We start from the raw sequence: 55674 nt of genomic DNA on the forward strand, positions 1-55674 counted from the left end.
GCCGCCGCCGCGCAGCCGAAGGCCGCCGCGGCCACCGAGGCGCCCGAGGGCCCCGAGTACGTGACCCTGCGCGGTCCCGCCGGTGCCGTCGCGAAGAACATGAACGCCTCGCTGGAGCTGCCCACGGCCACGTCCGTGCGCGCGGTCCCGGTGAAGCTGCTCTTCGACAACCGCATCGTCATCAACAACCACCTGAAGCGCGCCCGGGGCGGGAAGATCTCCTTCACCCACCTCATCGGGTACGCGATGGTGCAGGCCATCAAGGCCATGCCGTCGATGAACTGGCACTACGCGGAGAAGGACGGGAAGCCCACCCTCGTCAAGCCGCCGCACGTCAACTTCGGCCTCGCCATCGACCTGGTGAAGCCCAACGGTGACCGCCAGCTGGTCGTCGCGGGCATCAAGAAGGCCGAGACGCTGAACTTCTTCGAGTTCTGGCAGGCCTACGAGGACATCGTCCGCCGCGCCCGTGACGGCAAGCTGACGATGGACGACTTCACCGGTGTCACGGTCTCCCTGACCAACCCCGGCGGCCTCGGCACCGTCCACTCGGTCCCGCGTCTGATGCCCGGACAGTCGGTCATCATGGGCGTCGGCTCGATGGACTACCCGGCGGAGTTCCAGGGCACCTCCCAGGACACCCTGAACAAGCTCGGCATCGCCAAGGTCATGACGCTCACGTCGACCTACGACCACCGGGTCATCCAGGGCGCGGCCTCCGGCGAGTTCCTGCGCGTCGTGGCGAACTCCCTGCTCGGCGAGACCGGCTTCTACGACGAGGTCTTCGAGTCGCTGCGGATTCCCTACGAGCCGGTCCGCTGGCTCAAGGACATCGACGCCTCGCACGACGACGACGTCACGAAGGCCGCCCGCGTCTTCGAGCTGATCCACTCCTACCGGGTCCGCGGCCACGTCATGGCCGACACCGATCCGCTGGAGTACCGCCAGCGCAAGCACCCCGACCTGGACATCACCGAGCACGGCCTCACCCTGTGGGACCTGGAGCGCGAGTTCGCCGTCGGCGGCTTCGCGGGCAAGTCCCTGATGAAGCTGCGCGACATCCTCGGTGTGCTGCGCGACTCGTACTGCCGCACCACCGGCATCGAGTTCATGCACATCCAGGACCCGAAGCAGCGCAAGTGGATCCAGGACCGCATCGAGCGCCCGCACACCAAGCCGGAGCGCGAGGAGCAGCTGCGCATCCTGCGCCGCCTGAACGCGGCGGAGGCCTTCGAGACCTTCCTGCAGACGAAGTACGTCGGCCAGAAGCGCTTCTCCCTGGAGGGCGGCGAGTCCGTCATCCCGCTCCTCGACGCCGTCATCGACAGCGCCGCGGAGTCCCGTCTGGACGAGGTCGTCATCGGCATGGCCCACCGCGGCCGGCTGAACGTCCTCGCGAACATCGTCGGCAAGTCGTACGCGCAGATCTTCCGCGAGTTCGAGGGCAACCTCGACCCGAAGTCGATGCACGGCTCCGGCGACGTGAAGTACCACCTGGGCGCCCAGGGCACCTTCACCGGCCTGGACGGCGAGCAGATCAAGGTCGCGCTGGCCGCGAACCCGTCCCACCTGGAGACGGTCGACCCGATCATCGAGGGCATCGTCCGCGCCCGCCAGGACATCATCAACAAGGGCGGCACGGACTTCACGGTCCTGCCGGTCGCCCTGCACGGTGACGCGGCCTTCGCGGGCCAGGGTGTGGTCGCCGAGACGCTCAACATGTCGCAGCTGCGCGGCTACCGCACGGGCGGCACGGTCCACATCGTCATCAACAACCAGGTCGGCTTCACCGCCGCCCCGGAGTCGTCGCGCTCCTCCATGTACGCCACCGACGTGGCCCGCATGATCGAGGCGCCGATCTTCCACGTGAACGGTGACGACCCCGAGGCCGTCGTCCGCGTCGCGCGCCTGGCGTTCGAGTTCCGTCAGGCGTTCAACAAGGACGTCGTGATCGACCTCATCTGCTACCGCCGCCGCGGACACAACGAGTCCGACAACCCGGCGTTCACGCAGCCGCTGATGTACGACCTGATCGACAAGAAGCGCTCGGTGCGCAAGCTCTACACCGAGTCCCTCATCGGTCGCGGCGACATCACCCTCGAAGAGGCCGAGCAGGCTCTGCAGGACTTCCAGGGCCAGCTGGAGAAGGTCTTCACCGAGGTCCGCGAGGCCGTCGCGCAGGCGCCCGAGGCTCATGTCCCGGACGTCCAGGCCGAGTTCCCGGTCGCCGTCTCCACCGCGGTCTCCCAGGAGATCGTGAAGCGGATCGCCGAGTCCCAGGTCAACATCCCGGACAACGTCACCGTGCACCCGCGGCTGCTCCCGCAGCTCCAGCGCCGTGCGGCGATGATCGAGGACGGCACGATCGACTGGGGCATGGGCGAGACCCTCGCCATCGGTTCGCTGCTCCTGGAGGGCACGCCGGTCCGGCTGTCCGGCCAGGACTCGCGCCGCGGCACCTTCGGCCAGCGTCACGCGGTGCTGATCGACCGGGTCACGGGCGAGGACTACACCCCGCTCCAGTACCTCTCGGAGGACCAGGCCCGCCTGAACGTCTACGACTCGCTGCTCTCCGAGTACGCGGTCATGGGCTTCGAGTACGGCTACTCGCTGGCCCGCCCGGACGCGCTGGTCATGTGGGAGGCGCAGTTCGGCGACTTCGTCAACGGCGCGCAGACGATCGTCGACGAGTACATCTCGGCCGCCGAGCAGAAGTGGAACCAGACGTCCGGCGTCACCCTGCTGCTCCCGCACGGCTACGAGGGCCAGGGCCCGGACCACTCCTCGGCCCGGATCGAGCGCTTCCTCCAGCTGTGCGCCCAGAACAACATGACGGTCGCCCAGCCGACGTCCCCGTCGAACTACTTCCACCTCCTGCGGTGGCAGGTGCACAACCCGCACCACAAGCCGCTGGTGGTCTTCACCCCGAAGTCGATGCTGCGCCTCAAGGCCGCGGCCTCGAAGGCGGAGGAGTTCACGTCGGGTCAGTTCCGCCCGGTCATCGGTGACGACTCGGTCGAGGCGGCCGCCGTGCGCAAGGTCGTTTTCTGCGCCGGCAAGCTGTACTACGACCTGGAGGCCGAGCGGAAGAAGCGCGGCTCCACGGACACGGCGATCATCCGTATCGAGCGCCTGTACCCGCTGCCGGGTGCCGAGCTCCAGGCGGAGATCGCCAAGTACCCGAACGCCGAGAAGTACCTGTGGGCCCAGGAGGAGCCGGCGAACCAGGGTGCCTGGCCGTTCATCGCGCTCAACCTGATCGACCACCTGGACCTGGCGGTCGGTGCCGACGTCCCGGGCGCCGAGCGCCTGCGCCGCATCTCGCGTCCGCATTCCTCCTCCCCCGCCGTCGGTTCCGCGAAGCGGCACCAGGCGGAGCAGGAGCAGCTGGTGCGTGAGGTGTTCGAGGCCTAGGCCTCCGGCACGGCAGTACGAAGGGGCCCGGCCCCGAGTCCAGGTGGACTCGGGGCCGGGCCCCTTCGGTGTTCGGGACGGCGCCGGGGCCGACAGCCCCGGCACGCACCTCATGTCTCCCTCATGTCTCCCTCACGTCTCCTGCGGTTCGAAGTCCGGAAGGGGCGGTTGCGGGAGCGTGCGGAGACGGTGCGGACGTGCTGGGGCCCAGGTCGGCGGCCAGGTCGTCGAGGGCCGCCAGTTCGACCTTCTCGGCCTGCCGGCGGTCCCGCAGACCGCGCAGATCGGCGGCGAGGGCGATGCGGGCCGAGAGCGTCAGCGGGTGGGTGCGGCCGAGGACCTCGGTGGCACGGGCAACCGTGTCCTGGGTGAGCGCCGCGGCCGACTCCGGATCGCCGATGAGGTTGCGCAGGGCGGCGGCGTCGATGGTGCAGCCGAGCGTCCAGGGGTGGTTCTCTCCGACCGCCACGGTCATGTCTGCCAGTGCCTCGTCGATGGCGACGTGAGAGTGATCGCGTTCGCCGCACAGCCGACCTTGCAGACCGGCCGCAGGGCGTCGCCCACGGCAGAGGCCCTCCATGGGCCCCGCGCACCCGCCTATCCTTTTCCCAGCGTTCCACTTCCCTTTCACCCACGGAGCACCATCCATGTACTTCACCGACCGCGGCATCGAGGAACTTGAGAAGCGGCGCGGCGAGGAAGAGGTCACCTTCGAGTGGCTCGCCGAGCAGTTGCGTACGTTCGTCGACCTCAACCCGGACTTCGAGGTACCGGTGGAACGGCTGGCGACCTGGCTGGCCCGACTGGACGACGAGGACGAGGACGAGGAGTAGCCCCTCGGGGGCTCTTCCGCTCCCATGGGGTGACGGATCTCCTCCTCTCCCCTGGAGTGGCGGATCTCCTCCCGGCGCGACGACAGTCCTCTTCGTGCAAGGCCGTCCGGGACGGCAGGCCTTCTCCGCAGGGCGACCGGGCCCGGAGCGGGGCGGCTCGACCCCACGGACGGGCCCCCGGAACGAGGCCGCTCGACCCCGGAGAAGCCTGCCCGCCCAAGAGGGACGGCGAGCCCGTCAGTCGTAGGCGCGCAGGTGGTCGTACGCCAGGCCGAGGGTGCCTCGCAGCACCAGGACCGCGCCGGCGACGATCCAGCCGCCGCTGTGGCGCCGCACTCCCCAGGCGGTGAGCGGGAGGCCGACGGCCAGCTGGGCCACGGCGAGGGTGCGCGCCCTCGGACCGCGCAGCCAGGGCCCGAGACCGCCGCTCTCCACGACGTCGAGTTCGGCGTCCACGGCGGCACGCCAGCCGGTCCACTCGATCTGCTCGGCGTCCGGCCGGATCCGGACCGCGTCACGGAGCCGGTCCGCGGATTCCCCGGGCTCGAGTCCGGGCGGCAGCAGCATGCCCGCGCGCGTGAGGACGGCGAGCAGCCCCGTCACGCGCGCGTGGGCGTCGGCCGCCGGATCGGGCTGCGTCAGCGGTTCCAGGGCCTGCATGTCGAGCACCGGATCGAGGCCGAGACGCGCGGCGAAGGTGCGCATCGCCTCGTCCTGACCGACCGGGGTGCCGTTCGCGAGCCATTCGTAGCCCACGGTGCGACGGAAACCCGAGGCCAGCGTGAAGCCGCTGCGGTCGGTGTCCCACCACAGGGCGAGAACGGGCCAGGGGGCACCGACGGCGAGCGCGGTGGCCCAGCCGGTGAGCACACGGTCGACGGGTTCCGCGCCGTCCTGCCAGGGCCTGCCCTCGGGGACCAGCACGCTCCACTCGGGTCCCGCCCCGGCGAGCAGCATCCGCTCGCGCAGCAGCTGGGCGGCGGGACCGACCGACTCGGGATGGGCCCGGCACAGCAGCAGGGCGCCGGGGGCCTGGACCGGGTGGTCGTCCCGGGACGCGCCGGAGGCAGTCGACATAGCCCCACTTTAGGGCGATTTGCCCACCTCGACGCGCCGATGATCCCCAGAACGGGTGTCTTGACTTTCCCTATCCGCGATATATCGTGAATAACGGAAGACGCGATATGGCGCGTCGAGCTCGGACTCGTATCGGGGTCCGGTCCGGTCGAGGAGGTCTGCACCATGTCCGAGTGGTCCGTGACAGAGCCGAAGAAGCTCTCCTTCGACGGCCCCGTGCAGACGCTGCACGTGCGCATCGTCAACGGAACAGTCAACGTCGTGGGGACCGACGAGGGTTCCGCGCGGCTGGAGGTGTCCGAGCTGGAGGGCCCCCCGCTCCAGGTGACCCAGGAGGACGGCACACTCACGGTGGCCTACGAGGACCTTCCCTGGAAGGGCTTCCTCAAGTGGCTCGACCGCAAGGGCTGGCGCCGTGCGGCGGTGGTCTCGCTGGCCGTCCCGACCGGCGCGCACGTCGAGCTGGGCGTGGTCGGCGCCGCCGCCGTGGTCTCCGGGATGGACGGGCGGGTCCAGGTGAGGGGCGTCACCGGCGACACCACCCTCGTCCGCGTCGCCGGCCCCGTGCGCGTGGAGACCGTCTCCGGGAATCTGGAGGCCCAGGCCGTCACCGGCGACCTCCGCTTCAACTCGGTCTCCGGCGACCTGACCGTCGTCGAGGGCTCCGGCTCCTCCGTACGGGCCGAATCGGTGAGCGGCTCGATGATCGTGGACCTCGACGCCGCGGGCGCGCCCACCGACGTCCAGCTGTCGAACGTCTCGGGCGAGATCGCCATCCGGCTCCCCCATCCGGCGGATGCCGAGGTGGAGGCCAACACCGCGAGCGGCAGCGTCTCCAGCGCGTTCGAGGACCTGCGGGTCAGCGGGCAGTGGGGCGCCAAGAAGATCACCGGCCGCCTCGGCGCGGGCAACGGCAGGCTGAAGGCGATGACCGTCTCGGGCTCCATCGCCCTGCTGCGCAGGCCTCCGGCGGAGGACGAGCCGTACGAGGACGCTCCGAAGCCCCGGGACGAGACCCCGTCGACGGGCCCGGACAGCACCGCCGGCGGCACGACGGGCGACACGGAGAGCGACAACACAGCGAGCGATACAGCGAGCGATGGTGCCGCCGAGGGCCGGCCGGCCGACACCGCGACCGACAAGAAGGTGCTCTGACATGGCTCCCGTCTTCGCCCACGGCCGACTGCGCCTGTACCTCCTCAAGCTGCTGGACGAGGCACCGCGCCACGGATACGAGGTGATCCGCCTCCTGGAGGAGCGCTTCCAGGGCCTGTACGCGCCCTCGGCGGGCACCGTCTACCCCCGGCTGGCGAAGCTGGAGGCCGAGGGACTCGTCACCCACACCTCCGAGGGCGGCCGCAAGGTGTACGCGATCACCGACGCCGGCCGCGCCGAACTGGCCGACCGCAGCGGCGAACTGGCCGACCTGGAGCTGGAGATCCGCGAGTCGGTCGCGGAGCTCGCGGCGGAGATCCGCGCGGACGTGCGAGGCGCGGCCGGTGACCTGCGCCGCGAGATGCGGGCGGCGGCCTCGGAGGCGCGCCACGGCTCCGCGGGTGGCACCCGGGCGAAGCAGCAGGACGCCGCGGCCGGCGGGTCCGGCGGCCTCGACGACTTCCAGGACAAGGAGTCGTGGCGGGCGGCGAAGGAGGAGATGCGGCGCGTCCGGCAGGAGTGGAAGGAGCAGGCCCGCCGCGCGAAGGACGAGAGCCGCCGCGCCCGCGACGAGGCGCAGCGTGCCCGCCGTCAGGCCAAGGAGGCGCAGGAGAAGGCCCGCGCGCAGGCCCAGGAGGAGATGCAGCGCATGGCCAAGCACGTCCAGGACCAGGTCCAGGACCACTTCGCGCGCGGCGACTGGCCGACGGGTGTGCGCGAGGGACTGACCGAACTGGCCAAGGAGTTCGGCGACTTCGGGAAGAACTTCGGCAAGGACCTGGGGAAGGACTTCGGCAAGGAGTTCGGCTTCGGCCGCACACCCTCCGGAGCCCCCGCGGAGCCGGAGTACTCGACCACCCCGAAGGACTTCCCCGCCGAGTACGAACCCGCCTGGGCCCACGAGGACTCGACCGGAAACCCCGGCCGCGACCTGGACCGCCTGCTGGACCGCTTCCGCGACGACATCCGTGACGCGTCCCGCGACCACGGCGTCACCGAGGACCAACTGCGGGACATCCGCCGCCACTTGTCGGAGGCGGCGGCCCACATCGGATCGGCCCTGCGGAGCAAGCGGCTGTAACTCCCCCGTCGCTTCTCACCCCGGGGGCCGCACAAGAAGCTGGCGGGGCTGTTCACACAGCCCCGCCAGCCCCCGGGGCGCTTTCGGCCCTGACCGGCGCGCATCGGCGTTCGTCAGCATCCGTCGGCGCCCGCCGGCACCCATCGGCCTTCACCAAGCCACCTCGCCTCACCCCGCCTCCGCCACGCCGTCCTCCCCGTACAGCACCCGCGTCACCGACCGGTACGTGATTCCGTGATCGGCCAGTACCTCTCCGGCGACCCCGCCTCGCAGAGTGATCGCCAGCAGCAGGTGTTCGTCCCCGATGTGGCGGTCCTGTCGGGCGAGAGCGACCCGCAGGGCCCGCGTCAGCGTCTCCTTCGCGCTCTGCCCGAAAGGCCGACGCCGGGCCCGCCTGCCGTTCCCGCCCCGCTTGCCCGACTCCAACGCCCCCTCCCCGTGCGTCTCCTCGATCCGGGCGACGATCTCGGAGAGGTCGATACCGAGCCCCGAGAGGGCGTCCGCGTCGGCGCGCGACAGCCCGCCCCGGCGGCGCGCCTCGGCGAGGTCCCGCTCCAGCGACTCCCGGAGCCCGGTCGCCCCGAGCGACGTCAGGACGAAGGAACCCCGGCTGCCCTCCCGGTCGAGGAGGGCCAGCAGCATGTGCTCCTCCTCGACCGTCTCGGCCCCCACCCGCTCCGAGTGCGACACCGCGCCCTCGACGACGGCACGCGCATCCTTCGTGAAGCGTTCGAACATCACTGCCTCCCGTACTTCTTGTGCACGGCCTGCCTGCTCACTCCGAGTTCCGCGGCGATCTCCTGCCACGACCAGCCCCGATTACGCGCACTGCGCACCTGTACCGCTTCCAACTGCTCCAGCAGCCTCCGCAGCGCGGAGACCGCCCGCAGCCCGATCCGCGGATCGCGATCACCCGCGCGCTCGGCAAGATCCGTTGCTTCGGTCATGACGTCAACTTACGTTGACACGCCTTTCATGTCAACCAAAATTGACATCCGCGCCCGTCCCGGCACGCGAAACGGCGGGCCCGGAAACCCGGACCCGCCGTTTCGTGTGTCCCCGCGCCCCGGGCGTCAGCCCGTGGTCAGCACGATCTTGCCGAACTGGTCGCCGGACTCCAGCCGTTCGAACCCCTCGCGGGCCCGGTCGAGCGGCAGCACCTCGTCCACGACGGGCCGCACACCGGTGGCCGCGCAGAAGGCCAGCAGGTCCTCCAACTCGTCCTTCGTGCCCATGGTGGAGCCGACCACCTTGAGTTCGAGGAAGAAGATCCGCGTCAGTTCGGCGTGCGAGGGCCGGTCGCCACTGGTGGCACCCGAGATGACGACGGTGCCGCCGGGACGCAGCGACTTGACCGAGTGCGACCAGGTGGCGGCGCCGACCGTCTCGATGACGGCGTCCACCCGCTGCGGCAGCCGCGCCCCGGACTCCAGCGCCTCGACGGCGCCGAGTTCGAGCGCCCGCTTCCGCTTGGCCTCGTCCCGGCTGGTGGCGAAGACCCGCAGACCGGCGGCCTTGCCGAGCACGATCGCGGCGGTGGCCACACCCCCGCCCGCCCCCTGCACGAGCACGGAGTCGCCGGGCCGTACCCCGGCGTTGGTGAACAGCATTCGGTACGCCGTCAGCCAGGCGGTCGGCAGACAGGCGGCCTCCTCGAAGGACAGCTCCTTGGGCTTCGGCAGTACGTTCCACGCCGGTACGGAGACCTGCTCGGCGAAGGTGCCCTGGTAGCGCTCGGTGAGGATGGACCGGGGCTCCTCGGGGCCGACCCCGTGCCCGCTCTGGCCGATGACGGAGTGCAGGACGACCTCGTTGCCGTTCTCGTCGATTCCGGCGGCGTCGCAGCCGAGGATCATCGGCAGCTTGTCCTCGGCGAGACCGACCCCGCGAAGCGACCACAGGTCGTGGTGATTGAGGGAGGCGGCACGTACGTTCACGGTCGTCCAGCCCGGCCTCTGTTCGGGGGCCGGACGCTCCCCCAACTCCAGGCCGTTCAGCGGCTGGTCACGGTCGATTCGGGCGGCATAGGCAGCGAACATGACCTTGACGATAGGCTCCGCCCCCGGCCGGGGGAACCGCCTCCCCGTGTGACACGCGTCCCGCGGCGCGCCAGGGCGAACCCCGCCGGGCAACCGCCTGTCCTCGACCCCGCCGCCCCTGCCCGTCCCGTATCCGGGGGCTGCCGCTCCCGGACCCCCGCTTCGGCCTGGACGGCCTCGTCCTCAAGCGCCGGACGGGCTGAGACTTTCCGACGCCGGGCGGACAAATTCAGCCCCTCCGGCGCTTGAGGAACGGGGGTCCGGGGCAGCGCCCCCGATACGGGACGGGCAGGGGCGGAGGGGGCGAGAACCACCCGCCCGGACGCTCCCGCGGGCAAAAAAGCGGGCCCCGCCGGGGCATCCCGGCGGGGCCAAGCAAGGCACACCACATCAGCGGCGGGCGACGCCCTCCGCACGGGCGGCCGCGGCCACCGCGGCCGTCACCGCCGGAGCCACCCGCTCGTCGAACGGCGAGGGGATGACGTAGTCGGCGGCGAGGTCGTCCCCGACGACCGCGGCCAGCGCGTCCGCGGCGGCGATCTTCATGCCCTCGGTGATCCGGGAGGCCCGGACCTGGAGCGCGCCGGCGAAGATCCCCGGGAAGGCCAGCACGTTGTTGATCTGGTTCGGGAAGTCCGACCGCCCGGTCGCGACGACGGCCGCGTACTTGTGGGCGATGTCGGGGTGCACCTCGGGGGTCGGGTTGGCCATCGCGAAGACGAAGGCACCCTTCGCCATGGAGGCGACCGCCGGCTCCGGCACCGTACCGCCGGAGACCCCGATGAAGACGTCGGCGCCCGCGAGCGCCGCCTCCAGCGAACCGGAGATCCCCGCCTTGTTGGTGATCTCCGCCAGCTCCCGCTTGACGTCCGTCAGATCGTCCCGGTCCCGCGACACGACGCCCTTGCGGTCGGTGACCGCGACATCGCCGAGGCCCGCCTCCAGCAGGAACTTGGCGATGGCGATGCCGGCCGCGCCCGCGCCGGAGATCACCGCGCGCAGGTCGCCGAGCGAGCGCCCGGTGAGCCTGGCGGCGTTCCGCAGGGCCGCGAGGGTGACGACCGCTGTCCCGTGCTGGTCGTCGTGGAAGACGGGAATGTCCAGCCGCTCCTGGAGCTTGCGCTCGATCTCGAAGCACCGCGGTGCCGAGATGTCCTCCAGATTGACGCCGCCGAAGGAGGGAGCGAGCCGGACCACCGTCTCGACGATCTCGTCGACGCCGGTGCAGGCGAGCGCGATCGGCACCGCGTCCACACCGCCGAACTGCTTGAACAGGATGGCCTTGCCCTCCATGACGGGGAGCGAGGCCTCGGGACCGATGTCGCCGAGCCCGAGCACTGCCGTGCCGTCGGTCACCACAGCGACCACGGACGACTTCCACGTGTAGTCGTGGACGAGTTCCGGCTGCTCGGCGATCGCGCTGCACACCTTCGCGACGCCGGGCGTGTAAGCCAGGGACAGGTCGTCCTTGTCGCGGATGGGCACAGTGGCTTGCACAGCCATTTTGCCGCCGCGGTGCAGCGCGAAAGCCGGGTCGAAGGCATCGAGGGGCTCGGCCCCGCCTTCGTGATCCGTACTGCTGTCGCTGCGAGGATTGACGATCTCCGCTGCCACTTTGATTTACCCCTTAAGTCTTCATTGTTTGAGGGTGACCACTCCTGGTTGAGGGGTGGGCGGGCACCGCGCAGGCCCTGCCGCCGTGGTTGCGTACGGGCCGCTGCGCGACGGGCGCGCCGCACACGCGCCCTGAGCCCCGGATGAGGGGTGTAAAGAACCTTCTTACCGGACGGACGGTGTCGAGGACGAGTCCATAGAGCCAAGATCACACGTCGGTGAGATGACTCATGCCATGATCCATTGACACTTCCGGACATGTCATCGTTCGGCCACGAGTGCCGCGTAGCGGTCGTCCGCATCGCGCGAAGCACCGCAGATCTTCCGGCCGGAAGGAGAGATTCCCGCACAAGATCCGGCCTCGACCTACTGGCCCGTAACGGTTCGGGGGTCGCCCGTTATCCGATTTTGACATAGCGGGCACCCTGAATCGCGCAATCCGAATGGCAAGATGCCGTCATAACACGAGGTCGCGACACTCGAAGGTGTGTGTTCTCGTCGACCTATCGGCTACTCCCTCATCCGCCGGAGGAACCCTCATGACCGCACGCACCACCCGTCGTACCACGGCCGCGCCGTCCCGGATAGCAGCGGTCGGTGCGATCGCGGTCGCCGGCGCTCTGATCCTCACCGGCTGCGGTGACCAGACCAAGAACGACTCGGGGAACTCGTCCGCGAGCACGAGCTCGGCGCCGCTGGCCGACAAGCTGCCCAAGGCGATCCGCGACGCGGGCGTCATCAAGGTCGGTTCGGACATCGCCTACGCGCCCGTCGAGTTCAAGGACAGCTCCGGCAAGGTCGTCGGCATCGACCCCGACCTGGCCGCGGCGATGGGCAAGCAGCTCGGGGTGAAGTTCGACTTCCAGAACGGCACCTTCGACACCCTGCTCACGGGCCTGCGCTCCAAGCGGTACGACATGGCGATGTCCGCCATGACGGACACCAAGGACCGCCAGGAGGGCGTCGACTCGGACACGGGCAAGAAGGTCGGCGAGGGTGTCGACTTCGTCGACTACTTCACCGCCGGTGTGTCCATCTACACCCCCAAGGGCAAGACGCAGGACATCAAGACCTGGGCCGACCTGTGCGGCAAGAAGATCGCGGTGCAGCGCGGCACGGTCTCGGAGGACCTCGCCAAGTCCGAGTCCAAGAAGTGCACGGGCGGCAAGAAGATCGCCATCGAGGCGTACGACAACGACCAGCAGGCCCAGACCCGGCTGCGCGGCGGTGGCGCCGACGCCGGTTCCTCGGACTTCCCGGTCGCCGCGTACGCGGTCAAGACGTCGGGCGGCGGCAAGGACTTCGAGATCGTCGGCGACCAGGTCGAGGCGGCGCCGTACGGCATCGCGGTCGCCAAGTCCAACACGCAGCTGCGGGACGCCCTCCAGGCCGCGCTGGACGCCATCATCAAGAACGGCGAGTACGACAAGGTCATCGCGAAGTGGGGCGTCGACGCCGGCGCCGTCAAGACGGCCGTGGTCAACGGCGGCAAGTGACCGCGGAACCGAGCGGGCACTGAAAGGCAACAACTCCCGTGACTGTTGACAACGACAAGACGGCGGGCCCGGAGGACACTCCCCCGGCCGGACCGGAAGCCATCAAGGCGATCCCGGTCCGGCACTACGGGCGGTATGTCTCCGCGGTCATCGCGATCGCGCTCCTGGTCTCCGTGATCTACGCGTTCTCCCAGGGCAAGATCAACTGGGGAGCGATCCCCGACTACTTCTTCGACCAGCGCGTCATCGACGGCGTCCTCAAGACGCTGCTGCTGACGGCCCTCTCGATGGTGATCGGCATCGGCGGCGGCATCCTGCTCGCCGTGATGCGGCTGTCGAAGAACCCTGTGACCTCGTCCATCGCGTGGTTCTACATCTGGTTCTTCCGCGGTACTCCGGTCCTCGTGCAGCTGGTGGTCTGGTTCAACCTGGGCCTGGTCTTCACGTACATCAACCTCGGTCCGATCTACAAGGACTACTGGTCCAGCTTCATGACGCCGCTGCTGACGGCGCTGCTCGGCCTGGGCCTGAACGAGGCCGCGTACATGGCCGAGATCTGCCGGGCCGGTCTCCTCTCGGTCGACGAGGGCCAGACCGAGGCCTCGCAGGCCCTGGGCATGAGCCACAGCAGGACCCTGCGCCGGATCGTCATCCCGCAGGCAATGCGTGTGATCGTGCCCCCCACGGGCAACGAAGTCATCAACATGCTGAAGACGACCTCGCTGGTCGCCGTGATCCAGTACTCCGAGCTGTTCCGCGTGACCCAGGACATCGGCCAGACCTCGGGCGCCCCGGTCGAGATGCTGTTCCTCGCCGCCGCCTGGTATCTGCTGCTGACCTCGGTGTTCAGCGTCGGCCAGTACTACCTGGAGCGGTACTACGCCCGGGGCAGCAGTCGTAGCCTCCCGCCCACACCGTTCCAGAAGATCAAGGCCAACGTGCTGTCGCTGGGCAGTCCGAGGGGAGGCAACGCATGACCGCCAACGTGACCAAGTCGGACTCCGCCACGGCGATGGTCAAGTCCGAGGGCGTCCACAAGTCCTTCGGCCCCGTCGAGGTCCTCAAGGGCATCGACCTGGAGGTGAAGTCCGGCGAGGTGTTCTGCCTCATCGGCCCCTCCGGCTCCGGCAAGTCCACGTTCCTCAGGTGCATCAACCACCTGGAGAAGGTCACCTCCGGTCGCCTGTACGTCGACGGGGAGCTCGTCGGCTACCGCCAGAAGGGCGACAAGCTCTACGAGCTCAAGGACAGCGAAGTCGCTCTGAAGCGCCGTGACATCGGCATGGTCTTCCAGCGCTTCAACCTGTTCCCGCACATGACGGCCGTCGAGAACATCATGGAAGCGCCGATCCAGGTGAAGGGCGCCAAGAAGTCGGACTCCCGGGACCGCGCGCTGGAGCTGCTCGAACGCGTCGGCCTGTCCGACAAGGCGAAGAACTACCCTTCGCAGCTCTCCGGCGGCCAGCAGCAGCGCGTGGCGATCGCCCGCGCGCTGGCGATGGACCCGAAGCTGATGCTCTTCGACGAGCCGACCTCGGCCCTGGACCCGGAGCTGGTCGGTGACGTCCTCGACGTCATGCGCGACCTCGCCGAGTCCGGTATGACGATGGTCGTCGTCACGCACGAGATGGGCTTCGCCCGCGAGGTCGGCGACAGCCTGGTCTTCATGGACGGCGGTGTGGTGGTCGAGTCCGGCAACCCGCGCGACGTCCTGACGGACCCGCAGCACGAGCGCACGAAGTCGTTCCTGTCGAAGGTCCTCTGACCAGGGCGTCGGCACTCCTGAGCGCAGGGAACAAGGGGCGGTACGGGTCTCCCGTACCGCCCCTTCCTCATGTCCCCGTTCTCATGCCCTTCCCGCTACGGCCTCAGCGCCGGGTTCTGGATCGGCTTGGTCAGCTGGTCCCGGGTCAGCGGCGGGGTCTTGAGCAGCCGGCCGAGCTGACCCTCGCCCTGGTAGCCGGTGCTGTCCCGCACCCGGAGAGCCCTGCCGTCCTTGAGCACCAGAACCGCGGTGAACTCCCGCCCCCAGGCGGGGGTCGGGTGCAGAGCGGGATCGGACGCGGGCGTCTCCCAGACACCCAGAAGGCTGCCGTCGGACAGCTTCTGGGTGGTGCAGCCGACGCGCCCGTCCTTGGGGGCGTCCTTGCAGGGGTTCTCCAGGCCCTTGCCGCCCGTCTTCGCCGCGATCTCGGTCCGGGTGGCCACGTGCACGGTGATGTAGCCGATCCCGTCGGGCCGTACGACGGCGTAGTCACCGTCGTACGGGCCGACGGGCTTGGACAGCGGGGCCTTCGGCACCTGCTTGACCATGCGCATCAGCGAGACCTCGCTGATCTTCCCGGTCCCGGCGGGGAGCAGCTTCCCGAACACGCCCGCCTTGGTGGTGTACTCGCCGGCGGTGGGCGCGCTCGCCACACTCGCGCCGTGCCCGCCGGACAGTACGCCGGGTCCGAAGGCCAGGCCGGTCGCGACGGCGGCCGCGGCGGCACCGGGCGCCACCGCCACCGCACCCGCGAGGCCTTCGCGAAGACGGCCTCGCTGCCGCGGCTCCCGGGCACCTGGACCTCGTCCACCGCCCGCCCGAGAGCTCTCGGCTTCGCTCGAGCAGGGGGCACCCCCAGCGGAACAGCGCCGATCGTCTGCCCTCCACGAAAGCGTGCAGAGCGGCCTCCTCGCCTCGCGTCATCCCGCCCCCCTTCCCCGGCCCGCGCTCGCGGACCGTCTCACCCTTCCAGTGCGGCGGGAGGTGCCGCAGGACGCGGTCGAGGCGGTACGGATTTTCCGTACCGCCTCGACAGAGCGTGCGGGGGGCCTACTTGACCGCGAGCACCAGCGCGTCCGAAGGGGAGCGCCACACCGGCCGGGCCTCCCCGAAGCCCTGTTCGCGCAGCACGCGCGCGTGCCAGTCGGCGGAGGGGGTGTCCCCGTCGGCGTGCTCGCCGTAGATCTCGAAGCGGCGGGCGGTGGGTCCGGCGAGGACGGGGTCCTGGGCGGCCACCTCCCACCATTCGGCCCAGTCGAGGGCGCCGTCCTTCTTGGCCCGCTCCATGCGGCCGTGCCGCTGGGCGCGGTCGGCGGCGTTGATCCGGGGTGTCGTCTCGTCGATCATGTGGTCGGCGTTCATGAACACACCGCCGTCACGGACGAGTTCGGCGATCTGGCCGTAGAGGACGGTGAGAGGTTCGCTGTGCAGCCAGTGCAGGGCCGTGGAGGTCAGGACGGCGTCGTACGTGTCGTACGGCAGCCGCTCGCGCCAGCGGGGGTCCTTGAGGTCGGCGGTGACGAGGGAGACCCGGTCGTCGCCGGCGAAGGTGCCCTCGGCGATGGCGAGGAGGGCGGGGTCGAGGTCGACGCCGGTGCTGGTGGCTCCGGGGAGGCGGGCGAGCAGCCGGGCGGTGATGGTGCCGGTGCCGCAGGCGAGGTCGAGGACGCGGGGCGCGGGTCCGACGAGGGCCTCGACCATGTCGAGCATCACCCGGAAGCGGTCCTCGCGGTCCGGCATGTACCACTCCTGCTGCCGGTCCCAGCTCCGCTGCCAGGCGTTCCAGTCGGTTCCGGTGCCGATGGCCATGAAAGCCCCTCCTCCAGTCGACCACGTAATACCCTGTAAGCGCGATCGTCTGTTACCTGACCGCCGTCACGACGATAGAGTGCCTCCGTAAGGACTACAAGTGGAACTGGCCTATTACTCGGACTATGCCGTCCGTCTCGTCAACAGCGAGGAACCGGCCCGGGGCAAGGACTCGTTGACCTCCGTCGAGGCCGTCCGCGACCTGTTCGAGGGGAACTCCTCGGCGGCCCGCCGCGCCGCCGAGGCGGACGTCACCCGCTTCCGTTCGGTACGGGGGCGGCTGCGCGCGGTCTTCGAGGCGGCCGACACCGGCGAGGAGACCCTCGCGGTGGACCTGCTGAACTCCCTGCTCCTCGAATTCCCGGTGAGCCCGCAGATCTCGGGGCACGACCACCGCGACGACGACGGCCGCCCGCTGTGGCACATGCACCTGGCGGACCACCCCTCGAACGCGACCGCGGGCTACGCGGCGATCGCGGCGATGGGCCTCGCCTTCCATCTGACCGAGTACGGCGTGGACCGCCTCGGCCTGTGCGAAGCCGCCCCGTGCCGCAACGCCTACCTGGACACCTCGACCAACCGCTCCCGGCGCTACTGCTCGGACCGCTGCGCGACGCGCGCCAACGTCGCGGCCTACCGCGCGCGCAAGCGCCTGGAGGCGGACCGCACGGGGAGCACCGGCCTGGCGGCCACCAGCGCCCAGCGGACGACGGCGAACGGCGAACGCTGACCCGCCTTCGGCGGCCGGAACCGGAACCGCACCTTCCCGAGGACGAGTTCCTCGGGAACGGTTCCGTAGTCCGTGCTGTCCCCGCCCGCGAACGCGTTGTCCCCGAGCACCCACCAGCCGCCCTCACGCCGCTCCGCGATCCGCTTCACGACGAGCAGGTCCTGCTGGAACGGATGCCGCAGGACGACGACATCACCCGGCCCCACCCTCGCGCCCCACTGAACGACGAGCCGATCCCCGTGCTGGAGTGTGGGCACCATCGAAGGGCCCGTCACCTCCGCCGCCCCGAACGGCAGCAGGGCCTTCCCCCGCTCGGTCTCCTGCGACAGCTCCGGCATCACCGGCACCTCCCCGGTCCTATCCTCCACCAGTCCCAGTTTCACCCCGGACTTTTGTCCTAAGCCCATGGGGGCACTCGCGAAAACACGTCTCCTACGGAGTAATGTCCCACCTGAGAAGACGATCACGAGGAAGGACAGCTCAATGCTCTCCCGCCTGTTTGCCCCCAAGGTCAAGGTCAGCGCGCACTGCGACCTGCCCTGCGGTGTGTACGACCCGGCCCAGGCCCGCATCGAGGCGGAGTCGGTCAAGGCCGTGCAGGACAAGATGGCCGGCAACGACGACCCGCACTTCCAGGCTCGCGCCACCGTCATCAAGGAGCAGCGCGCCGAGCTCGCCAAGCACCACGTGTCGGTGCTCTGGAGCGACTACTTCAAGCCCCCGCACTTCGAGAAGTACCCGGAGCTGCACCAGCTGGTCAACGACGCGCTCAAGGCCCTCTCGGCCGCGAAGGCGTCCACCGACCCGGCGACGGGCCAGAAGGCGCTGGACTACATCGCCCAGATCGACAAGATCTTCTGGGAGACCAAGAAGGCCTGACCTTCGTCCGGGCAGTCCGAACCGTGCTTGCGCGGATCGCATCGCCTGCTTGTCCGCACCCGGTCCGCGGGCCGCCGCTCTCGGCGTCCCGACGGTCCGGGTGCGTACTGCTTTCCTGGGGGCGGCCGGCACATCTCGATCACACGGGCAGCTGGCGCATCTCGATCACTCGAAGGCCCAGTGCCTGGAACCGGGTGAGCAGTCCATACAGATGGGCGTCGTCGATCACGGTGCCGAAGAACAGGGTCTGTTCCTTCGTACGCACCCTGTCGAGTTCGGCGAAAGCCGATGCGAGCGTGTCCGAAACAAGGCCGGCGATGCGGAATTCGTAGCGCATACGAACACTTCCCTCGGGGCCGGGGCGCGGGGTCCGCTGCGATCCCCTGCCATCGTCGGTCCCGCGCACCGATGTGGCATCCCCCGGTGCGGGCGACATCCGCCCAGCTCGGAACGCTCCCGCTCACACCCTCGCCCCTCCACCTTCCACCCGTGCCCCGGCGCCGCGCCCTCCGGGCGCGGAAAAAAGGCCGAAAAAGGGTGAGCGGGCAGCGCCCCGGCGCCGGGTCCTCACCTTCGGCGGGTGATGCGGGTGATCGCGCGGGCGGCGAACCTTGAGGGGTGGGTCCGCGTTCCGCCGGCCCCGGGACCGCCTCGGAGGATGTCCGATGAACGCTCTCGCGGCAGTCGGCCGGGGCGCCTCCGTCCGCACCGGCCGCGCCGCGTTCCGCCGTCGGCGGCGGTTGCGCGCGGGCCTCCTCCAACTGGTGTTCATCGCCGTCGGACTGGGCCTCGGTCTCCTTGTCCCGGAGTTCACCCGGGGACCCGTGCTGCCGTCCCGCCCGGTGTCCGAGATGCTGCTGGCGACCGGTTTCGGGGTGCTGGGCGCGGCCACCGTCATCTTCTCCGTGCTGTTCCTGGTCGTGCAGTGGGCGGCCACCACCTTCACGCCACGGCTCACCCTGTTCCGGGACGCGCCGATCGTGTGGCGGACGTTCGCCTTCGCGGTGGGGACGACCGTCTTCTGCGCCACCGCGGCCCTGACCATCGCCAACCGGGACAAGGTCTCGGTGGTCGTGCCGATCGGCGCGGGCGTCCTGCTGCTCCTGCTGCTGATGCTGCTGCGCAACCTGCTGCTGCAGGCCGTCGCCGCGATCCAGCTGGCCCCGGTGCTCAGTTCCATCTCCGAGCGGGGCCGGCACAACCTCGACGTCCTCTACGCGAGCGGCCCGGGAGATCCGGGAGACCCGGCCGCTCCGGACCGGCTGCGGTCGACGGTCGGCTGGCCGAAGGCCGGCACGGTGCTGCAACGCGTGGACGTGGGCCTGCTGGCGGGCGCGGCACGGGCGGCGAACGCGGTCGTCGTGCTGCGGGTGACCCCCGGCACCACACTGCAGCACGGCACCACCGTCGCCGAGGTCTACGACGGCGAGCTGCCCGCCTCCGCCGTGCTGCGCGGCCTGGAGACCGGCGCCGAGCGGGTCTTCGACCAGGACCCCGGACTCGCCTTCCGGCTGCTCGCCGACATCGCGCTCAGGGCCCTGTCCCCGGCGGTCAACGACCCCGCCACGGCGGTACAGGCGCTGGACGCCATGGAGGATCTGCTGCGCAGGCCGGTACCGGCGCGGGCCCGGCCACGCGTGGTCGCGGACCGCACGGGCACCTTGCGCGTCGTCGTACCGCTGCCCGGGTGGGAGGATTTCCTGCGGACCGCTCTCGACGATGTGATCCCGGCCGCCCGCAACTCCCCGATGGTCCTCATCCGCCTCCGGACGCTGCTGCAGGACCTGCGCGACGCGGGCCACGGCCGCGCCGAGGCGCCGCTCACCCGGCGCCTCGCCTGGGTGGACGAAGAGCTCGGCGCCCGTTTCTCCCGGCTCCGGGACGCCCTCGCGGAGGAGCTCGAGGAGCACCCGGACGGCGGATGAGCGGGGCGCCGAAGGGTCCGGCGACCTGACCCGCCCCTCGTCAGGGAGCCCGTGGCGGCGGATCCGCGAGCTCACCCGCGGAGGGTGATCCGGCGGGGCGGGGGGTGACCGCACTCTGGAGCCGAAGCAAGACGTCACGCGTCAGAGAGGGCACCGCTCATGGCCTGCATCCAGCGGCAGATCCGGCCCGTGCCGGGCGTGCCGCGCCCCGGGCCCGTCCGCCACGGCCCGAAGGACCCCGAACGGTCCTTCGCGTCGCCGTGGCCCTCGGGGCCTGCACGGCGCACGCCGTCGACGCAGCCGCTGCCGCCCCCGGACGACGCCCGGAACGTCGCACCGATCACGCCGATCACACCGGACGACGTCGTCACGACGCGCCCCGTGTGTTCGGGGGGCCCTGCCCGCCCCCCGCCTTCGAGCGTCTGTCCGCCGCCGGACCCCGCACCACCGTCCGGCACACCACCGCGCTCTGCGCACCGACCCGCCAGGCCCCCTGACCGGCCGCAACCCCCCGCCGGCCGGGCCCGGGCGGAATCCCCGAGATCGCGACCCGGCGCCCGGCGACAGTTCGATCCGCCCGACACCCAAGGCAACGCTCGCGGAGATGTCGCACAACCGACAGGAGTTCGACCATGAACGGCTCGACGCTCAATCTGGCAGCGGACTACCCCCTGCTGAACGTCTTCTGGAGCATGATGTGGTTCTTCCTCTGGATCCTCTGGTTCATGCTGCTCTTCCGCGTCATCGGGGATGTCTTCCGCGACGACGAGCTGAGCGGCTGGGGCAAGGCGGGCTGGTGCGTCTTCGTCGTCATCGTGCCCTTCCTGGGCATCTTCGTGTACCTGATCGCACGGGGCCGCGGAATGGGTGAGCGCGAGATGAAGCGCATCCAGCGGAACCAGGAGGACATGAACTCCTACATCCGCGAGACCGCCGGGACCGCCGGCAAGGCCGACGAGCTGGCGAAGCTCGCGGACCTCAAGAGCCACGGCCACCTCACGGCCGAGGAGTTCGAGCAGGCCAAGGCCAAGGTCCTCGCCGCCTGACGGCACGGACACCCCCGCGCACGCAGGCCCGCCGTCCCCCGGGCAGTGATCCCCCGGAGGACGGCGAGCCTTGTGGCCGGGGACGTTCGGGGCCCGTTGTCGGTGGCGCGTGCCATTCTGGGGAGGTGGGAAATCCCAGACCCCTCGAAGACCTGGTCCGGCTGCGGCAGGCCCGCGACCGGATGAACCGCGAGTACGCGGAGCCGTGGGACATGGCCACGCTCGCGCGCACCGCGCTGATGTCGCCCGGCCACTTCCAGCGGAGCTTCAGGGAAGCGTTCGGCGAGACGCCGTACACCTATCTGATGACCCGCCGGATCGAGCGCGCGAAGGCTCTGCTGCGGCGCGGCGACCTGACGGTGACCGAGGTGTGCTTCGCGGTGGGCTGTACCTCGCTCGGTTCGTTCAGCTCGCGGTTCACGGAGCTGGTGGGCGAGACCCCGAGCGCGTACCGGGCCCGTCCGCACGACCACGGCGCCCCCATTCCGTCCTGCGTGACCCGCCGTCTGACCCGTCCGGCCCGCCACCGCAACCCGGAAGCGGAGCCGGGCACGCGTCTTTAGCTGTCGTCGTGCGCCCGCCGGGGATTACGGGACAGCCCTTAGGTTGGACGCATGGATCTGAAACTCTCCCAGTGCTTCATCTCCGTCGACGACCACGACAAGGCACTCGCCTTCTACCGTGACGTGCTGGGCCTGGAGGTCCGGGGTGACGTCGGGTTCGAGGGAATGCGGTGGGTCACCGTCGGCTCGCCGCTCCAGCCGGACGTGGAGATCGTCCTGGAACCCCCGGCGGCGGACCCGGACGCGTCTCCCGCGGACAAGCAGGCCATGGCCGAGCTGCTGGCCAAAGGGATGCTGCGCGGTGTGATCTTCTCGACGACCGACTGCGACGAGCTCTTCGAGCGCGTCCGTGCCTCGGGCGCCGAGGTCCTCCAGGAGCCCGTGGACCAGCCCTACGGCCTGCGGGACTGCGCCTTCCGCGACCCGGCGGGCAACCTCCTGCGCTTCGCGGAGAAACGCACCACCGCCTGACCGGGCCGCCCCCGCCGACTCGGCGCCACACAGGCCGGCACGGCGCCACGAAAGCCGGCACGGGTCGGCACCGACCGACCGGAGCGACAACCGGCCGACTCGGGGCGGCACAGGTCGGCACCCGACCGACCTGAGCGGCACCGGCCGCCTCGGCGCCAGTCGTGCCGGGCGACACCCGGCCTGCTCGCCGTTCCACCGGACGGACACGCGGGGCCGGGCTTCGTTCCCGGGTGTCCGCGGGCACCGGCCGGGGGCGACGGGAGCCCGGAATCGCGCGGGAGGGACACTACGTCCGTGTGTTCCGCGGGCAGGATCCGCCCGCGGAACGAACCAACACGTTCGAGGAGTCACCCGTGCCGTCCGCACGCCCCCGCGTCCTGTTCGTCAGCGACCTGGCCTATCCGGCCAAGGGGCGACGGTACTGCGACGAGGACATCGCCCTGACCTCGCGGCTGCGCGAGGAGTTCGACATCGCCGTGTGCCACCCGCTGGACGCCGCCGCGCTGATGACCGGCTTCGACGCCGTGGTCGTACGCAACAGCGGGCCTGTCCTGCACTACCAGGCCGCGTACGACGCGTTCCGGGAGCGGGCGCTCGCGGAGGGTGTCCGGGTCTACAACCAGCTGTCGGGCAAGGGCGACATGGCCGGCAAGGGGTACCTGCTGGAGCTGACCGCCGCCGGATTCCCGGTCATCCCCACCGTCGACCGCGCACCGGACCTGGACCGACTGCCCGAGGCCGACATGTATGTCGTGAAACCGAAGCAGGGCGCGGACTCCATCGGCCTGGAGTTCGTGCCGCGCGAGAACCTCGCCGGGCTGCCGTTCGGCGACATCCTCGTCCAGCCGCGCATCGACTTCCGCTACGAGGTGTCGTTCTACTTCGTCGACCACACCCTCCAGTACGCCCTGTACGCGCCCGACCCGGAGCGGCGGTGGGCGCTGGAGCCGTACGAACCGACCGCCGAGGACCGGGAGTTCGCGCAGCGCTTCGTCGAGTGGAACGACATCGCGTACGGCATCCAGCGCGTGGACGCCTGCCGGGCTCCCGGCGGTGAGCTGCTCCTCGTCGAGCTGGAGGACCTCAACCCGTATCTCTCCCTGGACGTCCTCTCCCCCGAGGCCCGGGACGCCTTCGTCGCGCGGATGAAGACGTCGTTGCGCGCCCTGATCGGACAGGAGGCGGTACGAGCCGTACCGGCCGACCAGCGGGGAGGGTCCCGATGACCGCGCGACCGGTCATCCGGTGGACCCACGTCTTCGTCGACCGGCCCGCGGCGGATCTCGGACCGGCTCTCGCCTTCTGGACGGCGGCCACCAGCACGAAGGTGTCCGAACCACGCGGCGACCAGGGCGAGTTCGTGACACTCCTGCCCGGTACGGGGAACGCGTGCGTGAAGGCGCAGGGCGTCGGGGAGGGCGCCGGGGGCGCGCATCTCGACCTGTCCGTGGAGGACGTACCGGCGCTGGTGGAGTCGGCGCTGCGGCTGGGTGCCGAGGTCGTCGCGGAGCACGAGGGGTGGGCCGTACTGCGGTCCCCCGGCGGGCAGTTGTTCTGCGCGGTGCCCTGGCAAGGGGAGTCCGCGCGGCCGCCGGTGGTCGAGGGACCGGGCGGTACGACGAGCCGGCTCGACCAGGTGAGCATCGACCTGGCACCGGGCGTGTACGACGCCGAGACCGCCTTCTGGAGCGAGCTCACCGGGTGGGAGTCCCGCCCCGGCGCCCTCCCGGAGTTCCATCTGATCAGGCCGCCCGCCGGGCTGCCGCTCCGCATCCTGCTGCAACGCCTCGGCACCGACCGCCCCACCTCCGCCCACCTGGACCTCGCCTGCTCGGACGTCGAGGCGGTCCGGGCCCACCACGAAGCCCTCGGGGCGACGGCGGTCGGCCGGGGCGCGCGCTGGACGGTGATGCGGGATCCCGTCGGCGGCACCTACTGCCTGACCGGCCGCGATCCCGCGACGGGCAGCCTGCCCTAGGGCCTGTCCGACCATTCCCGCCGGGCCCGCGACGCTCCCCCAGCTACCGCTGGGAGGTGCCCCCAGGCACCGCACTCCCCAAGCTCTTCGAGCAGGGGGATCCCCACGCCGCGTTGCCGGGCACGCCCGAGTACGCCCGAGTACGCCCAGTACGAGGGCGACCCTCCGCCTTGCGACGCACGGCACCGGACGCCGCGGTCCGATCCGATGTGGATTGTCGGACAGGCCCTAGGGGCGCGTCGCGACCACGCAGAGGGTGGGCTTCCCGTCCCGCGCGGCCGGGCAGGGCGACGGCGAGGAGTGGCCGAAGAGCGGCGGTGCCGGGCCGTCACCGCCGTCCCGCTCGGAGGTGTACCAGCCGGTGGGCGGTGGCGGCTGCGCCGAGGCCTGGAGCCAGAGTGTGAGGATGCCGCCGCCGGCCACGGCGACCGCCCACACCACCAGGACCCGGCGCCACACCCGGCGTCGCTTCCCTGCGGCGCTCACGCCGGGGCCGCCCCGCCCCGGTCCCAGACCTCCGTGTCCACGACGGCCTCCACCGGGATCGGCCCGTAGATGTGCGGGAACTCCTCGCCGCCGGGCTTCAGCGCCTCGAAGCGGACCGGCACCTCGAGCCGTTCGGCGTCGACGACGAGGACCACGAGTTCGTCCGGTCCGGCGTAGGAGCCGTACACCATGGCTGCCACGGCGGGGAGTTGGTGGCGCAGCGAGCAGTGGATGAAGCCCTCCTCCTGGAGGGTCCGGCCGCGGGTGGACATCTCGAAGACACCGGACGCGCGGGCCGCGTCCCACACGGAGCGCTCGGTCAGGTGCAGCAGGGGTTCGGACATACGGCGAACGCTACGACCTCAGCCGGGCCGCGCGCGCCTCCAAATAGCGTCGTTCGGGGAGGCTGAGGGTCTTGGCCGCCGCCGACGCGTAGGCGTCCCGGGCTCCGGCCGGGTCACCCGCGCGCTCCAGCAGATGACCGCGGACCGCGTCCAGCCGGTGACCTGCGGCCGACTCGCCCTCCAGCCGGTCGAGTTCGGCGAGGGCGGCGCGCGGCCCGTGCACCATGGCCACGGCGACCGCGCGGTTGAGGCGTTCGACGGGGCCCGGGACCCGTCGGACGAGGACGTCGTACAGGCCGAGGATCTCGGTCCAGTCCGTCGCCCGGGGCGAGGGCGCCTCGTCGTGGACCGCGGCGATCGCGGCCCTGAGTCCGTAGGGGCCCGCCGGCCCCCGCGCCAGCGCCTTGGTCACCAGGGCCACGCCCTCCTGGATCGCCGCCCTGTCCCAGCGGGTGCGGTCCTGCTCGTCGAGGGGGACGAGTTCCCCGTGCGGCCCGGTCCGCGCGGCGCGCCGGGCGTCGGTCAGCAGCATCAGTGCGAGCAGACCGGTCACCTCGCCGTCCTCGGGCAGCAGTTGCTGGACCGTGCGTGTCAACCGGATGGCCTCACCGGCGAGTTCGGCCCGTTGGAGTGCCGTTCCGGAGGTCGCGGTATAGCCCTCGTTGAAGATCAGGTAGAGGGTGTGCAGGACGGCGGGGAGCCGTTCCTCCCAGTGGTCGGGGCGGCCGAAACCGACGCCCCGCACCCGCTGTTTGGCCCGACTGATGCGCTGCGCCATGGTCGCCTCGGGCACCAGGTACGCCCGCGCGATCTCCGCCGTGGTCAGACCGCCCACCGCCCGCAGGGTGAGCGCGATCTGCGCGGCCGGGGTCAGATCGGGATGGCAGCACAGGAAGAGGAGGGAGAGCGTGTCGTCCTCCGAGGGGGCGCGGCCCGCGCCCGGCGGCGGCGCCGTGAAGGCGTCCCTCGGCGTGAGCGCCGCGGCCTTCTCCTCTCGCAGCCGCCGCGCCTCCTCCGCGCGCAGGGCGTCGACGAGCCGCCGCGAGGCGACCTTGATGAGCCAGCCGCGCGGGTTGTCCGGAACACCTTTCACGGGCCACTGTCCGGCAGCCGCGAGCAGTGCCTCCTGCGTGGCGTCCTCGGCCGCGTCGAAGTGCCCGTAGCGGCGGACGAGCGCGCCGAGGACCTGCGGCGCGTGGCGGCGCAGCAGGTCCTCGACCTCGGTCGTGCCTCTCATCCCGCTCAGATGTCCCCGGCACCGTCCTGGATGCGCCGGATGACCACCGGGTATTCGGTGAGGCCTTCGGGGCCGGGGCAGCGGGTGACCCGCTCGGCGATCTCGGTGACCCGCTCCAGGCTCGCGCAGTCGACCACCCAGTAGCCGGCCATCAGCTCCTTGGTCTCGCTGTACGGGCCGTCGGTGATCACGGCCTTGCCGTCGGGGCCCCTGCTCACCAGACGGGTCTGCGCGGGTTCGACCAGCCCCTGCGCGTCCACCAGTTCACCCGATTCGGAGAGGTCGTCGCTGATCGCGCCCATGTAGGCGTACATGGCCTGCAGTTCCTGCTCGCTCCAGGCCGGCGACTGGGCGGTCGCCTTGCCCCGCATGCCCTCGTAGTCGGCCTGTGTGCCCTGCACCATCACCAGGTACTTCATGAGTCCGCTCCTTCGGCTTCCTCGGCTCGGACCGCCCGTGGCGGGCGGCTCTCACAGGGGACGTCGGAGCCGGCCCGCGTTTCTCTACACGTCTCCACCCGGCTCTGCCCGGCGGCGTCCGGTGCGTCAGGATTTCTCCGCGGCGGGCTCCTCCGGCAGATCGTGTCCCTGGCCCTCTCCGTGTCCATGTCCCTGGCCGCGTCCGGGCTCGTCGGCGTATGCCGCGCACTTCGGGTTCCGGCAGGGTCCGGGGCTCCATCTGGGCACCCAGGCGCCCAGGGTCTTGTACCGGTGCACCGTCGTGGCGACCGACTGTCCGCATTCGGGACATACATGCTCATCTGTGCCCATGCCTTCAGGGTAGGGCGGCGGACCCACCGCTTCCTGTTGTACGTCCCGGACCTGGTCCGGGACGTGGTCTGGCTCTGGCTCTCTGGCTCTGGCTCTGGCTCTCTGGCTACGGGTCCGGCTCAAGCCCTGGGCCTGGGACCAGGCCCGGCTCTAGTCCTCGGCCCGGGCCTGTCGCCCCGGTCGCGGCTCGCGCCACATCGGCCACATCTGCGGGCCCTCCGGCAGGTCGAGGGGACGGCCCGTGAGTACGAAACCGAGGCGTTCGTACAGTGCGCGGCTGCGGGCGTTGCTCGCCTCGAGATAGGCGGCCAGGCCCTCGCGGTCGCAGCGGTCGAGGACCGACTCGATCAGCGCGCCGCCGAGCCCCTCGCCCTGGCGCTCCGGGGCCACCCCGATCATCCACAGGTACGCGTGGGCGCGTCCCTCGGGGTGGATGTCCGCCGTCAGCCGGCCGATCAGCTCGACCCGTTCGTTGCCCGGGTCGACAGCCGCGCGCAGCTGCGCGGGCCCGTCCTCGTCCGCACCGTCGTTCTCGCCCTCGCCCTCGTGATTCCCTGCGGGGACGGACAGCCACAGGGCGCACGCCGAACCGTCCTCGGCCAGATCGATACGCCCCTCGGCGAGTACGACATCGGTGAACGCCGCCATCAGCTTGGGGTGCGTCGCGCGGCGGTGCGCCGGGTCGGGGAAGACCCAGTTGCTCACCGGATCGTCCTGGAACGCCGTGTCCAGCAGCCGGACGACCAGCTCCCGGTCCGCCTCGCCCGCCACTCTGATCGCAACACCCATGACCAGCTCCGCCCTTCGCCCCAACCAGCCCCGACCGTACGGCGGTTGAGCCTATTACGCCCGGGAGCCGACACCCCGCCCCCGGGGGTGCCCCGGGGGCGTGCGCAAGGGCGCGGGCCCCGCACGCCGTGGGGATGCGCGGGGCCCGCCCTCCGGAGCCGGGCACCGTACGGATGTCAGGTTCCGTACGGTGCCCGGGGTTCCGGGGTCGCCGACCGGCCGACGGGACCGGTCAGTTGCTGCGCCGGGTGACGAACTCGGCCAGTGCGAGAAGGCCGCCCGCCGCCTCGGGGGCGGGTACCGCGCGGGACAGTTCGTGCATCGCCCGGGACATCCGGTCGGCCGCCTGGGCCTGCGCCCAGTCGCGCCCGCCCGCCCGCTCGACGGCCAGCACCGTACGCTCCAACTCCCCTTCCCGGTACGGCGCCGCGTACAAATCGGCCAGCTCCGCGGCCGCCGGGGTGCCCGAGGTGAGCGCGGCGACCACGGGCAGCGACTTCTTGCGGACGGCGAGGTCCGCCCCGGCCGGTTTGCCGGTGCGGGCCGGGTCGCCCCAGATCCCGATCACATCGTCGATCAGCTGGAAGGCGAGCCCCGCCTCCCGGCCGAACGCGTCGAGCGCCTCGACGTCCCGCGCGTCCGCCCCCGCGTACAGCCCCCCGATGGCGCAGGCACTGCCGAGCAGGGCGCCCGTCTTCGCCTCGGCCATGGCGAGGCACTCCTCAAGGGTGACCTCGTCCGGGCCGAGCTTCTCCATGGCCGTGTCCGTGTGCTGTCCGGCGCACAGTTCGACGACGCAGCCCGCGAGCCGCGCGGCGGCCGCCGAGGACGCGCGGTGCGGATCCTCGGCGAGCAGCCGCATGGCCAGTGCCTGCAGGGCGTCCCCGGCGAGGATCGCGTCGGCGTCGCCGAACACGGTCCAGGCGGTGGGGCGGTGTCTGCGGGTGGCGTCCCGGTCCATCACGTCGTCGTGCAGCAGGGTGAAGTTGTGGATCAGCTCCACCGCGGCGGCCGCCCGTACCGCCGTCTCCTGCCGGCCGCCGAGTGCCTGGACCGCGGTGAGCACCAGCGCGGGCCGAATGGCCTTGCCGGCGTTCCCCGCCGCCGGGGTGCCGTCCGCCTGCTCCCAGCCGAAGTGGTACAGCCCGACGCGGCGCATCGAGCCCGGCAGCGAGTCGATGGCCCGGCGCAGCTCGGGGTCGACGAACGCCCGTGCCCGCTCCAGGATGACCGCGGCCTCCGGCGCGTCGGGCGGGTTCGGCGCGCCCTGTCTTTGCATGGGTCTCCCGCCGTGACTTCGCCGGTCCGGGGTCCCTGGCGGGCGCCGTCTGTCGGGAATTCCGGCCGGGCCCTGCTGCGTCTCCGTCGTCATGCGCTCACCCGCGCGATCGCATCGGAGAGCCGGCTGACGACGGCGCCCGAACGGCCTCGGGGCGCGCGCCCCCGTCGTGGTCCCGCCCCGAGGGACAGGACCACGACGGACTCCGCTTCGCGGATCGTCACCGCCACCGGCCGATCTCGACGTTCTCCAGGATGCCGAGGGCGTCCGGCACGAGCACCGCGGCGGAGTAGTACGCCGTCACCAGGTAGGAGATGATCGCCTGTTCGTTGATGCCCATGAAGCGCACCGACAGGCTCGGCTCGATCTCGTCCGGGATGCCCGCCTGCTGGAGCCCGACCACTCCCTGTTCGGCCTCGCCGGTGCGCATCGCGATGATCGAGGTCGTCCGGGCGTCACTGACCGGGATCTTGTTGCACGGGAAGATCGGCACCCCGCGCCAGGTCGGGATGCGGTTGCCGGCCATCTCGATGCTCTCGGGGACGAGTCCGCGTTTGTTCAGCTCGCGGCCGAAGGCTGAGATCGCGCGCGGGTGGGCGAGGAACAGTTTGGTTCCGCGCCGACGGCTGAGCAGCTCGTCCATGTCGTCCGGGCTCGGTACGCCGTCGTGCGGCTGGAGCCGCTGGTCGTACTCGCAGTTGTTGAGCATTCCGAACTCGCGGTTGTTGATGAGCTCGTGCTCCTGGCGCTCCTTCAACGCCTCCACGGTGAGCCGCAACTGCTGCTCGGTCTGGTTCATCGGCTGGTTGTAGAGGTCGGCCACGCGCGTGTGCAGGCGCAGGACCGTCTGGGCGATGCTCAGTTCGTACTCGCGCGGGGTGGCCTCGTAGTCCACGAAGGTGCCCGGGATGTCCTGCTCCCCGGTGTGGCCGGCCGCGAGGTCGATCTCCTTCTCGCCGTACTTGTTGGTGCGCTGCGACGGAATCGCGCGCAGCTCCTGGAGATGGGCGCTCAGGGACTCGGCGCGCTCCGCCACCTGTTCGAGATCCTGGCGGGGCAGCGTGAGCACGGTCACCGCCGTCACCGCGCGGGCCGTGTACTCCCAGATGGCCTCCGGGTCGATGAGCGCCTGCTCGCCGAAGTACGCGCCGTCGGCGAGGACACCGAGCACCGCGTCGTCCCCGTAGGGACCGGTGCCGATCTTCTCGACCTTGCCGTGCGCCAGCAGGAAGACCTCTTCGGCCCGGCTGCCGAACGAGGCCAGCACCTCCCCCGGGGCGAACTCCCGCTGCTGGCACCGCTGGGCGAGCTCGCCCAGTACGTCCTCGTCCTCGTACGACCGCAGCACGGACAGTTCCCCGAGCTCCGCGGGGATGACCTGGACACGGTCCCCGGTCTTGACGAACGTCACGCGGCCGTCGCCCACGGAGTAGCTGAGCCGCCGGTTCACGCGGTACGTGCCACCCTGCACGTTCACCCACGGAAGCATGCGCAGCAGCCACCGCGAGCTGATCTCCTGCATCTGTGGCGCGGACTTGGTGGTGGTGGCCAGGTTCCGCGCGGCGGATGTGCCGAGACTCTGCTGCGGACGGTTCTGCTCCGCGCGGACCTCTTCGCCTACCGACATGAAAATTGCCCTTCCGGTCGTGCACTGATCTTCGGGAGCAAGCCTTCCATTACGGAGCGTGCTGGTGCTATTACACGAATGAGGGGGAATGGATCACTCCGGACCTGGGCAGAGGGGGCGATTCCGCCGGACCGGGCCGCCCTACGGCCAGGGAACTCCAAGATCCGGCCGTCCGTTCGCTCCCTCGACGGACAACGACGGGCAACGACGGGAGACAGCAGTGGCAGGCTTCCTGGACCGCGCGAAAGAGCAGGCGCAGCGCGGACTCACGCAGGGCAAGCAGAAGCTGGACGACGTGCAGGCGCAGCGTGCGGGCGGCGACCTCCTGAAGAGACTCGGCTCCGCGTACTACGCGGAGCGGCGGGGCAGCGGTTCCGCCGAGGCGACCCGGCAAGCTCTTCAGGCACTGGAGAGTCACATCGCCACCCACGGGGACGCCTTCCTCCGGTCCTGACCGGTTCCTCTTCCTCCGGTCCTGACCGGTTCCTCCTGGACTGACCGGATCGACTCGCACGCTGTGCGAACGAGTGGGTCCGGCAGCCCGGTCGGCTATAGAAGCTGCGGTACCAGACGGCCACGACAGGTGGCCGACGTACAGCGCGAAGGAGTCGGCCATGGCATCGCCCATGTCCGCGGGCAGTTTCCTGGACCGGATCAGGGAGGAAGGCGTCCACGTCGTCGAGGTCGGCGACTGGGAGCATCACAACCGCAATCACAAGGGCCCCTGGGGGCCGGTGCACGGGGTGATGATCCACCACACGGTGACCTCGGGCACCGAGCTCACGGTCGGGCTCTGCCGCGAGGGCCGGGAGGATCTGCCCGGACCGCTGTGCCACGGCGTCATCACCAAGGACGGCGTCCTCCACCTGGTCGGCTACGGCCGGGCCAACCACGCGGGCCTCGGCGACGACGACGTGCTGCGCGCGGTGATCGCCGAGAAGGCGCTGCCGCACGACAACGAGGCGAACACCGACGGCAACCGCCATTTCTACGGCTTCGAGTGCGAGAACCTCGGCAACGGCAAGGACCCGTGGCCCGAGGCCCAGCTGGACGCCATCGCCAGGGTTTCCGCCGCGATCTGCCGGTTCCACGGCTGGACGGAGCGCTCGGTCATCGGCCACCTGGAGTGGCAGCCGGGAAAGGTGGACCCGCGAGGATTCACGATGAGCTTCCTGCGGGGGCGCGTCCGCGAGGTGCTGAAGTGAGCTGAGGCGCCGAGGGCCGCGGCGTGGACGGCCGGCATCGCGGGCCCCCGCGTCCGGCCGTCCCCGGACAGGTGTCCGACAATGAAGGGGTGCCCAGCCCCGCCGCCCCGGACAACGGCGCTCCCGACACCTCGGACAGCGCCACCGCAGCCGTCCCCGGCGCACCCGGAGCCCTCGGCCCGGCCGACCCGCTCGGGCTCCGGCCGCGTATACCGTCGCCGCTCCGGGAGGTCGTGGACGGGCGGTTCGCGCGGCATGGCGTCCGGCTGGTGCTGAAGCGGGACGATCTGATCCACCCGCTGCTGATCGGCAACAAGTGGCGCAAGCTGACGCCGAACCTCGAAGCGGCGGCGGGCCGCACCCTGGTCACCTTCGGCGGGGCGTACTCGAACCATCTGCGTGCCACCGCCGCAGCGGGCCGCCTGCTGGGCCTGCCCACCCTCGGTGTGGTCCGCGGCCAGGAGCTGGCCGACCGCCCCCTCAACCCCTCACTGGCCCGCTGCGCGGCCGACGGTATGCGCCTTCACTTCGTCGACAGATCGACGTACCGCCACAAGACGGAGCCGGAGACGCTGGCCGGGATCCTGCGCGCGACGGACACCGAGGACGCGTACGTGGTGCCCGAGGGCGGCAGCAACGCCCTCGCCGTACGTGGCTGCCAAGCGCTCGGCGAGGAGCTGCGCGATCACGGCGGCATCGACGTGGCCGCCCTGGCCTGCGGCACCGGCGGCACCCTCGCCGGACTGGCCGCGGGCCTCGCTCCCGGTCAGCGCGCTCTCGGCATCCCGGTCCTGCGAGGCGGCTTCCTCGACGCCGGGACGACCGCCCTGCAGACGGCCGCGTTCGGCTCCCGGCGCGGCACCTGGTCCCTCGACGAACGCTTCCACTTCGGCGGCTACGCCCGCACCAGCGCCGAACTCGACGCCTTCGCCGAGGACTTCGAGCAGCGCCACGGGCTGTCCGTCGAACGTCTCTATGTCGCCAAGATGCTCTACGGACTTGTCGCCCTCGCCGAGGAGGGCGCGTTCCCGCGCGGCACGACGGTGGCGGCGGTGATCACCGGGGCGCCGTTCCCCGCGGCGGAGACCGGACCTCAGGCCGCCTCCCGGTAGGCCGCCGCCTCCTCCAGGTCCAGCCGGCGCAGCAGCGTGCGCAGCATCTCGTCGTCGATGTAGCGGTGGTCGCGCAGCTTGACGAAGACATCGCGCTCGGTGCCGATCATCTCGCGGGAGAGCCGGCGGTAAGTGTCGTCCGCGGTCTCGCCGGTGACCGGGTTGACCGCGCCGAGCCGCTCCCAGACGGCGTTGCGGCGCCGCTCCATGACCGTGCGCAGACGCTCGGCGAGCGGCGGTGGCAGGGCGTTGCGCTCGTCGGCGAGGAGTTCGTCGAGGCGCCCCTCCGCGGCACGGGAGGCCTGCGCCTGGGCGTTGGCCTCGGCGAGCGTCTCGGCCTGTATGTCGCGCCCCGGCAGTTTCAGCAGCCGGATCAGCGGGGGCAGGGTCAGGCCCTGCACGACCAGAGTGCCGATGACGGTGGTGAAGGTCAGGAAGAGGATCAGGTTGCGTTCAGGGAAGGCGTCGCCGCCGTGCACGGTGAGCGGGATGGAGAAGGCGATGGCGAGCGAGACGACTCCGCGCATGCCGGCCCAGCCGATGATGAACGGCCCCTTCCAGGTCGGGTTGTCCTCGCGTTCGCGGATACGCGCCGACAGGATGCGGGGCAGGAAGGTGGCGGGGAACACCCACACGAAGCGGGTCGCCACGACGACGAGGAAGAGGGCGAGGGCGTACCAGGCCGCACTCGCGCCCGCGTAGGCGCCGAGACCCTTCAGGACGACCGGCAGTTGGAGTCCGATCAGCGCGAACACCGCGGACTCCAGGACGAACGCGACCATCTTCCACACCGCCTCCTCCTGGAGCCGGGTCGCGAAGTCCACCTCCCAGGAGCGGTGTCCGAGGTAGAGCGCGACGACGACCACCGCGAGCACCCCGGAGGCGTTGAACTGCTCGGCGATGCCGTAGGCGACGAAGGGGATCAGCAGGGAGAGGGTGTTCTGGAGGAGCGCCTCGTTCATGTGGGTGCGCAGCCAGTGGATGGGGATCATCAGCACGAGCCCGACGACGACGCCGCCGACCGCCGCGAGCAGGAACTCGCGGACGCCGCCCGCCCAGGTCGCGCCCTCGCCGACCGCCGCCGCGAGCGCCACCTTGTAGGCGGTGATCGCGGTCGCGTCGTTCACCAGGGACTCCCCCTGCAGGATCGTGGTGATCCGTGAGGGCAGTCCCACCCGGCGCGCCACGGCCGTCGCGGCCACCGCGTCCGGCGGCGCGACCACGGCGCCGAGCACCAGCGCCGCGGGCAGCGGCAGGCCCGGTACGAGCAGATAGGCGGCCCAGCCGACCACGAGGGTCGCGAAGAGGACGTACCCGACCGACAACAGCGCGACGGGCCTCAACTGGGCCCTCAGGTCGAGGTAGGAGCTGTCGGTGGCCGCCGTGTACAGCAGCGGCGGCAGCACCAGCGGAAGCACGACGTCGGGGTCGAGTTCGTACGCGGGCACCCCCGGGACGTACGAGATCAGCAGGGCCACGGCGACGATCAGCAGGGGTGCCGGGACCGGGGTGCGGCGGGCGGCCCCGGCGACCGCCGCGCTCCCCGCGACCAGCAACAGCAGTGGCAGCACATCCATCGTCTTTCGCCCGCCCTCTTTTTCCGCGCGGCATCCCGCACGCCCGACGTAACCTGGCAATCATGAAACAGTGCACGCACGCCGAAGCGCTGCCGCAGCCCGAACCCGAGCCCGGGAGCGAGACCTGCCTGGAGTGCGTGGCCGCCGGCACCCACCCGGTGCAGCTTCGGCTGTGTCTGGAGTGCGGGCATCTCGCCTGTTGTGACTCCTCACCGCTGCGGCACGCGACGGAGCACCACAAGGACACCGGACATCCGATCATGCGCACGTTCGAGCAGGGGGAGAACTGGCGTTGGTGTTTTGTGGACCACGTACTCGTCTGAGCCGCGGATCACGTTCGCGTCCGAGCCGTGGATCACGTACGCGCGTGACTCACGATCCGGACGGTTCGACGGTCTGACGTCTGGGTACGTCAACCCGGCGCGCGCTCTTCCTATTTGGGGCCGCAGACCTCTAGCCACTGTCCGTACTCATGGGCTTACTATGAGTGACAGCAAGGGGCGGGGTCCCCAGGACAGGAAAGTCCGGAGCGCGGTAGCGTCACCGCTGAACGACGTAGCGCGTTACCCCGGGGGGCGACCCTCGGCCCCGAAAGAGCTCGAATGAGCTTGTACCACCATGGAGGTGAGGGTGTCCCAGATCGCAGGCGAGCCCGCGACGAAGGACTTCGTGGAAGTCCGGCTGCCGGCCGCGGGTGCCTACCTGTCGGTACTGCGCACGGCCACGGCCGGGCTGGCGGCCCGTTTGGACTTCACCCTCGACGAGATCGAGGATCTGCGCATCGCGGTGGACGAGGCCTGCGCGATCCTGCTGCAGCAGGCCGTCCCCGGTTCGGTGCTCAGCTGTGTCTTCCGGCTGATCGACGACTCACTGGAGGTCACGGTCTCGGCTCCGACCACCGACGGTCACGCTCCGTCACGTGACACCTTCGCGTGGACCGTCCTGTCGGCGCTCGCGGGCAAGGTCGAGTCCACCGTCGCCGAGGACAAGACCGTGACGATCAGCCTCTACAAACAGCGCGGCGCGGGACCCGGGCCGGCGTGAGGAACGGGGACGGGCCGGTGCGGGACGAAGAGCGCGGCACACGGGAGCCTCCCGCGGAGCGCGCCGACGGCCCGGGCGGGCCGCGGCACACGGCGGACGGCGTCGACGGCATCCCCGAACAGGCCCGGCCGCATCCGGAGATCGACGTCTCCTCGGCGGCAGCGGCGCAGCCGGAGGTCTTCCCCGGACGGGGAGGTCCCCCCGGTTCGAGCGCGGCCGAGGACACGGGGGAAGAGCCGCGAGCTCGGGGAATGGTGACGGGCGGGACTATGAGCGAGCACGAGCGAAACGCGGAGCAGAACGTGCAGGGCGCGCAGCACGGGCCGAGCGCCCAGCACATCCAGCACGGCCCCAGCGCCCAGCACATCCGGCACGACCCGCAGGACCGCAGCGGGGCGCGGGCGCTGTTCATCGAGCTGCGCAAGCTGCAGGACGGCAGCACCGAGTACGCGGAACTGCGCAATCAGCTGGTCCGCATGCACCTGCCACTCGTCGAGCACCTCGCGCGCCGCTTCCGCAACCGTGGTGAGCCGCTGGACGACCTCACCCAGGTCGCGACCATCGGGCTGATCAAGTCGGTCGACCGGTTCGACCCGGAGCGCGGCGTCGAGTTCTCGACGTACGCGACCCCGACGGTGGTCGGCGAGATCAAGCGGCACTTCCGCGACAAGGGCTGGGCGGTGCGCGTCCCGCGCCGCCTCCAGGAGCTGCGGCTGGCGCTGACCACGGCGACCGCCGAGCTCTCCCAGCTGCACGGCCGCTCCCCGACGGTCCACGAACTGGCCGAGAAGCTGGCCATCTCGGAGGAGGAGGTCCTGGAGGGCCTGGAGTCCGCCAACGCGTACTCCACGCTGTCCCTGGACGTCCCCGACACGGACGACGAGTCCCCGGCGGTCGCCGACACCCTGGGCGCCGAGGACGAGGCGCTGGAAGGCGTCGAGTACCGGGAGTCGCTCAAGCCGCTGCTGGAGGATCTTCCGCCGCGGGAGAAGCGGATCCTGCTCCTTCGCTTCTTCGGCAACATGACGCAGTCGCAGATCGCGCAGGAGGTCGGCATCTCGCAGATGCACGTCTCGCGGCTGCTGGCCCGCACGCTCGCCCAGCTGCGGGAGAAGCTCCTCGTCGAGGAGTGAGCCCGAGGAGTGAGCCCCTCCTACTTCTCGTTCCGTACGTCGCCGCCGGGCCCTCGGATTCCGAGGGCCCGTGTCGTTGCCGGGTTCACCAGCAGCACCAGGGCCGCCAGCGCGACGGCCGCGAGGGCGATGCCGGCGGGGATCGCGACGCTGTCGGCCTGGAGCAGGGTGTAGGCCACGGGCAGCGCCAGGACCTGGGTGATGAGGGCCGGGCCCCGGCTCCAGCTGCGGCGCAGCAGCAGGCCGCGCGCGGCCAGGAGCGGCAGCAGGGCGAGCACGATCAGCGTGACGCCGCCGGTGACGGCCTGCCGCCGGCTGTCGGGGTCGCCCGTGAGACCGAGCACGACGATGCACACGCCGCCCGCCACCAGGGCGGCCCCTTCCAGCGCGGCCAGCGCCGCCGCGGCGGTCAGCCGGCCGGGACGGGGGCCAAGGAGGGGGGCGGCGGGGGTGGGATTCTGCTCACGGCTCACCCCCGAAGCGTAGCCCTCGGCCCCGCACCTCAGAGCGCCCCGGGGCCGTACACCGCTCTGTTCCGGGGCTCGCACCGGCCCGTCGCCGCACCCTCGGCGCCCCTGGGACTCTTACTGGATCCCTACCTCGGTCTGGGACGAGTACCACCCAGTAGGTACGCTGCATCGCATGCGTGCACTTCTCGTGGTCAATCCGGCAGCAACCACCACAAGTGCGCGTACGCGTGACGTGTTGATCCACGCGTTGGCCAGTGAGATGAAGCTGGAAGTGGTCACCACCGAGTACCGCGGGCACGCCCGGGACCTCGGCCGGCAGGCCGCGGACAGCGACGACATAGACATGGTCGTGGCCCTCGGCGGGGACGGCACGGTCAACGAGGTCGTGAACGGTCTTCTGCACCGGGGCCCCGACCCGGAGCGCCTTCCCCGTCTCGCCGTGGTCCCCGGTGGCTCCACCAATGTCTTCGCCCGCGCCCTCGGCCTGCCGAACGACGCCGTGGAGGCGACCGGTGCCCTGCTGGACGCGCTGCGCGAGGAGCGCGAGCGCACGGTCGGCCTCGGTCTGGCCGCGGGGACTCCCGGCACCGAGGACGAGTCCGTGCCCTCCCGCTGGTTCACCTTCTGCGCCGGCCTCGGCTTCGACGCGGGGGTGGTGGGCCGGGTCGAGCAGCAGCGCGAGCTCGGCCGGCGTTCCACTCACGCGTTGTATCTCCGCCAAGTGGTACGCCAGTTTTTGGACGAACCTCACCGTCGGCACGGAATGATCACTCTGGAGCGCCCCGGCGCGGACCCGGTCACCGATCTGGTCCTGTCCATCATCTGCAACACCTCGCCGTGGACGTTTCTCGGCAATCGTCCGGTGTACGCGGCGCCTAAGGCCTCGTTCGATACCGGGCTCGACGTACTCGCCCTCAGCCGCATGTCGACGGCCTCGGTTGCCCGGTATGCCACCCAGTTGCTCACTTCGTCCCCCGAGCGTGGACCCCAGGGCAAGCACGCCGTCACTCTGCATGACCTGACGGACTTCACCTTGCATTCGAAGGTTCCACTACCCCTTCAGATGGACGGCGACCATCTGGGACTGCGTACAAGCGTGACGTTCACAGGCGTACGCCGTGCACTGCGTGTGATTGTGTGAGTGGAAGGGGCCAAACTCCTTTCACTCGAACGTTTAGACCAGGGTCCACCCCATGGAAGTACGGCTGTGACTCAGCCGACACCGAGGAATCAAAAAAAACTTTCCTGAAGGGGTTGTATCCGCCGCTGAGGTTTGCGAGTCTCTACGTGGCGCTCGGGACGGCCCGCACCATCGGCCCCCAGAGCACCGGAACCCCTCCTCAAATCACAGGACCACACCAGTCCGTCTGGCTGTCGGCCCTTCACTTGTTGAGGGATTCGTGAAAGCGTTCACATTCACAAGCAACGTGCATGTAATACCAAGGAGAGGTAGCAGCCATGGACTGGCGTCACAACGCCGTTTGCCGCGAGGAAGACCCCGAGCTCTTCTTCCCCATCGGCAACACCGGTCCTGCGCTGCTGCAGATCGAGGAAGCCAAGGCCGTCTGCCGCCGCTGCCCCGTCATGGAGCAGTGTCTGCAGTGGGCGCTCGAGTCCGGCCAGGACTCCGGCGTCTGGGGTGGCCTCAGCGAGGACGAGCGCCGCGCAATGAAGCGCCGTGCTGCCCGCAACCGAGCTCGTCAGGCCACCGCCTGACGTTCCACCCCGCACGAGCCTGAGCTTGGCGGCGCGTACAGCGAGTACGCAACTCCCGCCCCCGAGCCGCAGCGCGCAGTACCCCGATGCGCTTGATGCAACGAGCTTTCAGCCCCGGACCACCTGGTGGTCCGGGGCTCATTGCTGTTCTCACCCAGGGCCGGTCACAGTGAGTGACGGACCCTTGTGGCGCCGACTGCCCCTGTCCGTAGGCCACTTGTGCCGGTCCTACGCACTTCGTGCGCGGGTCGGCTACTTCGGCACGATCACCGGAATGTCCAGGAGCACCTGCGTGCCGCGCTCCGGAGCGGCCACCATGTCGAAGGTGCCGCCCAACTCGCCCTCCACCAGCGTCCGTACGATCTGCAGGCCGAGGTTGCCCGAGCGGTGCGGGTCGAAGCCCTCGGGCAGTCCGACCCCGTCGTCCGTCACGGTGACCAGCAGCCGGGCGTCCTTGGAGGTGCCGCCGCGCACGGCGGAGACCTCGACGGTGCCCCGGTCGCCCTCACGGAAGCCGTGCTCCAGCGCGTTCTGCAGGATCTCGGTGAGAACCATCGAGAGCGGGGTCGCGACCTCGGCGTCCAGGATGCCGAAGCGTCCGGTGCGCCGGCCGGTGACCTTTCCGGGCGAGATCTCGGCGACCATGGCGAGCACCCGGTCGGCGATCTCGTCGAACTCGACCCGCTCGTCCAGGTTCTGGGAGAGCGTCTCGTGCACGATCGCGATGGAACCCACCCGGCGCACGGCCTCCTCCAGGGCTTCCCGGCCGCGGTCGGAGTCGATACGGCGGGCCTGCAGCCGCAGCAGGGCCGCCACCGTCTGGAGGTTGTTCTTCACCCGGTGATGGATCTCCCTGATGGTGGCGTCCTTGGTGATCAATTCACGCTCGCGGCGGCGCAGTTCGGTGACATCGCGGAGCAGGACCAGGGAACCGACACGGGTGCCCTTGGGCTTGAGCGGGATCGCCCGCAGCTGGATCACGCCCTCGGCGCTCTCGATCTCGAACTCGCGGGGCGCCCAGCCGCTGGCGACCTTGGACAGCGCCTCGTCCACCGGACCCCGGGACGGGGCGAGTTCGGCGGTCGTGGAGCCGAGGTCGCATCCCACCAGGTCGGCGGCCAGACCCAGGCGGTGGTACGCGGAGAGCGCGTTCGGTGAGGCGTACTGGACGACGCCGTCCGCGTCGAGGCGGATCAGTCCGTCGCCGACCCTCGGCGAGGCGTCCATGTCGACCTGCTGGTCGGGGAACGGGAAGGTGCCCGCCGCGATCATCTGTGCGAGGTCGGAGGCGCTCTGCAGATACGTCAGTTCGAGCCGGCTCGGGGTGCGCACGGTGAGCAGGTTGGTGTTGCGGGCGATGACACCGAGGACCCGGCCCTCACGTCGTACGGGAATGGACTCGACCCGGACCGGCACCTCCTCGCGCCATTCGGGATCGCCCTCGCGCACGATCCGGCCCTCGTCGAGCGCCGCGTCCAGCAGGGGGCGGCGGCCGCGCGGGACCAGGTGGCCGACCATGTCGTCCTGGTACGAGGTGGGCCCCGTGTTGGGGCGCATCTGGGCGACCGAGACGTAGCGGGTGCCGTCGCGTGTGGGAACCCACAGGACGAGGTCGGCGAAGGAGAGGTCGGAGAGCAACTGCCACTCCGAGACCAGCAGATGCAGCCACTCGAGATCGGAGTCACCGAGAGCGGTGTGCTGGCGTACGAGGTCGTTCATGGAGGGCACGAGTGCGAGCGTACCCGGCGGATCCGACAGGTCCCGAAATCGGCCGTCCGGGCGGGGGGCCCGAGGGCGCCGTCCGGCCCCGGAAACACCCGCGGGCCGCGGCGCCTGGGAGGGACCCTCGACCCTCCCGGCACCGCAGCCCGGAGCAACAACGGCCGCGGGGTGTGCGGTCCCGGTCGGCCGAAGAGAGGAGCCGGAGCAGTCAGGGCAGAGAGCGCCGGTTCCTCGGTCCGTCTTCCTGTGCGGGGAAGACGGAGGCTTGTTCAGTTTCTCAAAGGATTGTGGACTAGACCATGGTCCCGCGTCCATGCGTCCGCAGCCCATGCGCCTGCGGATGTTCTTCGTTGTCCGCTTATCCAACACCAGGAGCGCCCATCAGACTATCCCGCTTCGGTTCGTGAACGGGCCGAGTCGCCGGATGAGCGAAGCCGGTCCGGTCCGGCCCGTACAAGGCCCGTCCGGGCGGGTCGGCAGTTCCGGCCGGGACGCACCCCGTTCCGGGGCGACGGAGCGGTGACGCTCTGCTAGATTGGTCTATACCACATGTGTCCCCCTTCGGATTCGGTTGAGTTCCTGAGTCCCCTCTCCAGATCGGCAGGCCCAGCGTGGAAGTTGTCATCGTCCCGGACGCCAAGGCGGGCGGCGAGCTGATCGCCGAGGCCATGGCGGAACTGCTCAGGCGCAAGCCCGACGCACTGCTCGGCGTGGCCACCGGCTCGACGCCGCTGCCCATCTACGAGGCGCTCGCGGCCCGAGTGGGTTCCGGTGCCGTGGACGCCTCGGGCGCGCGCATCGCACAGCTCGACGAGTACGTGGGGCTGCCGGCCGAGCACCCCGAGTCCTACCGTTCCGTGCTGCGCCGCGAGGTGCTGGAGCCGCTCGGCCTCGGCATGGACGCGTTCATGGGTCCCGACGGCACCGCCGCGGACGTCCAGACCGCGTGCGAGGCGTACGACAGGGCGCTGGCGGCGGCCGGCGGGGTCGACCTCCAGCTGCTGGGGATCGGGACGGACGGGCACATCGGGTTCAACGAGCCGTGCTCCTCGCTCGCCTCGCGGACCCGGATCAAGACGCTGACCGAGCAGACCCGGGTGGACAACGCGCGGTTCTTCGACGGCGACATCGAGCAGGTGCCGCACCACGTCATCACGCAGGGCATCGGCACGATCCTGGAGGCGCGGCACCTGGTTCTGCTCGCGACCGGCGAGGGCAAGGCGGACGCCGTGGCGGCGACGGTCGAGGGGCCGGTCGCGGCGGTCTGCCCGGCGTCGGCACTGCAGCTGCACCCGCACGCGACGGTGGTCGTCGACGACGCCGCCGCGTCCAAGCTGAAGCTCGCGGACTACTTCCGGCAGACGTTCGCCGCCAAGCCCGGCTGGCAGGGCATCTGACAGCCGGGCCCGGCCTCGGCGAAAGCACGGGGCCGGGCCCGGCCCTCGGCGAAATGACGGTCCGGGCGGGAACACGCAGGTGCCGGGCTCCCCAGGGAGCCCGGCACCTTTGCCTTGCGGCCAGGGAGCGGTCCGCTACTCCCCCGCGATGACCTCCGCCGCGGCCCGGCCGCACACCCGCGCCGCGCCGTGGGTGGCGATGTGCAGGGCGCCCCGGGGCGCCGACTGGGGGACGCCCATCTCGACCACGACGGTGTCGGGGCGGGAGGCGAGCAGGGTGTCGAGGGCGGTCGCCATCCAGGGGTGCCGGTGTTCGTCGCGGACGACCGCCACGAGGGGCCGCGCCCCCGCGGCGGCGAGGGCCGAGGAGCCCGCGTCCACGCCGGTGAAGCTGCCGGTCTCGGTACCGGGAAGCAGCCGGGCCAGCTCCGCGGCCACGCCCCAGGGGGTCTCGTCACCGACGGCGATGTTCGCGACCGGGGTGAGCGCTGCGACGTAGGGGGCCTCGGTGAGCGAGGTGTACGACGCGGAGCGGGTCACGGTCAGAGCGCGCCGGGCGGCGATCAGGCCCACGTCGGAGGCTCCACCCGTACCGCCCGAGGCGTTCGAGGCGTTCGACCTGTTTGCACTGTCCGAGCTGTCCGAGCTGTCCGAGCTGTCCGAGCTGTCTGTACCGGCCGTACCGCCTGTACCGTTCAGCCCGCTCGCACCAGCTGTACCACCCGTAGCGTTCACGCCACCCGTACCGCTCGTACCGTCTGTACCACCCAGGCTGTTCGAAGCGTTCGAGCTGTTCAAGCCATTCGTGCGGGAGATGACCACCGAGGCGGAGGCGGCCGGGGAGGCCTTCGGGATCGCGGAGGCCGCGGCCGTCCACTCGGCCAGTGCCCGCACCCGGTTCGCCGCGTCCGCGAGGCGCTCCTCGGGGAGTTCACCGGCGCGGACGGCGGAGACCAGGGCGTCGCGGAGGCGGCGCACGGTGTCGTCGTCCGCCAGTCCGCCGCCGACGCAGATGGCGTCCGCACCGGCCGCGATGGCCAGCACGCTGCCCCGCTCGATGCCGTACGTCGCGGCGATGGCCTGCATCTCCATGCCGTCGGTGACGATCAGGCCGTCGTAGCCGAGTTCCTCGCGCAGCAGACCGGTGAGGATGCGGCGGGAGAGGGTGGCCGGGCGGTCCGGGTCCAGGGCCGGGACGAGGATGTGCGCGCTCATCACGGCACGGCTGCCCGCGGCGATCGCGGCCCGGAAGGGGACGAGTTCGCGGGACTGGAGGACCGACAGGTCCGCGTCGATGCGGGGCAGGGCGTGGTGGGAGTCGACCGCGGTGTCCCCGTGGCCCGGGAAGTGCTTGGTGCAGGCGGCGACGCCGGCGGCCTGGAGGCCGGTGACGTAGGCGGCCGTGTGCCGGGCCACCAGGTCGGTGTCGGCACCGAAGGACCGTACGCCGATGACCGGGTTGGCCGGGTTGGAATTCACGTCGGCGGACGGCGCCCAGTTGAGGTTCACTCCGCACGCGGCCAGCCGGCGGCCGAGTTCGAGGGCGACGGCCTCGGTGAGCGCCACGTCGTCGACGGCGCCCAGTGCGTGGTTGCCCGGGAAGGACGACCCGGTGCGCACCTCAAGGCGGGTGACGTCGCCGCCCTCCTCGTCGATGGCGACCAGGACGTCGTCGCGTTCGACGCGCAACTGGGCGGTCAGGGCGGCCAGTTGATCGGGTGAGGCGATATTGCGGCCGAACAGGCCGACGGAGGCGAGGCCTTCACCGAGACGGCGCAGCAGCCAGTCCGGCGCCGTGGTCCCGGTGAATCCGGGCTGGAGCACGGTGAGGGCGTCGCGCGTCAGGCCGTCCTTTGAATTGGACGCAGTGGTACCACTGGCGAATGTCGTCATCGGGAGGCGTTATCCCTTCACGGCGCCCGCGGTCAGACCCGCGGCCATCTTGCGCTGGACGAGGAGGAACAGAACGACGATCGGCACGGCCATCATGGTGGATCCAGCCATCATCGGGGCGTACTCGGTGCCGTGCTTGGTGGTGAAATTGCCGAGCCAGACGGTGGCGGTCTGGTTCTGCTGGCTCAGCAGCATGAGGGCGTAGAGGTATTCGTTCCAGGCCTGGATGAAGGCGTAGACGGATGTCGCGACCATGCCGGGGGCCAGCAGCGGGAAGACCACGCGGATGAAGGCGCCCGTGCGGCTGCACCCGTCGACCATCGCCGCCTCCTCCAGCTCCTTCGGGATGTTGACGATGAAGCCGCGCAGCGTCCACACCGTGAAGGGGAGGATGAAGGTCAGATACGTGATGATCAGGCCGGAGAGCTTGTCGTACTGACCGAGGTCGTTCAGCAGCAGGAAGATCGGGATGATCATGGCGACCAGCGGGACCATCTGGACCGCGAGGATGCCGACGATCACTGCCTTGCGGCCGCGGAAGGCGAAGCGGGAGATGGCCAGCGCGGCCAGCATCCCCACCACGATGCCGATCACGACCACCGAGAGCGACACGATCAGGCTGCGGCCGACCGGGCCCCAGAAGTCGGCGATGTCCAGCGCGCGGCGGAAGTTGTCGAGCGTGAACCCCGTGGGGAACAGGCTCGGATCGGAGTCGATGGCGTCCTTGGACGGCTTGATGGCCGTGTTGAGCATCCAGTAGACCGGGAAGCCCGCGATGGCGAAGACGAGCAGGCCGAGGACGTTCCAGCCGAGCTTGGACTTGCGGGGCCCGGAGGACTTCCGCCCCGCGGCGGACGTACGCCCGGACGTGGCGACGGCACTCATTCGACCTCTCCGATCTGCAGCATCTGACGCATGTACACGGCGACCACGCCCAGGAGCAGCAGCACGGTCAGCACGGCGATCGCCGACCCCTGCGCGTAGTCGTTGACGACGAAGGCGCGGTCGTAGGAGTACGTGGTGAGCAGTTGGAACTCCGCCTCCGGGTGGCCGCCCCGCATGACGAAGACCTGCGGGAAGACGCCCATGTCCCAGATGACGGAGAGGGTCGTGAGCATCACGATGATCGGCTTGAGGATCGGCAGCGTGACATGGCGGAAGACGCCCCAGGCGCCCGCGCCGTCGAGCCGTGCGGCCTCCTCCAGCTCGGCGGGCACCTGGGTGAGTCCCGCACTGAGGGTGATGACGACGAACGGCACCGCGCCCCAGACGACCAGGAGCATGATCACGCTCAGGCCCTGCGTCCCGCTGGCGAACCAGTTGTGGCCGATCATGTCGACGCCGGGGAGCTTGCTGAGCAGCGCGTTGAAGACGCCGTAGTCGGAGTCGAAGAGCCACTTGAAGACCGTGGTGGCGACGATGATGGGCATGCCCCAGCTGGCCACCAGCACGATGTTGATGAGTGTCTTCACCCATCCGGAGACCCGCTGGAGGAGCAGCGCGATCAGCATGCCGACGACCATCGTGAAGACGACGGCCCCGCCGGCGAACAGGACGGTCCGGACGACCACCGCCCAGAACTCGCTGTCCGAGAGCACATGGGCGAAGTTGTCGAAGCCGACCGACTCGGCAGGCTGGAAGCCCCAGAGCTGGGACTGCCCGAACTTCTGGAAGGAGAGCGTGACCAGGCGCGCCAGCGGATAGCCGAGGACCAGCGCGAGGATCAGCAGGCACGGGGCGAGCAGGGCCCAGGGGGCCGCCGCCGCGCCCGAGGTCCGCTTGGCGCGTGGCGCCTCGGCGACGGCCGGTGGCGGTGCCTGCCGCGGCGGCGGCACCTTGGCGGGGGTGGTCGTGTCTGCGGCACTCATCGCGCGCTCCTCAGCGGTCCCTCAGGTCGTACGAAAGCGAAGGCCCGCACGGCCGGGCGCTGCGGGGGGCGAGCCCCTGGCCGGGCCGTACGGGAGGCAGGGCCCCGCCCCTCCGCGAAGGAGGACCGACGGGGCCCTGCTCTCAGGTCACTTGGTGTTGATGACCTTGTCGATGGCGGCGTCCGCTTCCTTCGCGGCGTCCGCGACCGACTTCTTGCCGGTGCCGATGTTCTGCAGCATGGTCTGCAGGACCTGGGCCTTCTCGACCTGGCCCCAGCCCGGCGCCATCGGGACGAACCAGCTGGACTCGGCCGCGGTGGCCGGGACGACCGTCGCCGGGTCGTTCTTCAGGGTGGCGAGGTCGGTCTTGTTGTTGGGCAGGTTGCCCTTGGCCATCAGGCCCTTCTGGCCCTTGGCGCCGGTGAACGCGTTGATCCACTCGGCGGCGACGGCCTGCGCCTTCGACTTCACCGGGACGGCGAGGTCGGAGCCGCCCAGGAAGACCGGGAGGTTCTTGCCGGACGGGCCGGGCATCACGAAGTTCTCGAGGTTGCCCTTGAGCTTGCCGGTCTTGTCGCTCTCCGGGGCCTCGGCGGTCGCGCCCTCCCAGGCGGCACCGAAGATCATGCCGGACTTGCCCTGGCCGTAGACGATGTAACGGTCGGACTCGTCCTTGGTCTTGTCGCCGTGCATGTACTTGTCGACGACGGTCTTGAACTCGGTGAGGCCCTTGACCGACTCGGGCGAGGAGAGGTTGGCCTTCCACTGGCCGCCCTCCTGCGTCGCGATGGAGCCGCCGGCGTCGTAGACGAAGGACATGGCCGCGTACCAGTCACGGGTGGGCTGGTACCAGGCGCTGAACTTGCTGCCCCCCTTCTTCTGGATCTTGTCCAGATCGGAGGTGAGCTCCTGGTACGTCTTCGGCGGGGTCTTCACGCCGGCCGAGGCGGCGACGTCCTTGCGCCAGTTGCCGACGCGGCCACCGGCGTAGTACGGCACGCCGTAGGTCTTGCCGTCGTAGGTGACGGAGGTCTTGAGGCCGTCCAGCCAGCCGTCCGAGTTCTCGAACTTCGAGGCGTCGAGGGGAGCGAAGGCACCCTTGACCATGTAGCCGAGCATCTCGGAGTTGCCCATCTCGACCACGTCCGGCGCCTTGTCGGTGGCGAGGACCGCGTCGAGCTTGGTGTTCTTGTCCGGCCAGCCGTAGTACTCGTGCTTGATCTTGATGCCGGGGTGCTTCGCCTTGATCGCCGCGTCGGCCGCCGTGACCAGCTCGGGCCAGTTGTTCTGCGCGTCGACCGTGAGCCAGACCGTCAGCTCCTTGGCGTCCGCGCCCTTGTCCGACCCCCCGGACTTGTTGTCGTTCCCGCACGCCGCGACGGAGAAGATCATGCCCGCGATACCGATCGCGGCTACCAGCTTGCGCTTCACGCCACCCTCCTCAGGGATGCCACAAACCCCCCTGCTCCCCGCGGTGACATACGCCGTGTACCGCCCGTGGGGCCGGGACTGGACCAATGGTGTAGACCAGTACGGGGAGCTTGGCCTAGACCTAGAGGGGTGTCAAGGGTGCGTAAGCCCGTCCAGTCGTCCGTTATGGGACCTACATATGCAAGGACCTTTAAGTAGGTAAGCGGCATAAACAGCGGGCCTGTTCAGGACCTGCGAGGGAACCGCCCCCGGGCCGTCCGCACGGCCGTCCCCACCGCCTCGCGCGCCACCGTCTGCGCGCGATGGACTAGACCAACGGGTGCGCCGACGGTATATAGAGGGGATCACGGAGCGTGCGGGGGACACTCGCGCAGCAAGCCGTGCCACGATGTGAGCCGTGGCCGTCGATATGTCGGTCGCTTCGGCATCCGGAGCCGGGAAGGCAGAGCATGAGCACCGACGTCAGCAGTGCGGAGAACGAGGGTGGGGCGCCCATCCGTACCGCGCGCGTGCCCAAGTACTACCGCCTCAAGAAGCACCTGCTCGGCATGACGGAGACACTGCCGCCCGGGACGCCGGTACCGCCCGAGCGGACCCTCGCCGCCGAGTTCGACACCTCGCGCACCACGGTGCGGCAGGCCCTTCAGGAGCTGGTCGTCGAGGGCCGTCTCGAACGCATCCAGGGCAAGGGCACCTTCGTCGCCAAACCGAAGGTCTCCCAGGCGCTCCAACTGACCTCGTACACCGAGGACATGCGCGCCCAGGGCCTCGAACCCACCTCGCAGCTGCTGGACATCGGCTACATCACGGCGGACGAGACCCTCGCCGGCCTGCTCGACATCTCGGCCGGCGGCCGGGTGCTGCGCATCGAGCGGCTGCGCCTGGCGAGCGGCGAGCCGATGGCCATCGAGACGACCCATCTCTCCGCCAAGCGCTTCCCCGCCCTGCGCAGGTCGCTCGTCAAGTACACCTCCCTCTACACCGCGCTCGCCGAGGTGTACGACGTCCACCTCGCCGAGGCCGAGGAGACCATCGAGACCTCGCTGGCGACGCCGCGCGAGGCCGGACTGCTCGGCACCGACGTGGGCCTGCCCATGCTGATGCTCTCCCGCCACTCGCTCGACCGGCAGGGCGAGCCGGTGGAATGGGTGCGGTCGGTGTACCGGGGCGACCGGTACAAGTTCGTCGCCCGCCTCAAGCGCCCGCAGGACTGAGCCATATGGCGTAACCCGCGGGTATGGGGCGCACGCTCCCGTACCCGCGCGTTGCGCCGCCCGGCCCGGCGGGCCCGGACGGACCGTCAGGCGCCGTACCGGCCCCAGGGGTTCCGCGCCCGCCGAGGGCGCCGTGCGCTCCGACACGAACCCTCCACACCCGCCGTCCGAGCAGGGGTTCCCTAGAGCGGAACCATCCCCTAGATTGCCTGCGCGTTACCCAGGTGATCGATGAGGGGACGGAGTCGCCCTATGTCAGACCTGCCCGAAGTGAAACCACCGGTGGTGACACCGGTACGTGTGGTGATCGCCCTCTGTCTGTTCGCGCCCTTCGTGGCGATGCTGTGGGTCGGCTCCTACACGAAGACCGACCCGGCGTTCATCGGCATCCCGTTCTTCTACTGGTACCAGTTGCTGTGGGTGCCCCTGTCCACGGTGCTGACCGTGACCGCGTACCAGCTGTGGCGGCGTGACCAGCGCGCCCGCGCCCGCGCCTCCGCGTCCACGTCCGCCGAGGGAGGTGCCGGAGCATGAACGACGGTGTGAACGGCGTCGCCCTCGGCGTCTTCGTCTTCTTCTTCCTGGCCGTCACGGTCATGGGCTTCCTGGCCGCGCGCTGGCGCAGGGCCGCCGACGAGCACAGCCTCGACGAATGGGGCCTGGGCGGGCGGTCCTTCGGCACCTGGGTGACCTGGTTCCTGCTCGGCGGCGACCTCTACACCGCGTACACCTTCGTCGCCGTGCCCGCGGCGATCTACGCGGCGGGCGCGGCCGGCTTCTTCGCCGTGCCGTACACGATCCTGGTCTACCCGCTGATCTTCACGTTCCTGCCCCGCCTGTGGTCGGTCTCCCACAAGCACGGCTATGTGACGACCTCGGACTTCGTGCGCGGCCGCTTCGGCTCCAAGAGCCTGTCCCTCGCCGTGGCGGTCACCGGCATCCTGGCCACCATGCCGTACATCGCGCTCCAACTCGTCGGCATCCAGGCCGTACTCGACGTGATGGGCGTGGGCGGCGGCGACAGCACCAACTGGTTCGTCAAGGACCTGCCGCTCCTCATCGCCTTCGGCGTGCTGGCCGCGTACACCTACTCCTCGGGGCTGCGGGCCCCCGCCCTGATCGCGTTCGTGAAGGACACCCTGATCTACATCGTGATCGCGGTGGCCATCATCTACATCCCGATCAAACTGGGCGGCTTCGACGAGATCTTCAAGGCGGCGAGCGACAAGTACACGGCCGCGGGCGCCGGGGGGCTCGTCCCCGCGCAGGCGGGCCAGTGGACGTACGCCACCCTCGCGCTCGGCTCGGCGCTGGCGCTGTTCATGTATCCGCACTCGGTCACCGCGACGCTGTCCGGCCGCAGCCGGGAGGTGATCCGCCGGAACACCACGATCCTGCCGCTGTACTCGCTGATGCTGGGCCTGCTCGCCCTGCTCGGGTTCATGGCGATCGCGGCCGGCGTGAAGGTCACCAACGGCCAACTCGCCATCCCCCAGCTCTTCGAGAACATGTTCCCCGACTGGTTCGCGGGCGTGGCCTTCGCCGCCATCGGCATCGGCGCGCTCGTCCCGGCGGCCATCATGTCCATCGCGGCCGCGAACCTCTTCACCCGCAACATCTACAAGGACTTCATCAACCCGGCCGCGACCCCGCGCCAGGAGACGCAGGTCTCCAAGCTGGTGTCGCTCCTGGTGAAGGTGGGCGCGCTGGTCTTCGTCCTGACCATGGACAAGACCGTCGCGATCAACTTCCAGCTGCTGGGCGGCATCTGGATCCTGCAGACCTTCCCGTCGCTGGTCGGCGGGCTGTTCACCCGCTGGTTCCACCGCTGGGCGCTGCTGGGCGGCTGGGCGGTCGGCATGCTCTACGGCACGATCGCCGCCTACGGCGTGGCCTCGCCGACCCAGAAGCACTTCGGCGGCAGCTCGAAGGAGATCCCCGGCATCGGGGAGATCGGCTACATCGGCCTGACGGCGTTCGTCCTGAACGTGGCCGTGGCCGTCGTCCTCACCTTCGCCCTCAGGGCGTTCAAGGCCCCGGACGGCATCGACGAGACCTCGCCCTTGGACTACACGGCCGACGCGGGAGACCCCGGAGTCGAGACGGAGCTCCCGCCGGCCACGGCGGACGCGAGCCACTAGCCACCAGTCACCAGTCACCAGTCACCAGTCACCAGTCACCAGTCACCAGTCACCAGTCACCAGGAACGAACGACGCGACAGCGCCGCACGACGGGCCGCCGGACGAAAACCGGCGGCCCGTCGCCGTGCCGGTCGGGCACACTCGCCGGCATGGACATCGTCATCAGGCGGGCGCGCCCCGAGGAGTACCCCACCATCGGCGAGATCGCGGCGCAGGCCTATCTCGGAGACGGGCTGCTCGACTTCGGGGAGAGCGACGCGTACCTGGAGAGGCTGCGGGACGTCGCGGGGCGCGCGGCCGTCGCCGAGGTGCTGGTCGCCGTCGACGGGGACCGGGTGCTCGGCAGTGTGACCTTCGTGGCGGACGGCAGCCCCATGGCGGACTTCGCGCGCGCCGGGGAGGCCGAGATCCGGATGCTCGCGGTCGCGCGCGCGGCACGCGGCCGGGGTGCCGGGGAGGCGCTCGTGCGCGCCTGCGTCGAGCGGGCACGGGCCGTGGCGGGCTGCGAGCGCGTCGTGCTGTCCACCCAGGGCACCATGCACAGCGCCCACCGCGTCTACGAGCGCGTGGGCTTCACCCGCACCCCCGACCGCGACTGGTACCCGCTTCCGGAGCTCGACGACATCCGGCTGCTCACCTACGAGTTGACGATCCAGCACGCTCCGTAGTGCTCCCGGACACCGACCCGACACAACATGTGGGGGCACTCCCGGAGCCCGGCACAAGATGTATGCTCATGGTCGCTGTCACCGCAGGGGAATCCGGTGCGAATCCGGAACTGTCCCGCAACGGTGTACTTGTGCTTGTTCGCGTTTCCGCGTGCCCGCACTCGCGTCAGTCCGAGGACCTGCCGACAGCGCGCCCCGGCCGTCCGGCCCGGGTGCCGACGACGTCCGGGCCTCGCGGAATGGGCCGGTGGACGCGGTGCGTGCTGCCCAGAAGCGCTCCCGTGTGCCCCGCTCCTCCCGCCAGGCCCTGTGCCGAGCGAGGGAGATCCCCACGTGACCATCGCGCCAGCCGATCCGGCTTCAGTGACCGCGCAGCAGGCCCGGGTGGAGACCGACGGTCCCGGAACCGCGCTGCTGCGGACCCTGACCGGTCTCACCGCCGACCTCACCGACGCCGACCCCGGCCGGGTCGCCGCCGCGGCGCTGCGCGGCCGGTCCGCCCGCGCCGACGAGGCCGAGCTGCGCGAACTGGCCACCGAGGCGGCCGCGGGTCTCATCTCCGAGGACCCCGTCTACTCCCGGCTGGCCGCCCGCCTCCTCACGATCAGCGTCGCCGCGGAGGCCGCCTCCCAGGGCGTCACGACCTTCTCCGAGTCGGTCGCCGTCGGCCACCGCGAGGGTCTGATCGCCGACCGCACGGCCGCGTTCGTCCGGCTGCACACGGCCCGCCTCGACGCGCTCATCGACTCCGAGGGCGACGACCGCTTCGGCTACTTCGGGCTGCGCACGCTGCACAGCCGCTATCTGCTCCGGCACCCGATCACCCGCAAGGTCGTCGAGACGCCCCAGCACTTCATGCTCCGGGTGGCGGCCGGCCTCGCCGAGGACGACACGGCCCGCTCGGTGGACGAAGTCGCCGCGCTCTACCGGCTCATGAGCCGCCTGGACTACCTCCCCTCCTCCCCCACGCTCTTCAACTCCGGTACGCGGCACCCGCAGATGTCGTCCTGCTACCTCCTCGACTCCCCGCTGGACGAGCTGGACTCCATCTACGACCGCTACCACCAGGTGGCGCGCCTGTCGAAGCACGCGGGCGGCATCGGCCTGTCCTACTCCCGTATCCGCTCGCGCGGTTCGCTGATCCGCGGCACCAACGGGCACTCCAACGGCATCGTCCCGTTCCTCAAGACGCTCGACGCCTCGGTCGCCGCGGTGAACCAGGGCGGCCGGCGCAAGGGCGCGGCCGCGGTGTACCTGGAGACCTGGCACTCCGACATCGAGGAGTTCCTGGAGCTGCGCGACAACACCGGTGAGGACGCCCGGCGTACGCACAACCTGAACCTCGCGCACTGGATCCCGGACGAGTTCATGCGCCGGGTGAACGAGGACGGCGTCTGGTCGCTCTTCTCCCCCGCCGACGTACCGGAACTGGTCGACCTGTGGGGCGACGCGTTCGACGCCGCGTACCGCAAGGCCGAGGAGGCGGGCCTCGCCAAGAAGACCATTCCGGCCCGCGACCTGTACGGCCGCATGATGCGCACCCTCGCGCAGACCGGCAACGGCTGGATGACCTTCAAGGACGCCGCCAACCGCACCGCCAACCAGACGGCGGAGCCGGGCCACACCGTCCACTCCTCGAACCTGTGCACCGAGATCCTGGAGGTGACGGACGACGGGGAGACGGCGGTCTGCAACCTGGGCTCGGTCAACCTGGGCGCGTTCGTGGTCGGTGACGACATCGACTGGGAGCGGCTCGACGAGACCGTGCGCACCGCGGTGACCTTCCTCGACCGCGTCGTCGACATCAACTTCTACCCGACCGAGCAGGCGGGCCGCTCCAACGCCAAGTGGCGTCCGGTCGGCCTCGGCGCGATGGGCCTCCAGGACGTCTTCTTCAAGCTGCGGCTGCCCTTCGACTCGCCCGAGGCCCGCGCCCTGTCCACCCGGATCGCCGAGCGCATCATGCTCGCCTCCTACGAGGCCTCCGCCGACCTCGCCGAGCGCAACGGCCCGCTCCCCGCCTGGGAGAAGACCCGTACCGCCCGTGGAGTGCTGCACCCGGACCACTTCGACGTCGAGCTGAACTGGCCGGAGCGCTGGGCCGCCCTGCGGCAGCGGATCGCGGCGGTCGGCATGCGCAACTCGCTGCTCCTCGCCATCGCGCCGACCGCCACCATCGCGTCCATCGCGGGCGTGTACGAGTGCATCGAGCCGCAGGTGTCGAACCTGTTCAAGCGCGAGACGCTCTCCGGCGAGTTCCTCCAGGTCAACTCCTACCTGGTGGCCGAGCTGAAGAAGCTCGGTGTGTGGGACGCGCAGACGCGTGAGGCGCTGCGCGAGTCCAGCGGCTCGGTGCAGGGCTTCACCTGGGTCCCGCAGGACGTCCGCGACCTGTACCGCACGGCGTGGGAGATCCCGCAGCGCGGCCTGATCGACATGGCCGCCGCCCGGACCCCGTTCCTGGACCAGGCCCAGTCCCTGAACCTGTTCCTGGAGACGCCGACCATCGGCAAGCTCTCCTCGATGTACTCGTACGCCTGGAAGTCGGGCCTGAAGACGACGTACTACCTGCGGTCCCGCCCGGCGACGCGCATCGCCCGCGCGGCCCAGGCGCAGGCGCAGCCCGAGAAGACCATCCCCGTGCAGCAGGCGGCCGACCCCGACGCAGTCGCCTGCTCCCTGGAAAACCCCGAGTCCTGCGAGGCCTGCCAGTAATGAGCGACACCACCACCGAGAAGGCCGCGTCCGAGAAGAACCTCCTCGACCCGGGCTTCGAACTCACCCTGCGCCCCATGCGCTACCCGGACTTCTACGAGCGCTACCGGGACGCCATCAAGAACACCTGGACCGTCGAGGAGGTCGACCTCCACTCGGACGTCGCCGACCTCGCGAAGCTGACGCCGGGTGAGCAGCACATGATCGGCCGGCTGGTCGCGTTCTTCGCGACGGGCGACTCGATCGTGTCGAACAACCTGGTGCTGACGCTGTACAAGCACATCAACTCCCCCGAGGCGCGGCTCTACCTGAGCCGTCAGCTCTTCGAGGAGGCCGTGCACGTCCAGTTCTATCTGACGCTGCTCGACACCTATCTGCCCGACCCGGAGGACCGCACCGCGGCCTTCGCGGCCGTCGAGAGCATCCCCTCCATCCGCGAGAAGGCGCAGTTCTGCTTCAAGTGGATGGACTCGGTGGAGAAGCTGGACCGGCTGGAGACCCAGGCCGACCGCCGCCGCTTCCTGCTGAACCTCATCTGCTTCGCGGCGTGCATCGAGGGGCTCTTCTTCTACGGGGCCTTCGCGTACGTCTACTGGTTCCGCAGCCGGGGTCTGCTGCACGGCCTGGCGACCGGCACCAACTGGGTGTTCCGCGACGAGACGATGCACATGAGCTTCGCCTTCGAGGTCGTCGACACCGTCCGCAAGGAGGAGCCGGAGCTCTTCGACGACCGGCTCCAGGAGCAGGTGACCGACATGCTGCGCGAGGCCGTCGAGGCCGAGCTGCAGTTCGGGCGCGACCTGTGCGGCGAGGGCCTGCCGGGCATGAACACCGACTCGATGCGGCAGTACCTGGAGTGCGTCGCCGACCAGCGCCTTCAGCGGCTGGGCTTCGCGCCGGTGTACGGCTCCGAGAACCCGTTCTCCTTCATGGAGCTCCAGGGTGTCCAGGAGCTGACCAACTTCTTCGAGCGCCGGCCGTCCGCGTACCAGGTCGCGGTGGAGGGCACGGTCGACCTCGACGAGGACTTCTGACCGGTCCGACTGTTCCGACCGGTCCGAGTGTTCCGACCGGTCCGACTGCTCCGATCGGTCCGACTGCTCCGATCGGTCCGAGTGTTCTGAGCGTTCGTCAGTGATGAGAGCCGGGCCGCCCCGTGCAGCCCGGCTTTCGTCACGTACTGCCCCCGCGCCTCCAATCGCCGTGCCAATCCCCGTCCATGGAGCGGCAAAGTTCTTCCGGCACGGCTGTTCGCACGTCGTTCACCCCGGCTAGGTTCTGGCCGTCCCGTCATGCCGCGCACCACGGCACGCCAGGACGACTGAATTGGCATGCCCATGACGTGTCTCTCCACAGTTCGCGCTACGCGCGTCACGGGCCCGTCCCTTCAGAGCGCCGAGAACCCCCACTTCCGGCTATGGCGTCGCGCACGGCCCTACCCCGGCCGAGCGGCACCGGCCTCGAACCGATGGAGGCGACACCCCCATGCGTTCCCAGCGCCCGATACCCTCCGGCAGACCCGCCCGGAGCCTGCGAAGACTCCTCACCGCCGCCCTTCCCGCCCTGGCCCTCGGCCTCGCCGGGTTCGCCGCGGCCCCTCCCGCCGACGCACAGCCCGCCCCGATCCCCCACGTCTCCCGGACCACCCAGAACGCCGGGGCCCTGACCGATCCCGCCCGCCAGTCGGTCCACTCGACCGGCAAGGCCGGCCAGAAGGTCGCGACCGAGCACCTGTGCGCCGAGGCGACGAAGCCCGGCCAGATGTCGTGCTTCGCGCAGCGCCGCACCGACATCGCGCAGAAGCTCGCGGCCAAGGTCTCCCCCGACGCCGCCGCCGCGGTGTCCGGTCTCAGCCCGGCCAACCTGCACAGCGCCTACAACCTGCCCTCGACGGGCGGCTCCGGCCTGACGGTCGCCGTGGTCGACGCCTACAACGACCCCAACGCCGCCGCCGACCTGG

General features: G+C 70.5%; 55 protein-coding genes, 1 pseudogene and 1 riboswitch (1 of these 57 only partly in view). Of the genes and pseudogenes, 31 read left to right on the forward strand and 25 right to left on the reverse strand.

The annotated features are described in order from the left end of the window. On the forward strand, positions 1-3414 hold a 3414-nt coding region (locus N4G66_RS32930), incomplete at its 5' end, for a multifunctional oxoglutarate decarboxylase/oxoglutarate dehydrogenase thiamine pyrophosphate-binding subunit/dihydrolipoyllysine-residue succinyltransferase subunit (protein WP_261707934.1). 132 nt (positions 3415-3546) lie between these two features. Here N4G66_RS32930 and N4G66_RS32935 read toward each other — a convergent pair. Further along, a pseudogene (locus N4G66_RS32935) lies at positions 3547-3946 on the reverse strand (FxSxx-COOH system tetratricopeptide repeat protein); the annotation flags it as partial. A 115-nt stretch (positions 3947-4061) separates the two neighbouring features. On the opposite strand from N4G66_RS32935, the gene N4G66_RS32940 reads away from it, so the two are divergent. Continuing rightward, positions 4062-4247, forward strand: coding sequence for a DUF6104 family protein (locus tag N4G66_RS32940; protein ID WP_030190019.1), 186 nt, complete (start codon positions 4062-4064; stop codon positions 4245-4247). A gap of 237 nt (positions 4248-4484) precedes the next feature. Here the strand turns inward: N4G66_RS32940 and N4G66_RS32945 are convergent, their stop codons facing one another. After that, positions 4485-5324 (reverse strand): hypothetical protein, encoded by an 840-nt coding sequence (locus tag N4G66_RS32945; RefSeq protein WP_261707935.1) that lies wholly within the window; start codon positions 5322-5324, stop codon positions 4485-4487. 165 nt (positions 5325-5489) lie between these two features. On the opposite strand from N4G66_RS32945, the gene N4G66_RS32950 reads away from it, so the two are divergent. Beyond that, positions 5490-6479, forward strand: coding sequence for a DUF4097 family beta strand repeat-containing protein (locus N4G66_RS32950; RefSeq protein WP_261707936.1), 990 nt, complete (start codon positions 5490-5492; stop codon positions 6477-6479). Position 6480: 1 nt separating this feature from the next. Beyond that, positions 6481-7560 carry a PadR family transcriptional regulator gene (locus tag N4G66_RS32955; RefSeq protein ID WP_261707937.1) on the forward strand — a complete coding sequence of 360 codons (1080 nt, stop codon included), beginning with the start codon at positions 6481-6483 and terminating at the stop codon, positions 7558-7560. A 168-nt stretch (positions 7561-7728) separates the two neighbouring features. Here the strand turns inward: N4G66_RS32955 and N4G66_RS32960 are convergent, their stop codons facing one another. From N4G66_RS32960 to N4G66_RS32975, 4 genes are all read right to left on the reverse strand, one after another. Further along, positions 7729-8298 carry a Clp protease N-terminal domain-containing protein gene (locus N4G66_RS32960; protein WP_261707938.1) on the reverse strand — a complete coding sequence of 190 codons (570 nt, stop codon included), beginning with the start codon at positions 8296-8298 and terminating at the stop codon, positions 7729-7731. Then, positions 8298-8507: a helix-turn-helix domain-containing protein gene (locus tag N4G66_RS32965; RefSeq protein WP_261707939.1), complete on the reverse strand. Its 210-nt coding sequence runs from the start codon at positions 8505-8507 to the stop codon at positions 8298-8300. The genes N4G66_RS32960 and N4G66_RS32965 overlap by 1 nt, the downstream gene beginning before the upstream one ends. A 126-nt stretch (positions 8508-8633) precedes the next feature. After that, a complete protein-coding gene (locus tag N4G66_RS32970) occupies positions 8634-9599 on the reverse strand; it encodes a zinc-binding dehydrogenase (protein WP_261707940.1) in 966 nt (321 codons plus the stop codon). A 390-nt stretch (positions 9600-9989) separates the two neighbouring features. Continuing rightward, entirely contained in the window at positions 9990-11213 is a 1224-nt protein-coding gene (locus N4G66_RS32975) for an NAD(P)-dependent malic enzyme (RefSeq protein ID WP_261707941.1), read from the reverse strand. 539 nt (positions 11214-11752) lie between these two features. Between N4G66_RS32975 and N4G66_RS32980 the strand changes: the two genes are divergently transcribed. From N4G66_RS32980 to N4G66_RS32990, 3 genes are read left to right on the forward strand one after another with little or no spacing between them, the layout of a single operon-like run. Next, positions 11753-12709, forward strand: a complete 957-nt coding sequence (locus N4G66_RS32980) for an ABC transporter substrate-binding protein (RefSeq protein ID WP_261707942.1) — start codon at positions 11753-11755, stop codon at positions 12707-12709. 38 nt (positions 12710-12747) lie between these two features. Continuing rightward, positions 12748-13686, forward strand: a complete 939-nt coding sequence (locus N4G66_RS32985) for an amino acid ABC transporter permease (RefSeq protein WP_261707943.1) — start codon at positions 12748-12750, stop codon at positions 13684-13686. Then, the gene (locus N4G66_RS32990; RefSeq protein WP_315903728.1) at positions 13683-14474 is read left to right on the forward strand and encodes an amino acid ABC transporter ATP-binding protein; all 792 of its coding nucleotides are present in this window, start codon (positions 13683-13685) and stop codon (positions 14472-14474) included. Before N4G66_RS32985 ends, N4G66_RS32990 begins: the two co-directional genes overlap by 4 nt. Positions 14475-14569: 95 nt before the next feature. Here N4G66_RS32990 and N4G66_RS32995 read toward each other — a convergent pair whose 3' ends face one another. Together N4G66_RS32995 and N4G66_RS33000 are read right to left on the reverse strand one after the other, a co-directional pair. Beyond that, positions 14570-15217 carry a hypothetical protein gene (locus tag N4G66_RS32995; protein ID WP_261707944.1) on the reverse strand — a complete coding sequence of 216 codons (648 nt, stop codon included), beginning with the start codon at positions 15215-15217 and terminating at the stop codon, positions 14570-14572. Positions 15218-15524: 307 nt separating this feature from the next. Then, positions 15525-16283: a class I SAM-dependent methyltransferase gene (locus N4G66_RS33000; protein WP_261707945.1), complete on the reverse strand. Its 759-nt coding sequence runs from the start codon at positions 16281-16283 to the stop codon at positions 15525-15527. A 100-nt stretch (positions 16284-16383) separates the two neighbouring features. Between N4G66_RS33000 and N4G66_RS33005 the strand changes: the two genes are divergently transcribed. Next, a complete protein-coding gene (locus tag N4G66_RS33005) occupies positions 16384-17013 on the forward strand; it encodes a CGNR zinc finger domain-containing protein (RefSeq protein WP_261707946.1) in 630 nt (209 codons plus the stop codon). On the opposite strand, the gene sodX is transcribed toward N4G66_RS33005, so the two are convergent. After that, the gene (gene sodX, locus N4G66_RS33010; RefSeq protein ID WP_261707947.1) at positions 16917-17351 is read right to left on the reverse strand and encodes a nickel-type superoxide dismutase maturation protease; all 435 of its coding nucleotides are present in this window, start codon (positions 17349-17351) and stop codon (positions 16917-16919) included. The two genes, N4G66_RS33005 and sodX, sit on opposite strands and share 97 nt — an antisense overlap. Positions 17352-17496: 145 nt before the next feature. Between sodX and sodN the strand changes: the two genes are divergently transcribed. Next, the gene (gene sodN / locus N4G66_RS33015; protein WP_261707948.1) at positions 17497-17892 is read left to right on the forward strand and encodes a superoxide dismutase, Ni; all 396 of its coding nucleotides are present in this window, start codon (positions 17497-17499) and stop codon (positions 17890-17892) included. Between the two features lie 139 nt (positions 17893-18031). Here the strand turns inward: sodN and N4G66_RS33020 are convergent, their stop codons facing one another. Next, complete coding sequence (locus N4G66_RS33020; protein ID WP_261707949.1) at positions 18032-18229, reverse strand: hypothetical protein; 198 nt, start codon at positions 18227-18229, stop codon at positions 18032-18034. Positions 18230-18557: 328 nt separating this feature from the next. On the opposite strand from N4G66_RS33020, the gene N4G66_RS33025 reads away from it, so the two are divergent. Next, on the forward strand, positions 18558-19817 hold the full coding sequence (locus tag N4G66_RS33025) for a DUF2254 domain-containing protein (RefSeq protein WP_261707950.1): 1260 nt from the start codon (positions 18558-18560) through the stop codon (positions 19815-19817). Positions 19818-19951: 134 nt separating this feature from the next. On the opposite strand, the gene N4G66_RS33030 is transcribed toward N4G66_RS33025, so the two are convergent. Continuing rightward, positions 19952-20188 (reverse strand): hypothetical protein, encoded by a 237-nt coding sequence (locus N4G66_RS33030; protein ID WP_261707951.1) that lies wholly within the window; start codon positions 20186-20188, stop codon positions 19952-19954. Positions 20189-20449: 261 nt separating this feature from the next. Between N4G66_RS33030 and N4G66_RS33035 the strand changes: the two genes are divergently transcribed. The 5 genes from N4G66_RS33035 (at position 20450) to N4G66_RS33055 (ending at position 23875) form a co-directional block, all read left to right on the forward strand. Then, positions 20450-20863, forward strand: coding sequence for an SHOCT domain-containing protein (locus N4G66_RS33035; RefSeq protein WP_261707952.1), 414 nt, complete (start codon positions 20450-20452; stop codon positions 20861-20863). A gap of 182 nt (positions 20864-21045) precedes the next feature. Continuing rightward, entirely contained in the window at positions 21046-21426 is a 381-nt protein-coding gene (locus tag N4G66_RS33040) for a helix-turn-helix transcriptional regulator (RefSeq protein ID WP_261708013.1), read from the forward strand. Positions 21427-21477: 51 nt separating this feature from the next. Further along, positions 21478-21897 carry a VOC family protein gene (locus tag N4G66_RS33045; protein WP_261707953.1) on the forward strand — a complete coding sequence of 140 codons (420 nt, stop codon included), beginning with the start codon at positions 21478-21480 and terminating at the stop codon, positions 21895-21897. Between the two features lie 353 nt (positions 21898-22250). Next, positions 22251-23123: a hypothetical protein gene (locus N4G66_RS33050; RefSeq protein WP_261707954.1), complete on the forward strand. Its 873-nt coding sequence runs from the start codon at positions 22251-22253 to the stop codon at positions 23121-23123. Further along, positions 23120-23875: a VOC family protein gene (locus N4G66_RS33055; protein ID WP_261707955.1), complete on the forward strand. Its 756-nt coding sequence runs from the start codon at positions 23120-23122 to the stop codon at positions 23873-23875. Before N4G66_RS33050 ends, N4G66_RS33055 begins: the two co-directional genes overlap by 4 nt. A 228-nt stretch (positions 23876-24103) precedes the next feature. On the opposite strand, the gene N4G66_RS33060 is transcribed toward N4G66_RS33055, so the two are convergent. The 7 genes from N4G66_RS33060 to N4G66_RS33095 form a co-directional block, all read right to left on the reverse strand. Continuing rightward, entirely contained in the window at positions 24104-24361 is a 258-nt protein-coding gene (locus tag N4G66_RS33060; RefSeq protein WP_261707956.1) for a hypothetical protein, read from the reverse strand. Then, a complete protein-coding gene (locus tag N4G66_RS33065; RefSeq protein ID WP_261707957.1) occupies positions 24358-24705 on the reverse strand; it encodes a DUF952 domain-containing protein in 348 nt (115 codons plus the stop codon). Before N4G66_RS33065 ends, N4G66_RS33060 begins: the two co-directional genes overlap by 4 nt. A gap of 10 nt (positions 24706-24715) precedes the next feature. Next, on the reverse strand, positions 24716-25942 hold the full coding sequence (locus N4G66_RS33070; protein ID WP_261707958.1) for an RNA polymerase sigma factor: 1227 nt from the start codon (positions 25940-25942) through the stop codon (positions 24716-24718). Between the two features lie 5 nt (positions 25943-25947). Then, a complete protein-coding gene (locus N4G66_RS33075; RefSeq protein WP_261707959.1) occupies positions 25948-26361 on the reverse strand; it encodes a YciI family protein in 414 nt (137 codons plus the stop codon). 501 nt (positions 26362-26862) lie between these two features. Continuing rightward, on the reverse strand, positions 26863-27501 hold the full coding sequence (locus tag N4G66_RS33085) for a GNAT family N-acetyltransferase (protein ID WP_261707961.1): 639 nt from the start codon (positions 27499-27501) through the stop codon (positions 26863-26865). A gap of 232 nt (positions 27502-27733) precedes the next feature. Then, on the reverse strand, positions 27734-28873 hold the full coding sequence (locus N4G66_RS33090; RefSeq protein ID WP_391858929.1) for a family 2 encapsulin nanocompartment cargo protein polyprenyl transferase: 1140 nt from the start codon (positions 28871-28873) through the stop codon (positions 27734-27736). A gap of 127 nt (positions 28874-29000) precedes the next feature. Then, the gene (locus N4G66_RS33095; RefSeq protein ID WP_261707963.1) at positions 29001-30407 is read right to left on the reverse strand and encodes a family 2B encapsulin nanocompartment shell protein; all 1407 of its coding nucleotides are present in this window, start codon (positions 30405-30407) and stop codon (positions 29001-29003) included. Between the two features lie 220 nt (positions 30408-30627). Between N4G66_RS33095 and N4G66_RS33100 the strand changes: the two genes are divergently transcribed. The 3 genes from N4G66_RS33100 (at position 30628) to N4G66_RS33110 (ending at position 32724) form a co-directional block, all read left to right on the forward strand. Further along, complete coding sequence (locus N4G66_RS33100) at positions 30628-30861, forward strand: hypothetical protein (protein ID WP_261707964.1); 234 nt, start codon at positions 30628-30630, stop codon at positions 30859-30861. A gap of 160 nt (positions 30862-31021) precedes the next feature. Beyond that, positions 31022-31612 (forward strand): N-acetylmuramoyl-L-alanine amidase, encoded by a 591-nt coding sequence (locus tag N4G66_RS33105; RefSeq protein WP_261707965.1) that lies wholly within the window; start codon positions 31022-31024, stop codon positions 31610-31612. A 209-nt stretch (positions 31613-31821) separates the two neighbouring features. After that, positions 31822-32724: a 1-aminocyclopropane-1-carboxylate deaminase/D-cysteine desulfhydrase gene (locus tag N4G66_RS33110; protein WP_261708014.1), complete on the forward strand. Its 903-nt coding sequence runs from the start codon at positions 31822-31824 to the stop codon at positions 32722-32724. On the opposite strand, the gene N4G66_RS33115 is transcribed toward N4G66_RS33110, so the two are convergent. After that, complete coding sequence (locus tag N4G66_RS33115; protein ID WP_261707966.1) at positions 32706-34301, reverse strand: Na+/H+ antiporter; 1596 nt, start codon at positions 34299-34301, stop codon at positions 32706-32708. The two genes, N4G66_RS33110 and N4G66_RS33115, sit on opposite strands and share 19 nt — an antisense overlap. Before the next feature lie 62 nt (positions 34302-34363). Here N4G66_RS33115 and N4G66_RS33120 point away from each other — a divergent pair, with 62 nt between their 5' ends. The 3 genes from N4G66_RS33120 to N4G66_RS33130 all read left to right on the forward strand — a co-directional run bounded on the left by N4G66_RS33120 (position 34364) and on the right by N4G66_RS33130 (position 36478). Next, entirely contained in the window at positions 34364-34624 is a 261-nt protein-coding gene (locus N4G66_RS33120; protein WP_261707967.1) for a UBP-type zinc finger domain-containing protein, read from the forward strand. A 307-nt stretch (positions 34625-34931) separates the two neighbouring features. Beyond that, entirely contained in the window at positions 34932-35345 is a 414-nt protein-coding gene (locus tag N4G66_RS33125; protein WP_261707968.1) for an anti-sigma regulatory factor, read from the forward strand. 17 nt (positions 35346-35362) lie between these two features. Further along, positions 35363-36478: an RNA polymerase sigma factor SigF gene (locus tag N4G66_RS33130; RefSeq protein ID WP_261707969.1), complete on the forward strand. Its 1116-nt coding sequence runs from the start codon at positions 35363-35365 to the stop codon at positions 36476-36478. Positions 36479-36498: 20 nt separating this feature from the next. Here N4G66_RS33130 and N4G66_RS33135 read toward each other — a convergent pair whose 3' ends face one another. Continuing rightward, positions 36499-36951, reverse strand: a complete 453-nt coding sequence (locus tag N4G66_RS33135; RefSeq protein WP_261707970.1) for a hypothetical protein — start codon at positions 36949-36951, stop codon at positions 36499-36501. Positions 36952-37120: 169 nt separating this feature from the next. Between N4G66_RS33135 and N4G66_RS33140 the strand changes: the two genes are divergently transcribed. Both N4G66_RS33140 and N4G66_RS33145 read left to right on the forward strand, forming a co-directional pair. After that, positions 37121-38089, forward strand: coding sequence for a diacylglycerol/lipid kinase family protein (locus N4G66_RS33140; RefSeq protein ID WP_261707971.1), 969 nt, complete (start codon positions 37121-37123; stop codon positions 38087-38089). 317 nt (positions 38090-38406) lie between these two features. Further along, complete coding sequence (locus N4G66_RS33145; RefSeq protein WP_006380970.1) at positions 38407-38664, forward strand: WhiB family transcriptional regulator; 258 nt, start codon at positions 38407-38409, stop codon at positions 38662-38664. 252 nt (positions 38665-38916) lie between these two features. Here the strand turns inward: N4G66_RS33145 and N4G66_RS33150 are convergent, their stop codons facing one another. Continuing rightward, a complete protein-coding gene (locus N4G66_RS33150) occupies positions 38917-40392 on the reverse strand; it encodes a sensor histidine kinase (protein WP_261707972.1) in 1476 nt (491 codons plus the stop codon). Positions 40393-40997: 605 nt separating this feature from the next. Between N4G66_RS33150 and nagB the strand changes: the two genes are divergently transcribed. Continuing rightward, positions 40998-41783, forward strand: coding sequence for a glucosamine-6-phosphate deaminase (nagB, locus tag N4G66_RS33155; protein ID WP_261707973.1), 786 nt, complete (start codon positions 40998-41000; stop codon positions 41781-41783). Between the two features lie 135 nt (positions 41784-41918). On the opposite strand, the gene N4G66_RS33160 is transcribed toward nagB, so the two are convergent. The 4 genes from N4G66_RS33160 to N4G66_RS33175 form a co-directional block, all read right to left on the reverse strand. After that, entirely contained in the window at positions 41919-43676 is a 1758-nt protein-coding gene (locus N4G66_RS33160) for a glycoside hydrolase family 3 protein (protein ID WP_261707974.1), read from the reverse strand. 9 nt (positions 43677-43685) lie between these two features. Continuing rightward, a complete protein-coding gene (locus tag N4G66_RS33165; RefSeq protein ID WP_261707975.1) occupies positions 43686-44561 on the reverse strand; it encodes a carbohydrate ABC transporter permease in 876 nt (291 codons plus the stop codon). Continuing rightward, positions 44558-45544, reverse strand: coding sequence for a carbohydrate ABC transporter permease (locus N4G66_RS33170; protein ID WP_261707976.1), 987 nt, complete (start codon positions 45542-45544; stop codon positions 44558-44560). The genes N4G66_RS33165 and N4G66_RS33170 overlap by 4 nt, the downstream gene beginning before the upstream one ends. A gap of 147 nt (positions 45545-45691) precedes the next feature. Continuing rightward, the gene (locus tag N4G66_RS33175) at positions 45692-46975 is read right to left on the reverse strand and encodes an extracellular solute-binding protein (protein ID WP_261707977.1); all 1284 of its coding nucleotides are present in this window, start codon (positions 46973-46975) and stop codon (positions 45692-45694) included. Between the two features lie 449 nt (positions 46976-47424). Here N4G66_RS33175 and N4G66_RS33180 point away from each other — a divergent pair, with 449 nt between their 5' ends. From N4G66_RS33180 to N4G66_RS33210, 7 genes are all read left to right on the forward strand, one after another. Further along, entirely contained in the window at positions 47425-48189 is a 765-nt protein-coding gene (locus N4G66_RS33180) for a GntR family transcriptional regulator (protein WP_261707978.1), read from the forward strand. A gap of 252 nt (positions 48190-48441) precedes the next feature. Continuing rightward, complete coding sequence (locus N4G66_RS33185) at positions 48442-48723, forward strand: DUF3311 domain-containing protein (protein WP_261707979.1); 282 nt, start codon at positions 48442-48444, stop codon at positions 48721-48723. Continuing rightward, positions 48720-50330 (forward strand): monocarboxylate uptake permease MctP, encoded by a 1611-nt coding sequence (gene mctP / locus N4G66_RS33190; protein ID WP_261707980.1) that lies wholly within the window; start codon positions 48720-48722, stop codon positions 50328-50330. Before N4G66_RS33185 ends, mctP begins: the two co-directional genes overlap by 4 nt. A 150-nt stretch (positions 50331-50480) precedes the next feature. Beyond that, on the forward strand, positions 50481-50999 hold the full coding sequence (locus N4G66_RS33195) for a GNAT family N-acetyltransferase (protein ID WP_261707981.1): 519 nt from the start codon (positions 50481-50483) through the stop codon (positions 50997-50999). 52 nt (positions 51000-51051) lie between these two features. Beyond that, positions 51052-51200, forward strand: a riboswitch (cobalamin riboswitch). 132 nt (positions 51201-51332) lie between these two features. Continuing rightward, positions 51333-53714, forward strand: a complete 2382-nt coding sequence (locus tag N4G66_RS33200) for a ribonucleoside-diphosphate reductase subunit alpha (RefSeq protein WP_261707982.1) — start codon at positions 51333-51335, stop codon at positions 53712-53714. Next, positions 53714-54748, forward strand: coding sequence for a ribonucleotide-diphosphate reductase subunit beta (locus tag N4G66_RS33205; protein ID WP_261707983.1), 1035 nt, complete (start codon positions 53714-53716; stop codon positions 54746-54748). Before N4G66_RS33200 ends, N4G66_RS33205 begins: the two co-directional genes overlap by 1 nt. A 451-nt stretch (positions 54749-55199) precedes the next feature. Then, positions 55200-55674, forward strand: the start of a protein-coding gene (locus N4G66_RS33210) for a putative Ig domain-containing protein (protein ID WP_261707984.1). Its footprint extends 1616 nt past the window's final position; the window shows 475 of its 2091 coding nt (coding positions 1-475); its start codon is at positions 55200-55202; its stop codon lies off the right edge, out of view.

It is taken from the genome of Streptomyces rhizosphaerihabitans (assembly GCF_025399795.1).
Taxonomy (GTDB): Bacteria; Actinomycetota; Actinomycetes; order Streptomycetales; family Streptomycetaceae; genus Streptomyces; species Streptomyces rhizosphaerihabitans.

Bases quoted from the DNA above. Each gene is read 5' to 3' on its own strand.
- N4G66_RS33020 (WP_261707949.1), bottom strand. From the start codon at position 18,229: ATGCGCTACGAATTCCGCATCGCCGGCCTTGTTTCGGACACGCTCGCA.
- N4G66_RS33145 (WP_006380970.1), top strand. From the start codon at position 38,407: ATGGACTGGCGTCACAACGCCGTTTGCCGCGAGGAAGACCCCGAGCTC.
- N4G66_RS33180 (WP_261707978.1), top strand. From the start codon at position 47,425: ATGAGCACCGACGTCAGCAGTGCGGAGAACGAGGGTGGGGCGCCCATC.
- N4G66_RS33095 (WP_261707963.1), bottom strand. From the start codon at position 30,407: ATGTCGGTAGGCGAAGAGGTCCGCGCGGAGCAGAACCGTCCGCAGCAG.
- N4G66_RS33165 (WP_261707975.1), bottom strand. From the start codon at position 44,561: ATGAGTGCCGTCGCCACGTCCGGGCGTACGTCCGCCGCGGGGCGGAAG.
- sodX (WP_261707947.1), bottom strand. From the start codon at position 17,351: ATGCCGGAGCTGTCGCAGGAGACCGAGCGGGGGAAGGCCCTGCTGCCG.
- sodN (WP_261707948.1), top strand. From the start codon at position 17,497: ATGCTCTCCCGCCTGTTTGCCCCCAAGGTCAAGGTCAGCGCGCACTGC.
- N4G66_RS33055 (WP_261707955.1), top strand. From the start codon at position 23,120: ATGACCGCGCGACCGGTCATCCGGTGGACCCACGTCTTCGTCGACCGG.
- N4G66_RS33045 (WP_261707953.1), top strand. From the start codon at position 21,478: ATGGATCTGAAACTCTCCCAGTGCTTCATCTCCGTCGACGACCACGAC.
- N4G66_RS33035 (WP_261707952.1), top strand. From the start codon at position 20,450: ATGAACGGCTCGACGCTCAATCTGGCAGCGGACTACCCCCTGCTGAAC.
- N4G66_RS33120 (WP_261707967.1), top strand. From the start codon at position 34,364: ATGAAACAGTGCACGCACGCCGAAGCGCTGCCGCAGCCCGAACCCGAG.
- N4G66_RS32945 (WP_261707935.1), bottom strand. From the start codon at position 5,324: ATGTCGACTGCCTCCGGCGCGTCCCGGGACGACCACCCGGTCCAGGCC.
- N4G66_RS33140 (WP_261707971.1), top strand. From the start codon at position 37,121: ATGCGTGCACTTCTCGTGGTCAATCCGGCAGCAACCACCACAAGTGCG.
- N4G66_RS33205 (WP_261707983.1), top strand. From the start codon at position 53,714: ATGAGCGACACCACCACCGAGAAGGCCGCGTCCGAGAAGAACCTCCTC.
- N4G66_RS33085 (WP_261707961.1), bottom strand. From the start codon at position 27,501: ATGGGTGTTGCGATCAGAGTGGCGGGCGAGGCGGACCGGGAGCTGGTC.
- N4G66_RS32990 (WP_315903728.1), top strand. From the start codon at position 13,683: ATGACCGCCAACGTGACCAAGTCGGACTCCGCCACGGCGATGGTCAAG.
- N4G66_RS32950 (WP_261707936.1), top strand. From the start codon at position 5,490: ATGTCCGAGTGGTCCGTGACAGAGCCGAAGAAGCTCTCCTTCGACGGC.
- N4G66_RS33105 (WP_261707965.1), top strand. From the start codon at position 31,022: ATGGCATCGCCCATGTCCGCGGGCAGTTTCCTGGACCGGATCAGGGAG.
- N4G66_RS33065 (WP_261707957.1), bottom strand. From the start codon at position 24,705: ATGTCCGAACCCCTGCTGCACCTGACCGAGCGCTCCGTGTGGGACGCG.
- N4G66_RS33070 (WP_261707958.1), bottom strand. From the start codon at position 25,942: ATGAGAGGCACGACCGAGGTCGAGGACCTGCTGCGCCGCCACGCGCCG.
- N4G66_RS32980 (WP_261707942.1), top strand. From the start codon at position 11,753: ATGACCGCACGCACCACCCGTCGTACCACGGCCGCGCCGTCCCGGATA.
- N4G66_RS33000 (WP_261707945.1), bottom strand. From the start codon at position 16,283: ATGGCCATCGGCACCGGAACCGACTGGAACGCCTGGCAGCGGAGCTGG.
- N4G66_RS32940 (WP_030190019.1), top strand. From the start codon at position 4,062: ATGTACTTCACCGACCGCGGCATCGAGGAACTTGAGAAGCGGCGCGGC.
- N4G66_RS33075 (WP_261707959.1), bottom strand. From the start codon at position 26,361: ATGAAGTACCTGGTGATGGTGCAGGGCACACAGGCCGACTACGAGGGC.
- N4G66_RS33040 (WP_261708013.1), top strand. From the start codon at position 21,046: ATGAACCGCGAGTACGCGGAGCCGTGGGACATGGCCACGCTCGCGCGC.
- N4G66_RS33170 (WP_261707976.1), bottom strand. From the start codon at position 45,544: ATGAGTGCCGCAGACACGACCACCCCCGCCAAGGTGCCGCCGCCGCGG.
- N4G66_RS33185 (WP_261707979.1), top strand. From the start codon at position 48,442: ATGTCAGACCTGCCCGAAGTGAAACCACCGGTGGTGACACCGGTACGT.
- N4G66_RS32970 (WP_261707940.1), bottom strand. From the start codon at position 9,599: ATGTTCGCTGCCTATGCCGCCCGAATCGACCGTGACCAGCCGCTGAAC.
- N4G66_RS33090 (WP_391858929.1), bottom strand. From the start codon at position 28,873: ATGACGACGGAGACGCAGCAGGGCCCGGCCGGAATTCCCGACAGACGG.
- N4G66_RS33115 (WP_261707966.1), bottom strand. From the start codon at position 34,301: ATGGATGTGCTGCCACTGCTGTTGCTGGTCGCGGGGAGCGCGGCGGTC.
- N4G66_RS33160 (WP_261707974.1), bottom strand. From the start codon at position 43,676: ATGACGACATTCGCCAGTGGTACCACTGCGTCCAATTCAAAGGACGGC.
- N4G66_RS33025 (WP_261707950.1), top strand. From the start codon at position 18,558: ATGAACGCTCTCGCGGCAGTCGGCCGGGGCGCCTCCGTCCGCACCGGC.
- N4G66_RS32965 (WP_261707939.1), bottom strand. From the start codon at position 8,507: ATGACCGAAGCAACGGATCTTGCCGAGCGCGCGGGTGATCGCGATCCG.
- N4G66_RS32960 (WP_261707938.1), bottom strand. From the start codon at position 8,298: ATGTTCGAACGCTTCACGAAGGATGCGCGTGCCGTCGTCGAGGGCGCG.
- mctP (WP_261707980.1), top strand. From the start codon at position 48,720: ATGAACGACGGTGTGAACGGCGTCGCCCTCGGCGTCTTCGTCTTCTTC.
- N4G66_RS33195 (WP_261707981.1), top strand. From the start codon at position 50,481: ATGGACATCGTCATCAGGCGGGCGCGCCCCGAGGAGTACCCCACCATC.
- N4G66_RS32955 (WP_261707937.1), top strand. From the start codon at position 6,481: ATGGCTCCCGTCTTCGCCCACGGCCGACTGCGCCTGTACCTCCTCAAG.